Genomic DNA, 54,677 nt, shown 5'->3' with positions numbered 1-54,677 from the left:
TGCCGATCAGCGAGGCGATGACGTTGCCCCTGATCAGCATGGCCAGAAACACGGCCAGAAAGAAGTGCAGCCCGAAAAGCGGCGTGAAGGATGCGAGGATGCCACAGGCGATACCGCGCGCGATCCGGTGGGGTGCGTCGGGAATCCGGGTCAGGCGGTGGCGCATGTAGCTGAACGCCCGCCGCCAGCCGCCGGGCGGCAAGACCAATGCACGCGCCTCGCTCAGCACGCCTTGCGGATTGCGCCTTCGAAAAACCATGCCCTCTCCCGCCAAGACCTTTTTGGGGATAGGCAACATCCGGGCCGGGATCAACCGGTGTGTCAAACCGATTCAAATCGGGATGTGTCCCAGCACTTCGCGGGCCTTGGGGCGGCCCTAATTCCCATCAATCACCGTCAGACCGCCACACTTTTGCCGCGCTGGAAACGCTCATTGTCATGGTAAAGGTGGTCTAGGCGTCGGAGGATTGTCCATGAAACCTGGAGCAGAAGTCGTGCCATTCGGGACGGACCACAGGGAAACATCCACTTTGGCACCGCTGCGGCGGGTGACCCTGATTGTGCCGGTCTTCAACGAAGAGGATGGCATCACGGCGTTTCTGGACAAGGTATCGCCGGTGATGGAGGACCTTCGGTTGCTGGTGTCCTTCGACATCCTGTTTGTCAACGACGGCAGCCGCGATGCCACCGAACGGCGCATCATGGCCGAAGCGGCAAAGCGCACCGATATCTCGTTGATCAACCTGTCACGCAACTTCGGCAAGGAGGCCGCCCTGATCGCCGGGCTGAACCACGCCACGGGCGACGCGGTGATCCCGCTGGACGTTGACCTGCAAGACCCGCCTGAGGTCATGCGCGAAATGATCGACCGCTGGATCGCCGGGGCCAGGGTGGTCAACGCCCGCCGGTCGCGGCGCAACGGCGACACCTGGCTGAAGGCCCGGTCGGCCAACGCCTTCTACCGCATCTTCAACGCCCTGTCCGAACAGCCGATCCCGCGCGATGTGGGCGACTTTCGTCTGATGGACCGCGAGGTGGTGCAGGTCATCAACAAGATGGGCGAACGGTCGCGCTGCAACAAATCGCTGTTTTCCTGGGTGGGGTTCGAGACCGAGGAAGTCACCTATGAACGCCCGGCCCGCGAGATCGGCCAGACGCGCTGGTCGTACTGGAAACTGTGGAAGCTGGCGCTGGACGCGATCTTTTCGTCATCGACCCTGCCGCTGCGGATCTGGACCTATTTCGGGATGCTGATGGCCATGCTGTCGCTGGCCTATTCCTTGTTCGTCGTCGTCCGCACGCTGATCTTCGGGAACGATGTGCCGGGTTATGCGTCGACCGTGATCCTGATTCTGGTCTTCGGCGGGCTGAACATGTTCGCACTGGGGATCATCGGCGAATACGTCGGACGGATCTATACCGAGGTGCGCCAACGCCCGCTTTACGTCATCCGGTCGCAGCACGTCTCGGCCAAGGCGGACGTGTAGGAGGATGCGCGCGGCCCGTTGCACGGTTGAACGGCAGGCAAGGCGCGGTTCGTCCTCCACCGCTTGGTCTTTGGCCAGTGCCGGCGTGATCGGGTGGCACCCGGGATCGCGCCAAAATGCGCTGCGCCGCTGACCAGCGACCGTGCCAATAAAGGACTGACCCGGAATGTTCGTGCAAGTCATCAAGTTTGGTGGGGTCGGCATCCTGGCAACCTTGGTCCATGTCTTCACGGCCTTGGCCGCCCGGTCCTTGCTTCACGTTGAGGTGCAGCAGGCCAACCTGATCGGCTTCGCCTTGGCCTTTGTCGTTTCCTACACCGGCCACGCGCGGGTGACATTCAACGCCCCAATGCGGTCAGGCCAGCAGATCTACCGCTTTGCCTTGGTGGCGCTGACTGGGTTTGCAGCCAGCAGCGCGACTGTCTGGGCGGTGACCGGCCCAATGGGGTTAAGCTTTCCGGTGGCCATGGCTGCCGTCGCCGTGATTGTTCCCGCGATCAGTTTTGTCGCCATGCGGATGTGGGTGTTTACCGCTGCACCCAAGGCGAGCCTTGGCCTTTTGCCAGATCTGGCGCTGGTGGCTGCGATTGCGCTGGCCGTGCTTGCCGTCTTCTGGGGGCGGCTGGTGAACCACGACATAGCCTGGTTCCTGTTCGCCACGCGCGATTGGCTGGCCGGCGCGCAGCTTTACGTTGATATCATTGAGGTGAACCCGCCGCTGGCTTTCTACCTGACAGTGCCGGGCCTGCGTCTTGCAGACCTGCTGGGGATTACCGACCAGCAAGGGCACTATGTTGCCACATCGCTGCTGCTGGCCATCGGATTGGTGTGGAGCGGTCGGATTCTGCTTGCCGCCCACGACATGGCCACACCCCGGCGATTGGCCTTTCTGTTCGGAACGGCCTTGGCCGTGCTGTTGCCATCGCTGAACGGTTTTGGCCAACGCGACCAGATTTTGGTGATCTCTTTCCTGCCTTGGGCGTTGATTGAGGCGGCACCCCGTCCAACGCGCCGGGGGCAGACTTTGGCGGCGGCGCTGTTCGCAGCCATCGGCATGTGCCTGAAGCCGCATTTCGTGGTCTTGCCACTGGCGGTCACGATCCTCAACTGCATCGAGACGCGGTCGTTTCGGCCCGTTCTGGCTCCGGCCAATATGGTCTTTCTGGCGACTGGCGTTGCCTATGTCGGCTATGTCTGGGCGGTGCACCCGGCCTACCTGCTGCAGATCGCCCCGACCGCAACCTGGGTCTACGGGGCGTATGGCAAACCAGTGCTGGAAGTGGTGTCAGGACTGGGCCCCAGCATGGGTGTCTTTGCGCTTCTGGTCGCTGTCGCCTATCGCAGCGGGGCAATGAGCCGTGAGGTGCGGCTGTTCGTGGCTTTGGCTTCTGGGGGTCTTGTGACCTATTTCCTGCAAAGCACCGGTTTCAGCTACCACAAAGTCCCGTTCCTGACCTTCACCGCAGTGGCCGCGTTCTTTCTTCTACTTCAGAGAGATCGTTCCCGGGGAGTTGCCGCACTTGCCGGTCTGGCAGCAGCGGCCGTCGCCGTCTTGGGGCTGCAACAGGGGTTCTATCGCAACAACGCCATTCCCGAGATCACCGAAGTCACGGACGAACTTGGCCCAATCAAGCAGCTTATGACCATCAGCAGCCATGTTTACACCGGGCCTCCGGTCGCATTTGCAATTGGTGCGAATTGGGTAAGCCGTTATCCGGCAAACTGGCTGGTTCCCGGGGCCATCAACCGTCTGGACAAGACAGACTGCGTGTCTGAGGCCCCGATCTGTGACCGTCTTCGCGAGATAGCCGCCCGCAACCGAACGGGAAACATCCTTGATATCACCCGCTTGCAGCCGGACCTGATCATCGTTGACCGTAACTCTGGCTACTTCGACTCGCCTCCTTTCGACTGGATCGCCTTCATGGCGGAAGATCCTGCATGGGATGCCGTGTTTGCGCAGTATCACCAAGCCGCGGTTTCAAGCCGTTTCCTGTATTTCATGCGGAACCGCTAATTGAAAAAACCCCGCCGTGACATCACGGCGGGGCAGGTGTCCCCCAGGCGGTCCGGGGGACAGGCGTGACTGTGAAACTTAATGCGTGGGGCGGGTATCCGCCTCCATCTCGGCGCGGATCTGCTGGCGCAGGATGTCGATCGGCACCATCTTGCCGTCGCGCTTGAAGTGCCAGTAGGTCCAGCCGTTACAGCTTGGCGCGCCTTCCAGTGCCGCGCCCACCTGATGGATGCTGCCCTTGACGTCATTGCCGATCAGCGTGCCATCGGCGCGGACCTTGGCCTTGTGGCGGTTGCCAAGGCTGAACAACTCCTCGCCCGGGCGCAGCATGCCACGTTCGACGACCTGGCCAAAGGGCACTCGCGGTTCGGCGCGTTTTGATCCGGTGATTTCCAGCGCGCTTGCGTCAAAGCGGCGGACGCGGTCGATGCGGGTTTGCGCAGCCTTGCGGTAGGCTTCTTCGCGCTCGATCCCGATGAAATCGCGGCCCAGCATCTTGGCAACGGCCCCGGTGGTGCCCGTGCCGAAGAAGGGGTCCAGCACCACATCGCCCGGGTTGGTGGTGGCCACCATGATCCGGTGCAGCAAGCTTTCCGGCTTCTGCGTCGGATGCGCCTTGTCGCCGTTTTCGTCCTTCAGCCGCTCATGCCCGGTGCAGATCGGCAGCACCCAGTCCGACCGCATCTGGATGCCATCGTTCAGGGCCTTCAGCGCCTCATAGTTGAAGGTGTATTTCGACGCTTCATCCCGGCTGGCCCAGATCAGCGTTTCATGGGCATTGGTCAGCCGCTTGCCCTTGAAGTTCGGCATCGGGTTCGACTTGCGCCAGACCACATCGTTCAGAAGCCAGAAGCCTTGGTCCTGCAGCACCGCGCCAAGCCGGAAGATGTTGTGATAGCTGCCGATCACCCAGATCGCCCCGTTCGGCTTCAGCAGGCGTTTGGCGGCGGCCAGCCACTGGCGGGTGAAGTGGTCATAGGCGGCAAAGCTGGAAAACTGGTCCCAGTGGTCATTCACGGCGTCGACCAGCGAATTGTCGGGCCGGTGCAGTTCACCCTTGAGCTGCAGGTTGTACGGGGGGTCGGCGAAGATCAGGTCAACGCTGCCGGCGGGCAGGCTGTTCATCACGTCGATGCAATCTCCAGACATGATCTGGTTAAGCGGCAGCGCTTGCGCCACCGGAGCCGTTTTCGTCGCCATTCTCTGCCTCTGCGTCGGCATCGTTTGTGTGCCGATCTTGAAGCAGAGGATGAGTCACAGATGATTCGGCGTCAAATTCTTTATTGAATCAAGGGGTTACAGAAATCTCTTGATACAATATGTTGTGGACGGGGCGGAATGAACGTCTATGCCAAGGGGTCACACCAAGATTTAGCAGCGCCGCCAGATGCGCCTTGGTGGGGTAACCGGCGTTCACTTCCCAGCCGTATCCGGGGTGCTGTTGCGCCAAATCCACCATGATCCGATCCCGCGTCACTTTCGCCACGATCGAGGCGGCTGCGATCGACAGGCATTTGGCATCGCCCTTGACGATGGCCGTCGCTTTGCAGCCCAGCCCGCAGGGGATCATATTGCCGTCGATCAGTGCATGATCGGCAGACAGCCCCGCCACCGCGCGCTCCATCGCCAGATGACTGGCGCGCAGGATGTTCAGGGTGTCGATCTCCTCGACAGTGGCATGGGCGACGCAGATTGTGGCCGTGGCGGTGATCTCCTGAAAAAGCGCCTCACGCCGGGCGGCCGTCAACAGCTTGGAATCGTGCAGGCCCTTCGGAATGCGGTCGGGATCCAGCCGGACCGCGCAGGCCGTGACCGGCCCTGCCAGCGGCCCGCGGCCCGCCTCATCCACCCCCACAACCAGACTGGCCCCTGCAGTCAGGGTCGCGGTCTCATAGCTGAAATCGGGGTCAGGATGACGCATCCCAGCGCGATATACCGGATCGCGCTGCGGAAAAAGGGGGTGAAAGCTGCTCACCCTTCCACCCCCCAGGCTTGGGCGGGGTTCAAGGGCACCCCCGCCCGAACGCGCATGGGGCTTATCGCCCGGAAAGCCGGAACCCGGCATTCCGCAGGCATTGTGCGGAAAAGACCCGATCCGCCCGGCCGAAGACGCGCGCTTCATTAGCACAGTTGCGCGGCAGACGCTGGGTGAACCCTTCGCGCCGCAGGCAGTTTTCCGAATACAGGCTGACTGACCGCTGCGCCCCGTCGATGGAAATCTCACAGACCGAAGGCACCCGCTTTTGCTTGACAGGTTCGTACCTATCCCGCGGCTCTGCATCCAACTCGTTCACGATGGCCCCGACAACCAGCGCCGCAATCAGCGCCTTGGCCAGATCATCCTTCTTGTCGGCCTTGGCTGGCATTGCCGCCCCAAGCACCAGCGCCAGCACAAGCGCGCCCCCCGTCAGCCCGGTTGCGAAACGGCGACCCGAGATGCCACTTTCCCCAACCCCGCGCGAAGCGATGCTTTTTGACTTGCTTCTGAATTCGACGGACATTCCGGCCTCCTGTTTGACTTTGGGTCTTTGGTCACCGAAATGCGCCAGCTTGCACATCCCGGTTTCTGACCCCGATGCCCAACCCTCTCCCCCTGCCGATGCCGTAAGCAATAACACCCCCCTGCTAAGCCATAACACTGGGGCGGACGGGCGTTGCTATCCGATAGCAAGGGCGGAAAAAGCGTTGTGATATTGAATATCAGACTGCCCGCGCGCATTCTTTGGTGGTAATCGAGCAGCCTCCCACCCGGAGCGGAAAAAATGAAAAGACTACTGACCGCAACCGCCCTTGCGCTGGCCCTTGCCGGGCCTGCCGCGGCGGAATGCTATGCGGACTACAAGGCCAAACGCGATGAGCCCTTGAAGCTGCACTACGGTGTGGCGCAGGTATCGGACGGCAATTGTTCGCCCGGAGCAGCCGAAGGCGAATTGGCGCCGAGGCTGGCACGCGATGGCTGGACGTTGCTGAACGTTCTGTCCACATTCGGCGCCGACGGTCTTGAGGAAAGGAAAGCAAGTGCCGGAGCCTATTTCCTCCGTTACTGAAAGCCTCAAGGCGGGCAACCGCGTGGTTGCCTTCGGTATCGCCGCCATCGTCCTGATCCTGCTGGGCGCGGCCCTGTTCCTGTTTCTCAACCTGCCCGATGCGAACGCTTTCAACGCCAAGGTCGAACGGATCTTCGTGGAAAACGACGATCTGAATACTTTGGCCGAGATCAAGCTGCTGGAAATCCTGGCCCAGTCCGGGACCTCGTTTTCCGAAGTTCTGGCCAGCTATCGCAGCGTGATCTTCGTGCTGCTGGTCTTCTCCACCGCCCTCCTGATCGCGACACTGGTGTTTCTTGTCACCATCATCGCGCTGAACCGCCGTATCTCGGCGATCCAGCGGTCCGGCATTCAGGTGGCCAGCCTGATGATCAGCCGCGAGGCGCGGGCGGTCTATATCAACGATCTGGAATTCGCCCTGACCGAGGCCGCGCTGGAAACCCTGTCGGTCCTTGCCGAAGCCCGCATGGATGATGAGGTGCTGACCGGCGCCCAGATCGAGGCGGTGATCTCTGGCCGGAATGAGGCGGACTGCGACGAGGCGGCTGGTGCCACCCGCGTCAAGCGCCTGCGTGACACGCTGGGCAACCAGCTGGTGTCAGAGCTTCTGGTCAAGACCATCGCGCGGCGCGGCTATGTGCTGGCAGTGGGCAAGGAAACCATCCGGATGATCTGACACCGATGATCCGAAACGCAGAAAGCCCGGACCTTGCGGCCCGGGCTTTCTGTTGTGGTGGTGAGCCGGACAGGATTCGAACCTGTGACCCGCTGATTAAAAGTCAGCTGCTCTACCAACTGAGCTACCGGCCCCACGAGGCGCGTGATTAGGCAAGGCCGTCCCGGGGGTCAAGGGCAAAAACGTGCGGCTCTGGCAAAAGCGGTCAGGTGGGCGTATATGGCCCAGCATGAAAGACAACGCAGCGCCAGGCGGCCTGCCGTTCATGAAAATGCACGGTGCAGGCAATGACTTCGTGGTGATCGACCTGCGCGGGCGCGGGCCGGTGACTGGCGCAGTCATGACGCCCGGTCTGGCCCGCGCGATTGGCGACCGGAACCGGGGCGTGGGCTTTGACCAGCTTGCCGAGATCACGGATGCTGACGGGGCCGACTTCGGGCTGGTGTTCTGGAACAGTGACGGCACGCAGGCCGGGGCCTGCGGCAACGCCACCCGCTGCGTGGCCGATCATGTGATGCGCGGGCTGGGGGTGGAGCAAGTGTCCCTCGTCACCGCGCGCGGTGGGCTGCGGGCGGAGCGGGCAGCGGATGGCCGGATCTGGGTGAACATGGGCCATCCACAACTGGACTGGGCATCGATCCCCCTGTCGCAAGAGGTGGACCACCTGCACTTGCCCCTTGCCGGTGATCCGGTGGCGGTGGGGATGGGCAACCCGCATTGCGTGCACTTCGTACCGGATGCCGAGGCCGTCGACCTTGCCATCCTTGGCCCGCAGATCGAACATGCCCCCCTGTTCCCCCAGCGCACGAATGTCGAATTTGCCTCCCTGATCTCGCCCTGCCGGATGCGGATGCGCGTGTGGGAGCGGGGGACCGGGATCACCCTCGCCTGCGGATCGGGGGCTTGTGCTACGGCGGTGGCAGCACATCTGCGGGGCATGATCGGCCCAAGGGTCGCGCTGGAAGTGGACGGCGGTGAGCTGGAGGTGGACTGGCGTGACGATGGCGTCTGGCTGACCGGCCCCGTCGCGCGGGTGTTCGACGGCGTGCTGTCTGCCGACTATGTGGCCGCCCACCGATGAACGCGCCGGTTTTCGCGACGCTGGGCTGCCGTCTGAACGCCTATGAGACGGAAGCGATGAAGGACCTCGCCACCGCCGCAGGCCTGTCGGATGCGGTCATCGTCAACACCTGCGCCGTCACGGCCGAGGCGGTGCGGAAGGCCAAGCAGGAAATCCGCCGCCTGTCGCGGGAAAACCCCGGCGCGTCGATCATCGTCACGGGTTGCGCCGCGCAGACCGAGCCTGAGACCTTTGCCGCCATGCCGGAAGTGGCCCGGGTGGTCGGCAACCACGAAAAGATGCAAGCCTCAACCTGGACTGGCCTTGCAGCCCCGGACCTGATCGGGGTGACCGAGCGGGTGCAGGTTGATGACATCATGTCGGTGCGGGAAACGGCGGGCCACCTCATCGACGGCTTTGGCCGCCACCGCGCCTATGTGCAGGTTCAGAACGGCTGCGACCACCGCTGCACCTTCTGCATCATTCCCTATGGCCGGGGCAACTCGCGGTCGGTTCCGGCGGGTGTGGTGGTGGAGCAGATCCAGAGGCTGGTGGACCGGGGGTTCAACGAGGTGGTGCTGACCGGGGTTGACCTGACCAGTTGGGGGGCTGACCTCCCTGCCACGCCGCGCCTTGGGGATCTCGTGCGCCGGATCCTTCGGCTGACAACGATCCCGCGCCTGCGGATATCCTCCATCGACTCGATCGAAGCCGACCCCGCGCTGATGGAGGCGATCGCGACCGAGCCGCGACTGATGCCGCATCTGCACCTGTCGCTGCAGGCCGGGGATGATCTGATCCTGAAGCGGATGAAACGCCGCCACCTGCGGGATGATGCCATCCGGTTCTGTGAAGAGGCGCGCAGCCTTCGGCCCGACATGGTCTTCGGCGCGGACATCATCGCTGGCTTCCCGACCGAGACCGAGGCGATGTTCCAGCAATCGCTGAAGCTGGTGGAGGAGTGCGGGCTGACCTTCCTGCATGTCTTCCCCTACTCGGCCCGCAAGGGCACCCCGGCGGCGCGGATGCCGGCGGTGCGGGGGCCGGAGATCAAGGACCGGGCCGCAAGATTGCGGGCGGCGGGGGATGTGGCCTTGGGGCGGCATCTTCGGGGGCAGGTGGGGAAGGTCCACCGGGTACTGACTGAGGGGGCACGGGTCGGCCGGACCGAGGGGTTCGCCGAGGTTGCCTTTGCCACGGACCAGCCGGAGGGGGCCATTCTGGACGTCAGGGCCTTGGGTCAGGACGGGGCGCGGCTGTTGGCCTGACGGTGATGTCCCGGGCAGGGACATTTGAAGTTTTCCATGATTTCAATGCGTTACGGTGCGCCATTTACCAGGTGTTAGGGTTTTGCGGTCTTCCTGCGGGCGTCTGAAAGACCGGCAGGACTGCCCCTTAGCCCCGGATCGTATCGCCCGCCTGAAGCGTGGGGAACAGCTCCGTCACTTGCGCCTCTGCCGGCGCGTCGGCGATCAGTTGGGCGGCGCGGCGGCCAATTTCCAGCCTGCAGGCGTCCATTGAGGCAAGCTTGCGCGGCAGACCATCGAGTAGCTCTACCCCGTTGAAGCCCGCCAGACCGATCTTGCCCGGAACGTCGAGGCCGGCGGCAAGGCAATGGAGCAGGCCCCCAGCGCCGATCATGTCGTTCGAATAGTAGAGGAAATCCACATCGGGGGATCGGGCAAGGACCGCGGCGGTCATCTCGCGCCCCTTCAGCAGTGCCGAACCGCCCGAGTAGTATTCGCGGTCCACCAGCGATTGGCCCGCCTTGGCCAACGCCTCTTCAAACCCGGCGAGCCGTTTCTTGGCGCGGTGGTCGTTCGGCATTTGCGTGCCGAGAAAGGCGATGCGGCGGTAGCCTGCGGCAAGGATCGCCTCGGCCATCTGACGCCCGGCGCGGCGGTGGGAGATGCCGACGGCATGGTTGATGGGGTCACCGTCGATATCCATGATCTCGACGATGGGGATGCCGGCACGGGCCAGCATGGCGCGGGCGGCGTCGGTGTGTTCCAGCCCTGCGATGATCATTCCCGAAGGCCGCCAGGACAGCATTTCGTAGATCACCGACTCTTCGCGGTCGGGCTGGTAGTTGGTGACGCCAACAACCGGTTGCAGGCCGGTGCCATCAAGGACGGCAGAGATGCCGGTCATCACCTCGGGGAAGACCATGTTCGACAGGGACGGGATGACGACGCCAACCAGATTGACCCGCTGCGAGGCCAAGGCCCCTGCGATCTTGTTCGGGACGTAGCCAAGGGCACGCGCGGCCTCCAGCACTTTTTCGCGGGTCGGGGCCGAGACGTCGCCCCGGTTGCGCAGCACGCGGGAGACGGTCATTTCCGAGACGCCAGAGGCTTCGGACACGTCACGCAGTGTCAGGGTATGGCGCGGGTCGGGGATGGGTTTGGTCAATGCAAGGTTCCGGCGCGGGCTTGGGATACCCTTTGTTAGCGCCAAAGGCCGGGCTTGTCCAAGGCGCATTCATCTGATACTGCTAGCGCTAACAGCCACCGGTGCTGGCCATATCCTGCGTATCCAAGACAAGCTCTCAACCCGGATGCGACGGACCAAGGGGGGGTAGTGGGCCAAAACTTGCCTCCCCTTTTCTTTTCCCCCGCCTCGCCTTTTCTTTTCCCCGATTGCCTTGACCCGTTGCCTTGTGGCGCATTTCGACGCATGACGGGCAGTGACTGGCTCCGTAGCTCAGGGGATAGAGCGGCCGCCTCCTAAGCGGCAGGTCGATGGTTCGAATCCATCCGGGGTCACCATCCTGATTGGTGCGCAATGACCCGACAACCTTTGGTGCAAGCGTTTCTGGCGGCCTCGGATGTTTCGCTGCGGGCGGCCCGGGTTGGGCGCGTGGCAGAGACGGTGATCGAACGCTGGGACGCGTCGGTCGGCAGGCCGGGTGGGGAACCGGCGCGGCTCCCGGTGTGCGACTGGGTGGGTGTGGCGCTGGCGGGCGTGCAAGGGCCGCGGGCGGGGCTGGCTGTGGCCTTTGCGGGGATTGAAGGACAGCTGGCATGGGCGCGGCGAGGGTCTGCGGACCCATCGGATGCAGCGTTCTGGAACGGGCACGCCAATGCGGTGATCCTTGGGCCGGGCGGGCTTGAGACGCGGGATGACCTGTGGGTCGGCGTCACGGTGATGGCCCCGGGCGTGCGCTATGCCGACCACCACCACGCACCGGAGGAGGTTTATCTGTCGCTGACGCCGGGGGAATGGTGGAACGCGGCGATGGACTGGACCGACCCCGGCCCGAACGGGTTCATCTACAACCCGCCGGGAATCGCGCATGCGATGCGGTCGGGCGCGGGGCCGTTTCTGGCCTTGTGGTACCTGCCCTTGTAAGTGTGGGCGCCGGAATTTTTGAGAATTCCGGACCGGAGCCTTTGAAGGCTCCGGTGCGATTTCTTTGAAGAAATCGGTCAGCTGAGCGTTCGTTCAGAAATCCAGATTCTCAACGCTGAGGGCGTTGTCCTGGATAAAGGCGCGCCGGGGTTCGACCACATCACCCATGAGCTTGGAAAAGATGTCGTCGGCTTCCGCCAGATCATCGACCTTGACCTGCAGCAACGTGCGCGCCTCGGGGTCAAGCGTGGTTTCCCACAGCTGTTCGGGGTTCATTTCGCCCAAGCCCTTGTAGCGCTGCAGGGTCAGGCCCTTTTCCCCTTCGGCCAGAATGGATTTGAGCAGGTCGATGGGGCCATGAACAAGCTGCTCACGGTCCTTGCGGACAAGGCGTGCGGGGTCGCGGTAGACATCGCGGGTGTCCTGCGAAATGGCCGACAGGCGACGCGCCTCGCCCGAGCGGAGGACGGCGCCGTCAAGCGTGCGCAACTCCTCAACCCCGCGGAGGATGCGGGACAGGCGGATGCCATGATCCTGCGTGATGCGACCGGACCAACCGGTTTCATATTCGGCCGCGATCAGGTTCAGGCGCCGTGCCACCGTATCGGCCACGGCCTGCAGATCGGCATCTGCCCGGCCAGCGTCGAACGCCCCGGCAAGCGCAGCCTGTTCCAGAATACCGCGCGGATAGTTGGTGGGGAAAGCCTCCAGCACGCGGCGGAACTGGCGCGCGCCTTCGATGACGCGCTGCAGGTCGGCCCCGGCCAGTTCCTCACCGTTGCCAAGGCGCAGGATCGTGCCTTCGATCCCCATCTCGATCAGATATTCTTCCAGACCGGCCTGATCCTTGATGTAAACCTCGGACTTGCCGCGGGCGACTTTGTAAAGCGGCGGCTGCGCGATGTAGAGGTAGCCCCCTTCGATCAGCTGCGGCATCTGGCGGAAGAAGAAGGTCAGGATCAGCGTCCGGATATGCGCGCCGTCAACGTCGGCGTCGGTCATTATGACGACCTTGTGGTAGCGCAACTTCTTGATATCAAACTCATCCCGGCCAATGCCGGTGCCAAGTGCGGTGATCAGCGTGCCGATTTCCTGTGAGGCCAGCATCCGGTCAAAACGCGCGCGTTCGACGTTCAGGATCTTGCCTTTGAGCGGCAGGACCGCTTGATTGGCGCGGCTGCGGCCCTGTTTGGCAGAGCCGCCGGCGCTGTCACCCTCGACCAGGAAGAGTTCCGACTTCGCCGGGTCACGTTCCTGACAGTCGGCCAGCTTGCCGGGCAGGCTGGCGACGTCAAGCGCGGTCTTGCGGCGGGTCAGTTCGCGTGCCTTGCGGGCGGCTTCGCGGGCCATTGCGGCCTCAATGATCTTGCCGACGATCGACCGGGCGTGGACGGGGTTTTCCTCAAACCATTCGGCCAGCTTTTCGTTCACAAGGTTTTCGACGGCGGGGCGGACTTCGGAGGAGACCAGCTTGTCTTTCGTCTGGCTGGAGAACTTCGGGTCGGGCACCTTGACGGAGAGCACGCAGGTCAGCCCTTCGCGGGCGTCGTCGCCGGTGAAGTCGATCTTCTCACGCTTGGCGATGCCGGAGGATTGGGCGTAGTTGGTGATCGTCCGGGTCAAAGCGCCCCGGAAACCGGCCATATGGGTGCCGCCATCGCGCTGCGGGATGTTGTTTGTGAACGGAAGGACGGTTTCGTGATAGCTGTCGTTCCACCACATCGCCACTTCGACGCCGATACCGTTGCGTTCGCCAATCATGTAGATCGGTTCGGGCATGACGGCGGTCTTGGACCGGTCGATGTACTTGACGAATTCGCGCACGCCGCCTTCGTAGAACAGCTCCACCCGCTGGGGTTCGGCGTGGCGTTCGTCTTCGATGATGATCCGCACGCCTGAGTTCAGGAAAGCCAGTTCGCGCAGCCGATGTTCCAGCGTCTTGAAGCTGTAATCGAGGTTGCTGAACGTGCCTTCTGGAATGTTGGACTTGGCCGATGCAAGGAATCGGACCTCGGTTCCACGCATGCCGGGGGCGGGGCCAACTTCGTGCACATGGACCACGCAATCGCCATGTTCGAAGCGCGCGCGGTATTCCTTGTCGTTGCGCCAGACGGTCAGTTCCAGCCATTCGCTGAGGGCGTTGACGACCGAAACGCCCACGCCATGCAGACCGCCGGAGACCTTGTAGGCGTTGCCGCCCTCATCCGTGTTGTTGAATTTCCCGCCAGCGTGGAGCTGGGTCATGATGACCTCTGCCGCCGAAACGCCCTCTTCCTGATGGATGTCGACGGGGATGCCGCGGCCATTGTCGCGCACGGAAACAGAGTCATCGGCGTGGATTTTCACGGTGACGGCGGTGGCGTGACCGGCCAGCGCCTCATCAATTCCGTTGTCGACGACTTCGTAGACCATGTGGTGCAGGCCCGAGCCGTCATCGGTGTCACCGATATACATGCCGGGGCGCTTGCGAACCGCCTCTAATCCCTTGAGAACCTTAATAGAATCAGCGCCGTATTCGGCCATGTTCTTGGGCTGGTCAGCCATGCGTGGGAAACCCTGATAATTGTCCGCGATTTATAGCGGTTTGGGGGGGCAATGTCACCCCTTGGACACAAGATTTGGTGGTCAGACGAAGGGTATGGCGAGCCCGACACCAATCAGCAGAATCCCCGACGCCATGTTCAGCCGGCGCATCGCTTCGGGGCTGGACAGCAGGCGGCGGGCGCGGTCCAGAAACCAGGCGAGGGCAAGGTTGCCAATCATCGGGATCAGCGCCGAGATGAGGAGGATGGCCGTGATATCGGCGGCATTGACGCGGGACAGGTCAAAGAACCCGGGCAGCACGCCCATGTAGAACAGGATCGCCTTGGGGTTGCCGATGACGGCGGCGACACCCACGGCAAACCCCGCCCAAGCGCCGGGGCGGGTCAGGCGGTTGTCGGTGTCGAGGGTGGTGGCCGGCTTGCGAAGCAGGAGGACGCCCATCAGCAGGAAGGTCGCCGCGGCGACCCAGCGCAGGACCTGCAGGAAATCACCGTAAAGGGACAGAATCCAGCTAAGGCCGAAGATCGCGGCCATTGGCCAGATCAGATCGCCCAGCGCGACGCCGATGGCCAAGGGCCAAGCCCCCCGGAAACCAAAGGACAGTGACCGCGCCGTCAGCGCCACCCAGACCGGCCCGGGCACGACCCAAAGTGCCGCCATGCCCCAGGCGTAGAGGGTGAGTTCGTATAACGAAACGGTCATTCACTTATTCCGATCAGCCGCGAGCCACTGCCGTCATCCGATACGGAAAGCCGCTGGCCGCGCGTGCCAAGGGCATCAAACAGATCGGAATCGGTGCCAGTCATGATGGCCTGTGCCCCCAAGGCACAGATTTCGTCATAAAGGGCAGCGCGGCGGGTGGCGTCAAGGTGGGCTGCAACTTCATCAAGCAGCAAAACGGGCGCAGCGCCAAGGTCCAGCTTCAGGGCGCGCGCATTGGACAGGATCAGGCTGATCAGAAGTGCCTTCTGCTCTCCGGTGGAACATTGGTCGGCGGGGGTGTCCTTGGCGGCGTAGCGTGCCAACAGGTCGGCGCGGTGCGGGCCGATCAGCGTGCGCCCCGCCGCGATGTCGCGGCGGCGGCCTTCGGCAAGGGCCGTGGCAAGGTCTTCGGGCTGGGCCGCACCCTCGGGCCCGGTAAGGGTAAGGTCAGCCGAGGGAAAGGCGCTGGCCGGGTCAATGGCCTGCGCAATGCGGGCCAGAGCGGCGGTTCGGTTCAGGGTGATCTGCTGGCCAGCCTCGGCCATCTGCGCTTCGAGGGCCGCGTACCAATGCGGATCGGTCACCTGATCCTTGATCAGGCGGTTTCGGTCGCGCATCGCCTTTTCGTATATGAGCGATTGTTCAGCATGCTCGGGCACGAAGCTGAGCGTCATGCGGTCAAGAAAGCGCCGCCGCCCCTCGGCCGCTTCGATCCACAGGCGGTCCATCGCGGGGACCAGCCAGAGGATGCGCAGGATGCGGCCAAGGCTGGCCTGCGTGGCGGCCTTGCCATCAATCCGCACCTGGCGGGTGGTGCCCGGTTCGGCCCAGGTTTCCAGCTCATGCGCGCTGGTCAGGCCCTGCACGGCGGCGGTGATCTTCCAGCCAAGCGCCTCGGGTCGGCGGGCAAGATCCTCAGCCGCGGCGCGGCGCAGACCACGGCCCGGAGACAAGAGCGAGACGGCTTCCAGCACATTGGTCTTGCCCGCGCCATTGGGCCCGACAAGGGCCACCGGGCGCCCATCAAGGCTTAGCCGCGCGGCGCGGTGGCTGCGGAAATGCGACAGGGCGAGGGTTTCGATCACCAGACCGCCCACGGGATTTCCCTTTCAGAACGGGGGTTTGGCGTGCCGTCAGACCCGCATCGGCATGACGACATACACCGCCGACAGGTCATTGCCTTCCCGCATCAACGTCGGGTCAGCCGAGGAGTTGAACAGGAAAACCGCATTCTCACGGTCCACCTGGCTGGCGATTTCCAAGAGGTACTTGGCGTTGAAACCAATCTCAAGCCGTTCATCGCCATAGGCGACGGCAAGCTCTTCCTCGGCGGCGCCACTGTCAGGCGCGTTGACCGACAGGATCAGCCGGTCTTCATCCAGCGACAGTTTCACTGCGCGCGAGCGTTCGGAGGAGACGGTGGCAACGCGGTCCACGGCCTTGGCGAATTCGCTGGCGTCCACCTCCAGCCGCCGGGTGTTGCCGGTGGGGATAACGCGGGTGTAATCCGGGAAGGTGCCGTCGATGACCTTGGAGGTCAGGGTGATGGCGGGCGTGGCAAAGCGAACTTTCGTCTCGGACACCGAAACGGCGATGGTGGCATCATCGTCGTCCAGGAGTTTGCGCAGCTCCCCCACGGTCTTGCGGGGCACGATCACGCCGGGCATCGCGTCAGCCCCTTCGGGCAAGGGCGCGTCGATCCGGGCCAGGCGGTGGCCGTCGGTGGCGACGCAGCGCAGCACCTTGCCGGTTTCGCCCTGCGAGACGTGCATGTAGACGCCGTTGAGGTAGTAGCGGGTTTCCTCGGTCGATATGGCGAATTTCGCCTTGTCGAACAGGCGGCGCAAGACCGGGGCGGGGGCCGAGAAGTTGGACGAATATTCGCTGGTCGCCATCACCGGGAAATCTTCTTTCGGCAGCGTGGCTAGGCTGAAGGTCGACCGGCCCGCCGTGATGGTCAAACGGCCGGCGGCGGCGTCTTCGGCAAGGTTCACCAGCGCGCCATCGGGCAGCTTGCGGCAGATTTCATGCAGCATGACGGCGGACACCGTGGTGGACCCGGCGCGTTCCACCATGGCGGGGGCGCGATCCACAACCTCGATATCCAGATCGGTGGCGCGGAAGGAAACTTGCGCCCCCTCAGCCTCGATCAACACGTTGGCGAGGATCGGGATGGTGTTGCGCCGTTCGACGACCGATTGTGCCTGCGCCAGCGCCTTGAGCAGAACCGCGCGTTCGATGCTGAGTTTCATCTGACTTCCCCCTGCGGACCCCTTGAAGGGACGCCGAATTTACCCGGTTTTCGCCGGTTCACAAGTGTTTCACTGGACTGTGGGTGCGTTTCCGGGGGCCGTCAAGGGCGGCCCGACTTCAACCCTGAAGGAGACGGCGCAGAAGCTGCAGATCGTCGGAAAGCTGGCTGTCGGTGGCCATCAATTCCTCGATCTTGCGGACACCGTGCATGATTGTGGTGTGGTCGCGGCCGCCGAAGCGCCGACCGATTTCCGGCAAGGACCGCGGCGTCAGCTGCTTGGACAGATACATCGCCACCTGACGCGGCCGGGCGATGTTGCGCAGGCGCTTGGGGCCGATCATGTCCGAGAGGCGGATGTTGTAATGTTCGGCAACCTTGCGCTGGATTTCCTCGATCGACAGCTTGCGGTCGGAGGACCGCAGGATATCGGCCAAGCAGTCCTGCGCCAGTTCCAGCGTGATTTCGCGGCCCACGAGGCTGGCGAAGGCGAACAGACGGGTCAGCGCGCCTTCCAGAATACGGACGTTGGAGGTGATGCGGTGGGCAAGGAATTCAAGCACGCCGTCGGCCAGCACCAGCCCGCGATACTGCGAGCGGTAGTAGTCGACCTTTTGCTGCAGGATGCCAAGGCGGAGTTCGTAATCGGTGGGGTGCAGGTCCACCACAAGACCGCACTGCAGGCGGGATTTGATCCGCTCTTCCAGGTCCTTGATTTCGCCCGGGGCACGGTCAGCCGAGATGACGATCTGTTTGTTCTGGTCCACAAGCGCGTTGAAGGTGTGGAAGAATTCTTCCTGGGTGGAATCCTTGCCAGCGATGAATTGCACGTCATCGACCATCAGCACGTCGACGGAGCGGAACAGTTCCTTGAAGTCCATCACCTGACGTTCGCGCAGGGCCTGGACGAAGCGGTACATGAACTGCTCGGCCGAGAGGTAAAGCACACGCAGATCGGGGCTGCGGGTGTGAAGCTCATGCGCGATGGCGTGCATGAGGTGGGTTTTACCAAGGCCGACGCCACCGTAAAGGAACAGCGGGTTGAAGGTGACCGGGCCACCTTCGGCCACGCGTCGGGCGGCGGCATGGGCAAGCTCGTTCGGTTTGCCGACAACGAAGCTGTCAAAGGTGAAGCGGGCGTCCAGCGGGGCACCGGGCAGATCCTCGACCGGAACGGAGCGGGCGCGGGACGGCTTGGCGGTGGCCTTCACCGGCGCAGGCGCGGTGGCCATCGACGGGGCACCTACGGCAAACTCCACCCGCTCCACCGGGCTGCCGGCGCTGGCAAGCTGGCTGCGGATATGATCGGCATAGTTGCGCTGGACCCAGTCGCCAAAAAAGATGGTCGGCACTTCGAAACGGGCGACACCGTTGTTCAGGAGGGCAAGCTTGAGCGGTTCGATCCAAGTGACGTAGTTGTTCTTGCCCACGCGCTTGATCAGTTCTTCCCGGACCTGACCCCAAGTTTCGTTCGTCATTCGTTTTGACCTGCCAATATCCTGGACCCGGCAGAAAACCTGCCGAACCTTCACTTCCTATTCAACGAACGAGCCGCGCCGACCAAACCTGTCCCCCCCATGGGCGAGGCGGACCAATCCGGTTCTGGCAAGGGACATGACGTGCAGACGCCGCCCCGGGGTAACCCGGCAGGCTGGCCTCTGCGTGATGGAGTGGCTTGAATGCCACTGCCAAATCACTGATCACAAAAAGAAAACCCAAACCAGATGGCGCAGCAGCCACGGATTCGTGCAGCGGTTTCCTTCTTGCGAACCGTTCTTGTCCCCCAAGTCGACGTGAATCGCAGTCAGACGCTAGCAAGCGCTCTGCGGGGTCTGCAACCGAACATCTCGCTTGACAGGGTTTCCCTGAAATCGAATCCCGCGGCCCGTGCAAATCGGCAACGGAGTGCCCGGGTGGCACAGAAATTCAGGCGCAGAAATGCCAAAGGGCGCAGCCCTGACGGGTGCGCCCCAGATGCTCCCCATGCCTGGCACAGGGAATCAGGCAGGTAGGTTCAGGCCTTGACGACGGCCTTAACGCGCGACGCCAGACGCGAGATCTTGCGCGACACGGTGTTCTTGTGCAGCACGCCTTTGGACACGCCACGCGCCAGTTCCGGCTGAGCGGCTTTCAGGGCAGCGGCGGCAACTTCGGCATCGCCGGAGGCAATCGCCTCTTCGACCTTGCGCAGGAAGGTGCGGATGCGCGAACGGCGGGCTTTGTTGACGGCATAACGCGCTTCGGACTGACGGGCGCGTTTCTTGGACTGGGCGGTATTTGCCATGGGCTTCCCTTGGGATCTTTCGGTTTCAAACGGTTTGCACGAAAGACCAAAGGCCCCGACCGAGGGTCGGGATTGATTCTTGCCTAAGCGGGCCCACGCGCATGTCGGGCGTCCTTTAGGGCAAGAGGACGGAAAAGGAAAGCCCCCTGCTCGTCGATGACTGCGTCACTCCTCGCCGATGAGGAGACGCAGTCGCACGAGGCGGGGTCAGCGGTCGCGGAACTGCGGTTGGCGCTTTTCCAGGAAGGCGGCCATGCCTTCCTTCTGGTCTTCGGTCGCAAAGAGGGCGTGGAACATGCGGCGTTCGAACAGCAGCCCCTCAGCCAACGTGCCTTCCTGCGCGCGGTTTACGCATTCCTTGACGACCATCGTGGTGACGGCGGATTTCTCTACCACCTTCTGCGCGGCCTTCATCGCCTCTTCGATCAGGGATTTGGCGGGGACCACCCGGCTGACGAGGCCGCAGCGTTCGGCTTCGCCTGCGTCCATGAAGCGGCCCGTCAGATGCATGTCCATGGACTTGGACTTGCCCACGGCACGGGTCAGGCGCTGGGTTCCGCCCATGCCGGCGACGATGCCCAGATTGATTTCCGGCTGGCCGAACTTGGCCGTGTCGGCGGCGATGATGAAGTCGCACAGCATCGCAAGTTCGCAGCCCCCGCCAAGGCAATAGCCGGACACAGCGGCGATGATCGGCTTGCGGACCTTGGCGATTGCGGCGGATTCGGCGGCGAAGAGGTCATCGAAAAAGACGTCGATGAAGGATTTCTCGGCCATCTCGCGCACGTCGGCCCCGGCGGCGAAGGCCTTTTCCGACCCGGTGACGACGATGCAGCGCACCTTGTCATTGGCGTCCGCCGCAGTCACCGCGGCTGCAAGTTCCCGCATCAGCGTGGAATTGAGCGCGTTCATGGCATCGGGGCGATTGAGCCGGATGAGGGTGACGTAATCCTCAGTCTCGACGATCAGCGTCTCATAGGCCATGGCCGGGTCTCCGCTGTTGCAGTGGGGGTGACTCCTAGCACCAAACGGCGGGATGGCAAGTCAACTCTGGCAGGCGGGGCACCAGAAGGAGGAGCGGCCGGATTGCACCGTGCGGGTGACGGTGCCCCTGCAGCCGGGGGTTTCGCAGGGGTCGCCCTCACGGTCATAGACTTGGAAATGCTTGGAAAAATACCCAAGCTCGCCATTCGCCTGCCGGAAATCGCGCAAGGAGGAGCCGCCCGCCTCGATCGCCTCGGCCAGCACTTCGCGGATGATCGGGACAAGGCCGTGGACGGCGGTTTCCGCAAGGTCACCGGCAAGGGTCAGGGGGCTGATGCGGGCGCGGAACAGGGTTTCGCAGACGTAGATATTGCCCAGACCCGCGACGATGCGCTGATCCAGAAGCGCGGATTTGATCGGCGTGCGGCGGCCAGCCAGCCGGGCGGCGAGGTAGGGTTCGTTGAAATCATTGCCAAAGGGTTCGGGCCCGAGACCCGCCAGCAAAGCATGCGCGCCGCCGGTGGGCATGAGATCCATCGCGCCGAAGCGGCGGGCGTCGTTGAAGGTGATCCGCGCGCCGCCCTGCATGTGCAGGACCACATGGTCATGCTTTTGCGGCGCGGGGTGGTCATGGTGGAACTGGCCCAGCATCGTGCCGGAGATCAGCATCCGGCCCGACATGCCCAGGTGGATGAGCAAAGTCTCACCGCTGTCGAGATCGGCGAGGATGTATTTCGACCGCCGCCGCAGTGCGGTCACACGCGCGCCCGTCAGACGTTCGGCCATCCGTTCCGGCAGGGGCCAGCGCAGATCGGGGCGGTTGACCTCGGCCCGTTCGATGACCGCGCCTTCCATGACCGGGGCAAGGCCACGGCGGACAGTCTCAACCTCGGGCAGCTCAGGCATTTGTCAAACCGTTCTTGCGGATCTGTTCGAGCGCGAAATCCTTGAACTCACCGATCCCGACCGAATACTTCAGGACCTTTGCCTTGCCGCCCGGCTTGAACACAAGCAGCAGATCATAGGACCCCGCATCCGCGACACGGGTGAGGTTCTTCCAGCGGTATTCGCGCCGCTGCAGGAAGCGGGTCACGATCAGGACATCGCGGTCATAGCGCGCCTCGCTGGTAAAGACGTAAAGCACACCGGAAACAGCGAGAACCGGCAAAAGGAACTGCATCGCGACAAGGATCCAGTCCGACTGCGCACCCGGAAGGTCTGCAGCCGACTGCCAGACCACGGGCGAAAGCGCATACCAGACCACCATCCCGGCAATCACCAGAATCGTGACCCTGACACCGCTGGAGGGGCGCAGCACCTTTTCCCCGACCGTGACGGGCGCCGGTCCGCCCGTCCCCAATCCGGCCACATAGCGGTACTGCAGCGGCAGATCACCGACCTGCAGGAAAGATGCGTCGGGCAGGGCACCCTGAGCCAGTTTGCGCGCCTGTTGCCGGCGGCGACGGCGCAAGGCGAACAAGATCAGGCCACCCCAGAAACCGATCAGGATCACCATCGGCAGCACGGTCGCACCCCAGACGAAGAAGATTTCCGGCCAATGCGTCACACCCTGCATTCCACTCTTTCCTGCGACAGACGGTTTTCCTTTCGTGCGCTTCGGTATAACTCGAAGCGGACGACATACAGGCAGCATCCTATGACGCAAGGTTCAGACAAGACCACCCATTTCGGCTTTCAGGACGTGCCCGAGGCCGAGAAGGCCGGGATGGTGCATGGGGTCTTCAGCCGCGTCGCGTCAAAATATGACGTGATGAATGACCTGATGTCCGGGGGCGTTCACCGGTTGTGGAAAGACGCTATGATGGACTGGCTGGCCCCCCGCGCGGGCCAGCGCCTGCTGGATGTGGCGGGCGGCACCGGCGACGTGGCGTTCCGGTTCCTGAAGCGCGCGCCGGGGGCAACGGCCGTGGTCTGCGACATGACCGAGCCGATGCTGATTGAGGGGCGCAAGCGGGCCGAGGCGGAAAAGCTGGCCGCCAGCCTTGACTGGGTGGTGGGCGACGCGATGGCGCTGCCTTTCCCGGACGCGAGTTTCGATGTCTACACCATTTCCTTCGGAATCCGGAACGTGACGCGGATCGACGAGGCGCTGGCCGAGGCTTACCGGGTGCTGCGCCCCGGCGGGCGGTTGATGGTGCTGGAGTTCAGCCAGATCCCCAACGACCTGCTGCAAAAGGCCTATGACCTGTATTCCTTCAACGTCATCCCGGTGATGGGGCAGATCGTGGCGGGGGATCGCGACAGCTATCAGTACCTTGTGGAATCGATCCGCAAGTTCCCGGATCAGGAGACATTTGCCACCATGATCCGCGCGGCGGGCTTTGGGCAGGTGAAGTACCGCAACCTGACGATGGGTGTCGCCGCCCTCCATTCCGGCTGGAAACTGTGAGGGGTCCGCACAACATCATCCGCCTGATCCGCACGGGTGCCACGCTGGAGCGCACCGGCGCGATGGACGTGGTGCTGGAGGCGTTCAAGGCGCCGAAACGGCTGCGCTTTGCGGCGCGGATGCTGGGCTGGCCGTTCAAGTGGCTTGGCCTGAAGGGTGACCCGGCACTGCCGCCGGCGACCCGCGCGCTGACGGCGCTGGGGCCCGCCTACATCAAGTTCGGGCAGATCCTGTCCACCCGCCCGGACATCGTTGGCGAAGAGGTCGCCCAGCAGCTGAAGTACCTGCAGGACAAGCTGCCCCCCTTCCCCACCGACATTGCCAAGGCGATGATCGAAGCCGAGCTGGAGCAACCGGTTCCCGCGATCTTTTCCGAATTCTCCGAACCCGTTGCCGCCGCCTCCATCGCGCAGGTGCACCGGGCTCGGCTGGTGGAAACCGGCGAGGAGGTGGCGGTCAAGGTCCTGCGCCCCGGCATCGAACGCGCCTTCCGCAAGGACATCGACGCCTTCTACTTCGCCGCCCGGATGATCGAGGTTCTGGCACCGTTTTCCCGCCGCTTGCGGCCTTTGGACGTGATCGCCCATTTCGAAGGCGTCGTCATGGGCGAGCTTGACCTTCGGCTGGAATCCTCGGCCGCGGCTGAGTTTGCGGCCAATACGGCCAAGGACGAAGGCTTTCAGGTGCCAAAGCCGCACTGGTTCCTGTCCAGCCGCAACGTGATGACGCTGGGCTGGGCCGAGGGGATTGGCCTGAACGAAAACGCGCTGATCGATGCGCAGGGGCATGACCGGCGGGTGCTTGGCGCACGGGTTTTGCAGCTGTTCCTGAACCACGCGCTGCGCGACGGGTATTTCCACGCCGACATGCATCAGGGCAACCTGAAGATCGCGGCGAATGGCGACATCATTGCCTATGATTTCGGGATCATGGGACGGATCGACGAATACACCCGCCGCGTCTACGCCGAGATCCTGATGGGCTTCATCCGCAAGGACTATCGCCGCGTCGCCGAAGTGCACTTCGAGGCCGGATACGTCCCCCCGACCGCGACATTGACGAATTCGCCCGCGCCCTGCGCGCCGTGGGTGAGCCGATCTTCGGCATGGATGCCAGCCGGATCAGCATGGCGCGGCTTCTGTCCTATCTGTTCGAAGTGACCGAACGCTTCGGCATGGAAACGCGGACCGAGCTGATCCTTCTGCAGCGCACCATGGTGGTGGTGGAAGGCGTCGCCCGGTCTTTGGACCCGCATATCAACATCTGGGAAGTCGCGAAGCCGATTGTCGAAAGCTACATCAAGGAAACCATCGGCCCGAAGGCTGTTCTGCGCGACCTGGTGAAGACCGCACGCGTGCTGGCCCGCTTTGGCCCAAGGATGCCCGCGCTGGTGGAGGCGCAGTTGATCAAGGTCGGCAATCCGGGAAATACTATGCCCCCCGCCCGGCGGCGGCTGCATCCGGTTGTCTGGGTTGGACTGGTTCTGGCGGCGTTTGGGGCTGGCATCGTCCTCGGTGAACTTCTTTAGCGGCAGGGTTGGCCCCCCGTGCGGACGCTAGCTTTGGTCCTGCGGCTGGCGCAGGGCCGTGACGGCGCTGCTTGCCACCTCAACCCCGCCGTCAAGGATCAGGGATGTGCCTTGCGGCGTGCTGCGCACCTCGACCACGCGGGCGTAGTGTTCGACCGGGCTGGTGTTCAGGACCGTGTCACCCTGCAGACTTTCCAATGACAGCGCATAAGTGCCCGGCGGCAGGGGGTTTCCGGCTGCGTCGGCGCCAAGCCATTGATAGGGGTCGGTGCTGACCGGAATCTCTTCGCGCGCGACAAGGGCGCCGCGGCTGTCGCGCACGACAAGGACAGCCCGGTCAGCGCCAGCGGCGGGGCTGGGCAACAGCGTCGCTGGCGCACCATCAAGATGCACCGGCGCTGCTGACCGGGCCTCCTGCCCGATCCAGCCCGCCATCTCGGCCATGCCCATCTCTTGGAACCGGGACTGCATGTCCGCCAGCAGCTGATTGGTGCGCACCTGCTGTTCGACCCCCGAGAAGGTGGCAAGCTGCACGGCATAATCGGCCGAATCGATTGGGTTAAGCGGATCCTGGTTTTGCATCTGCACCGTCAGCATCCGCAGGAAGGTGTCGAAGTCCGAGGTGATCTTGCTGGTGTTGCCCGGCGGAGATGTCTGCCCGGCTGTCGAAGCGGAACTGGTCGCCAGTGTGGCGGCGGTGACGGTCATGAAAGCTCCTCATATCCGAAGGTCAAGGGTACCGGACGGCTGCAGCGCGGGTCGGTCGACCGACAGCCCGAGCGATGGCGTAGGCGAAGAAGGATGGGGGTCGGAAAGGTCCGGTTCGGGTGGGCCCGGCGGCTGATCCGCACGACCACTGTTGTCATTGCCGTAGGACTGGCCAAAACCGATGTTGACCCCGGAATAGCCTGCGTCCCGCAGCGCCTCGGCCAGTTGGTCGGCGTGGCGGCGGAACAGATCAAGCGTCTCTGCCCGTTCAAAGTTGAGCATGACGATCATGCGGTCGGGGTTCTGCGAATCGGTCTGCAGAGTGACGCGGACATGGCCAAGCTCATCCGGCGACAGGGCGATTTCTGTCATGCCGTCGCTTCGTTGAGGCAGGGAATGGATCAGTTGGGCGGCAAGTTGTGGCATAGCAGCAGCCGGGCCACCTGCCGTCGGTGGTCCGCCAAGGGCGGCAGAGGTGGCAGGCAGGGTAAACCCGGCCCCGTCACCTTCGGGCCCAAGCATCGCAGCCTCGGCCTGCGCTGCAAACAGCGACAGAATCGCCGTTTCCGCCAGCCCCGGCGCAGGGCCCATGGGGGGAGGGGCGGGTGCTGTCACGACCCCGGCCCCGGGTACCGCCAAGGCGGTGGCGGGCGAGTCTGCGCTTGTGTTGCCGGCCGGAGCAGGCAGGCCCCCCTGCACCGACGACCGGTCTTCGATCGAAGCGAGTGCGCCTTGCCACAGCCGCACGCCGACCGCCGCAAGTGCCACCACGGAAGGGTCAGAGCCCGGCGTCTGCCCGACCACGAACCCAAGGCCAGGCATTTGAAATGAAGGCTCGGCGGCCGGCCGGACCAGTGGGTCGGCATCGGCCGTGTCGCTGGCTGCTTGTGACAGGTCCAAGCCAGAGGCTGCGACACCCAAAGCCGAAGGGGCGCGCATCTGCCCGTCAGCCACCTGTGCATCCGCAGCCTTTGGCACTGAGCCCTGCCCCTCCGCTAGCGGTTGGGCTGGCAGACCCCCGGCATCTGATGCTGCGGTGACAGAGACCGCGTCGATACTGGGGGCAAGTATCGCATCAGACCGTACGGCGGGGGACAAGGTTGGATCTGGCACCCCGTCACCACCCTGCCCGGCGGGGAAGGGCAACCCAGGCCAAAGGACTGCGACGGTCAAACCCGCGAGGGGCGTGCCGTCCGGCACGGCAGGATCGTCCAATACCGCATCGTCCTGGCCTTCCCCCGGCAAGAGCGTTGCGAAGTCTTCGGTTCCCGCCCCGTCCTGCCCGGCACCGGCCGGGGTGCCGCCAAGGGCTGCTAGCCCCACGATTGGTCTGTTTGCGATGACTGTCTGCATCTTCCCACGACTTCTGCCGCCTACCAGTCCGGTATCCCCCACAGAAGTTACCTCTTCTTTACCCGCCTCACGGATCATCAGGAAAATTCGATTCAACCGGAGAAAAGCATGACCCCATCCCCGATTCCCGGCCTGCCCCCGGCGGCAGCAGACCGACGGCAGGTCATTCTGGCCAAGGCCCAAGAACTTGAGGCCACCTTTCTGGCAGAAATGCTGGCGCATGCGGGCCTTGGGGATCTGCAGGGCGGCTTTGGCGGTGGCGCGGGCGAAGCGCAGTTTGCCAGCTTTCTGCGGCAGGAACAGGCCCGGCTGATGGTCGACGGCGGCGGCATCGGGCTTGCCGAGATGATTTTCAACACATTGATGGAAGCAGACCATGCCCACAACGCTTGAAACCTTGCTTGACCAGACGCGTGATGCGGTTCTGGCAGGCGATATTGCCGCTCTTGCCGATCTGGCCCCCCAGGTGGAGGCTGAGGCGGGGGACCTGCCGCGACTGGATGCCAATGCGGTACGGCGGCTGCAGGAAAAGGCCGCCCGCAACGCCCAGCTTCTGCAGGCCGCCACGCGCGGCATCCGCGCTGCCCAGGACAGGCTGGAGGAGATTTCCAGCGGGCCAACGCTGACGACCTATGACGCCCGCGGCAAAAGGGCGGCGATTGCCCCGCCGTCCCCGGCAATGCCGCGACGGTTCTGAGTTTCTTCAAATCCGCGGTATTTCGGGCTTGGGCGTTAGGACTTGGTTAGAAGCTTCCGCCTTTGATGGCACCTGCGTCCCATGACGGGTCGGCGCCACCATTCACCCTGGTGGCATAGGATAGAACGCCCATCCTGCCACACCCAGTGGCCATTCTGGCCGTGAAAGCTGCGGCCTTACGCAAAAGGACCGAACGATGTCGTCAATCCTGACCAATACCAGCGCGATGGTTGCCCTGCAGACCATGAAGGGCATTACCTCGAACCTGAACAAGACCCAGTCGGACATCTCGACCGGGAAGAACGTGGCTTCGGCCAAGGACAACGCCGCCGTCTGGGCGATCTCCAAGGTGATGGAATCGGACGTGAAGGGCTTCAAGGGTATCTCGGACAGCCTTGCACTGGGCGGCTCGACCATTGCCGTGGCCCGCAAGGCGGCGGAAACGGTCACCGACCTTCTGACCGAAGTGAAGGGCAAGATCATTGCCGCGCAGGAAGAGAACGTTGATCGGGGCAAGATCCAGACCGACATCGAACAGCTTACCGGGCAGATCGCCTCGGTCGTGGGCGCAGCCCAGTTCAACGGCCTGAACATGATCGATGGCAGCAGCACCGAAGCGGTTAACATCCTTTCGTCGCTAAGCCGCGACTCCACGGGCAACGTCACCGCGGGCCAGATTGTGATCGAGCGTCAGAGCCTGTCCGTCACCACCCCGGTTTCGGCGCAGGCGTTCGGCACTGGCACGCTGACTGACAACGACACGGCGGAGGCTTACCTGAACTCTACCGGTGCGACGGGCACCCTGTTCGACGGTACCGCCTATCAGGCGGACGGCAGTGACTTCGAAACCATCGCGGACGGCGCGTCGAACACGATCACCATCGGTCAGGTTGCCGCAGGAATCAGCTATGAAGTCCGGCTGGGTGAAGTGGCAGTCAACGTGGTCGGCGGCGGCAGCTCGCTTGGTTCGCGGACCTTCCAGTATGTGGCCAGCGCGGAAGACGGTACGGCCGAAGTTGCCAAGAACCTTGCGTCGCAGATCAACGCGTTCTTCGGGGCGGCAACGGAAGCTGGGCTTGGCTATTCGGCGACGGTAAGCTCCACCAACCCGAACCAGATCACGATCACCAACGGCGCTGCCGGTGGTACCGTCAACACGTCAATGACTCTGGGTCTGCGCGCAACCACCGGCGGCACGCCCGGCGCAGCCGCTTCGGGCAGTGGCCTTGGTGCGCTGTCCAACATCGACGTGACCACCGACACCGGCGCCACCGGGGCACTCGCGTCGATCGAAGGTCTGATCCAGACCGGCATCGACGCTGCCGCGGCTTTCGGTTCGTCACAAAAGCGGATCGAGATTCAGTCGGATTTCGTCAGCTCGCTGACCGACTCGCTGAAGACCGGTATCGGCGCGCTGGTCGACACTGACATGGAAGAAGCCTCGGCCCGTCTGCAGGCGCTGCAGGTCCAGCAGCAGCTTGCCACTCAGGCGCTGTCGATCGCCAACCAGCAGCCGCAAAGCCTGCTGTCTCTGTTCCGGTAATCCTGACGGGTCGCGGGCGTTTGCCCGCGGCCCACCCTACCCCCCAAGCCCCGAACAGATGGACCCCCGATGACCTATCAATCCCCCATCGCCTATGCCACGCGAGGAACCCCTGCCCGCTCACTCCGCTCGGTCGAATACGATCTGATCGCGCAGGTCACGCAGCGTCTGCGCAGCGCCTGGGCCAAGCGCACCACCGATTTTCCCGCCCTGGCTGCGGCCCTCGCCGACAACCAGCAGCTTTGGTCCACACTGGCCCTGGATGTGGCACAGTCCGACAACGGGCTTCCAGCAGCCCTGCGGGCGCAGCTTTTCTATCTGTACGAATTCACCGCCAAGCACAGCCGTGCCGTGCTTGACGGCAGCGCCAGTGCCGAAGTCCTGACCGACATCAACATGGCCATGTTGCGCGGCCTGCGTGGCGATGGGGGCGGCAGATGAGCGGGCTGGTCCTCAAGCTGGGTCCGCATGAAAGAGTGCTGATCAATGGTGCCGTGATTGAAAACGGCGATCGGCGATCTCGTCTTGCCATCATGACGCCGAATGCCAGCATTCTTCGCCTGCGCGACGCGATCCACCCCGAAGAGGTGAACACCCCCGTACGCCGGGTGTGCTACATCGCCCAGCTGGTTCTGACCGGGGATTGCGAGGCCGGCGACGCGCGACCCCAGCTGCTTCGCGGGATCGAACAGCTTAGCCAGGTGATGACTGACACGGATAGCCGGACCCAGCTTTCCGTTGCAAGCACCGCAGTCCTGAACGATCAGCACTATCAGGCGCTGAAGGCGCTGCGCAGCCTGCTGCCCCGCGAGGAGCGGCTCTTTGCGGCCGGACGCGCATGAGCTTTCAGCCGGTCCTGCCCCTTGGTGGCCTTGCCGGCTGGGGATTTCTGAAGCGGACGATTGACCGCCAGCAGGCCTTGCAGCAGGCGACTCCCGTGCAACAGCGGGACGAGGCCTATTTTCGTGACCGTATCGGCAAGGTCGATACGGCTGAACAATTGGTATCGGACAAGCGGCTCCTGCGGATTGCCTTGACCGCCTTCGGGCTTGAAGGCGATGTCAACAGCAAGGCCTTCATCCAGAAAGTGCTGGAGGGTGGCACAATCAGGGAAGGCAGCCTCGCCAACAAACTGGCGAACAAGCAGTATGAAAAGCTGTCGGCCGCCTTCGGTTTTGGGAATTTCTCGGTCCCCCGTACGAAACTTTCGACATTTCCTGCAGAGATCATTGCCCAGTTCCGCGTCAGAAGCTTCGAAACGGCGGTTGGCACGCAGAACAATTCCTTTCGTCTGGCCCTGAATGCGGAACGCGAACTTCCCGCGCTGGCCGCAAGACCGATCAGCGACAAGGCGAAATGGTATTCGATCCTGGGCAACGCCCCCCTGCGCGAGGTGGTGCAGACGGCGTTTGGCCTGCCGAAAAGCTTTGCCTCGATCGACCTTGACCAGCAGGTCACTGTCCTGCAAGGCCGAGCACAGTCTGCCTTTGGGTCGGCAAACATCAGCCAGTTCGCCGATCCGGAAAAACTGGACAGCCTGATGCGACGGTTCATGCTTCGGGCGGACATGCAGGCGCAAGGCGCGGGCAGCTCCAGCCAGGCCATCGCACTTGCGCTTTTGCGGCGCTAGCCTTTGACCGGAATGACCTGCGAAGCGCAGAAATTGCGCAATAGGCGGGTCCAGTGCCGGAACGGGGTGGCAGGGTGACCAGCGCTGACAAAACCGTCGAGAGTGAAAGCGAAAGCGACAAACAGATTCTGGCAACCTTATGTTTTCATTAATCCAACCGCGATGCGCTGGGTCGGGATATCAGAATCAGATCTACCCAAGACAGGCCCGCAACCGCTCGAAGCTCCCATCGACTCCGGTCGCTGGCGCAGGCTCTGCCAGAAACATGTCCAGCCCCGGCCATAGGCGGATCGCCCTGTCGATCATGGGGTCCGATCCCGCGGTGTAAAGGCCGGCCTGAATCATCAATTCGGCCCGATCATAGGCGCCCAGAAGGGCCCGCGCGTCCTGGATCATGGCGCTTTCATCCTGGGTGGCAGCCTCCGGCAAGGACCGAGAGACGGATCGCAGCAAGTCAATCGCCGGAAACCGACCGCGTTCGGCGATGCGGCGGTCCAGAACGACGTGCCCATCCAGAACCCCGCGCAGAATATCCGCCACCGGTTCTTCCATGTCGGACCCGGGAACCAGCACGGTGAACACCGCCGTAATGTCGCCCGAACCTTCGGGCCCCGGACCCGCTCGTTCCGCCAGACCCATGATCGCCTGAGACAGCGAGGGCGGATAGCCGCGCAATGACGCCTCTTCCCCGCCAGCAAGCGCCACCTCGCGATGCGCGTCGGCGTAGCGGGTGACCGAATCGACCAGCAACAGGACGTGCAACCCCAGGTCACGAAAGTGCTCGGCCACAGCCGTTGCGGTCAGGGCGCACATCCGGCGCATCAGGGCAGATTGGTCCGAAGTTGCAGCAACCACCACGCTGCGCGCCATGCCCGCAGGACCAAGAACGCGTTCGGTGAATTCGCGCAGCTCGCGTCCGCGTTCGCCGACCAGGCCGATCACCACGACATCGGCCGCGACCCCGCGGGCAAAGCGGGCAAGAAGCGAGGATTTCCCGACGCCAGAGCCAGCGAAAAGGCCGATGCGCTGGCCGCGCACGAGGGGCAGAAGCGTATCGAAGACGGCAACCCCGGTGGACAGCCGCCCCCCCAGCCGCCGCCGGGTCGCCGCTGCCGGGGCGTTGGCGCGCAGGGGCCGGGGATGCGCGCCACGCAACAGCGGCAGGCCATCCAGCGGCCGCCCCATGGGATCGACGATCCTGCCGATCCAGCTGTCATCCGGGGCGATGTCCGCTTTGCCCAAAAGCTCCACCCGGTCGGCGATTGCCATGCCATCGCCCGAGGCGTCCGGCAGCACCGAACACCGCCCGGGCGTGAGCCGCAGCACCTCACCCCCGGCGGCGCCATCGCGGCTATGGATCAGGACGCGGTCCCCGATCGCCGCACCGTCCAGACCCGCAATTTCAGCGAGGCCACGACGGGTTTCAACGATCCGGCCAACGCGCCTGACAGAAGTGGAAACGCCAATTTCAGCGAGCAGGCCATCAAAGATTCCAGCCACGGGATTCTCCCTTTGTTCGGTCTCAACCGTTTCTAAAGGAATCACCCTTAAGTCTTGGTGAAGTTGGTCGAGGGAGAAGCCCCGATGTTTGAGAAACTGGAACTTACCCGGATGGCCCAGGCGCTTGCAGCGCATTCGGGGGCACGGATGGGCGTGATTGCGCAGAACGTCGCCCATGCCGATACACCCGGCTACAAGGCGAAGGATCTGGCGGCCTTTGCGAAGGTCTACGCTGCCGAACCCGGCGCGATGCGGGCCACTCGGCCCGGGCATCTGACGGCGGCTGCGTCAGCTCGGGAACCAGACGTCCAGCTTGCCCCGGGGCGCGAGGCGCCGAACGGCAATACCGTATCGCTGGAAGGCGAAATGGTGAAATCGGTTGAGGTGCGACAGAACCATGACATGGCGCTGGCGGTCTATCGCGCCACGTCGGATGTCCTGCGCGCCAGCCTTGGCCGGTCACGGTAGGGGGCGTAGATGGGCAACGATCTGCTGACCTCGCTTTCCTTTGCGGCCTCCGGGATGGAGGCTCAGTCCATGCGGCTGCGGCATGTGTCAGAAAACATCGCCAACGCCGATACCCCCGGCTACCACCGCAAGGTGATCAGCTTTGACCAGGCGATGGAGACGGGCCTGGTGGAAGCCGGCCGCCCGCGTCTGGACCAAAGCGACCTTGTGAAAATCTACGACCCCGGCCACCCGTTGGCCGACGCAACTGGTCACCGTGACGGCTCGAATGTCGATCTGGTGATTGAAATCGCTGACGCGCGCGAAGCGCAGCGCAGCTATGAGGCGAACCTCAGGATGTTCGATCAGACCCGTCAGATGACGCAAAGTCTGTTCGACCTTCTGCGCCGATAGAGGAGATCTAGAATGGATGTGAATACCTCTCTCGTAAGTCAGGCATATGCCAACGCCCGCACGGCGGCCGCCCCGCAACCGCAAGGTGACGGGGCGGCAGACGGCTTTGCCAATCTTGCCACCAATTTCATGGCTACGCTGCAGGAACACGAAGCGACTGCCAGCGCCGCCATGATCGGTGGCGCCGATCCACATGCCTTGGTGCAGGCGCTGGCGTCCTCACAAATGGCCGTGGAAACGGTGGCTACGGTGCGTGACCGGGTGGTCGAGGCCTATCAGGAAATCCTGAGGATGCCGGTATGAACAGCGGCATGACCGAGGCGATGATCTATGACGTGATGCGCCAGGGATTGTGGGTTTCGGTCCTGATCTCGGCGCCGTTGCTGACGGTGGCACTGGTGGCGGGCGTTGTCGTGGGCCTGTTTCAGGCGCTGACCTCGATCCAGGAGATGACGCTGACCTTCGTGCCGAAGGCGGCCCTGATGCTGGTGGTTTTCTGGGCGTCGATGAGCTTTATGACATCGACCCTGGTTGCCTTTTTCGCGGGCACGATCATCCCTCAGATTGCGGGGGGCTGACCTTGGACGCCGCAGGATACACCACCTTGAACCGCCAATCGGGCCTGATGCGCGAGATGGCGGTGGTCGCAAACAACCTTGCCAATGCCTCCACGACCGGATTTCGCCGCGAAGGCGTTGTGTTTTCCGAATTCATCACGGCGATGGGCAAAGACCCTTCGCTGTCGATGGCCCACGCCGCCGGCCGGCATGTCGACCTTAGCCAGGCGACGGTCAGCCAGACCGGCGGCACGCTTGACTTTGCGATCCAAGGCCCCGGGTTCTTCCTGATCGAAACGGCGGAGGGCGAAAGGCTGACCCGTGCGGGCAGCTTCTCGCCCTCGGCCGAGGGAGAGTTGGTCACGCCCGATGGAAACAGGCTGCTGGACGCGGGCGGCGCCCCTGTCCTTCTGCCGCCCGATGCGACGGCCGTCACCCTGGCGCGGGATGGCACGCTTTCGGCCAATGGCCAGCCCATCGCGCAGATCGGCCTGTGGCAACCCGCCGATCCGCTGGCGCTGCGGCACCAGTCCGGCACACTTTTTGCCGCCGACGCGCTGGAACCGGTTGAGGGTTCCGTGGTGCTGCAAGGCATGCTGGAAGACAGCAACGTAGAGCCTGTGTCCGAGGTCACCCGGATGATCGAGGTCCAGCGCGCCTATGAACTTGGGCAGAAATTCCTTGATGCCGAGGACGAACGCGTCCGCGGCGTGATCCAGGCACTTGGCCGATAGGGGACAGCAATGAAAGCGCTTCAGATCGCGGCAACGGGCATGGCGGCCCAGCAGATGAAGGTGGACGTCGTGTCCAACAACCTCGCCAACATGTCGACCACCGGATACAACCCGCGCCGTGCCGACTTTGCCGATCTGCACTATCAGCAGATGGCGCGGCCCGGCAGCCTGACCGCGGAAGATGGCAGCATGCTGCCGACAGGCATCCAGATCGGCCTTGGGGTGCGGCCAGCAAGCGTTTCCGTCATTCTGGGCCAAGGGTCTCTGGACGCCACAGGGGGGGACCTCGACCTTGCCATCGACGGCGACGGCTATATCGAGGTGACCATGCCTTCGGGTCTGACCGGCTATACCCGTGACGGGTCGCTGAAGCGGTCGGCCGAGGGGTTGATCGTCACGTCTGACGGCTATCCTGTGGTTCCCGGGATCACCATCCCCGCCGATGCACGCGGCCTGACGATCAGTGCCTCGGGCGAGATCTGGGCCGATTTCGCCGACCGGCTTGAACCGGAACTGCTGGGCCAGCTGACACTTTCCAGCTTTCCCAACCAAAAGGGGCTTGAGGCGATCGGGTCGAACCTGTTCCTTGAAAGCCCCGCTTCGGGCGCGCCCCTGTCTGCTGCGCCGGGGCAGGACGGGCTTGGAACGCTGCGACAAGGCTATCTGGAAAGCAGCTCGGTCGACGCGGTGCGTGAGGTGACCGAACTGATCAAGGCGCAACGCGGTTACGAGTTGAACGCCAAGGTGATCACGGCAGCGGACCAGATGCTTGCCGCGACCACGCAGGTGCGATGATGTTGCGCTGCCTTGTCCTCGCCTTGCTGGCGTCCCCCTCCTTTGCGGAAAGCGTCGTGGCCACGCGCACTTTGCGCCCCAACACGGTGATCGGGCCGGAAGACCTGACAGTCGTCGACGCCAGTTTGCCCGGCGCCCTGACCGACCCCGCAGCGGCTTTGGGCCTGGAAACGCGGGTTGCCATCTATGCGGGGCGCCCGATCCTGCCGGCGAACCTCGGCACCCCGACGTTGGTACAGCGCAATCAGCTTGTCACCCTCATCTATCTAGCGGGGGGGCTTGCCATCTCGACCGACGGCCGCGCGCTGGCCCGCGGGTCGGCGGGTGAGACGGTGCGTGTGATCAACATTGCGTCCCGCACCACGGTCAGCGGACGGATCGGCCCGGATGGTGCGGTTTATGTCGGATGGGGTGAATGACATGCTGATGCGATCTGCTCTTGCGCTTGTCCTGGTATCCGGTTGCGGCAAACTGTCTGAGGTCGGCCGGGCACCAGAGTTTTCGCCCCTTGAAGGCGGGGCGCAGCACTATGCGATGTATTCCGCCGTGCTTCCGGAAGATGTGCCCGCAGCTGCCCCTTCGGATGCCTCATCCTTGTGGACAGCAGGGACGGATTCCCTGTTTGGGGACCGCCGGGCTGCGCATCGTGGCGACATTCTGACCGTCGTCATCGAAATTGACGACAGTGCCGAGATTTCGAATTCCACCGACCGAAGCCGAAACGGCCGGCAAAGCTCGGGCTTGCAGGAATTTCTGGGGATTCCGCAACGGATCGACGAAAAACTGCCGGAAGGCGCCAGCATGGCCGAGGCTTTCGAGATGGACTCGTCATCCACCTTCAGGGGATCGGGCAACGTGGCCCGGAACGAGGAGCTGACCCTGCGCATTGCGGCGACCGTGGTTGAAGAACTGCCAAACGGCGTGCTCCGGGTCGAAGGCCAGCAGGAGGTGCGGGTGAACTTTGAAATGCGCGAACTGGTGGTGACGGGATTCGTCAGGCCCATCGACATCTCACGCCAGAACGAGATCACTTACGACAAGATCGCAGGCGCACGCATCGCCTATGGGGGTCGCGGGCAGATCACGGACATGCAGCAACCCACCTACGGCCAGCAGGTCGCCGATATCGTGTTGCCGTTCTGACCATGATGCGCAAACTTTTTCCCATTGTGCTGGCGGTTGCAGGTCTTGGCGCTGGCATCGGAGCGGGTCTGTGGCTGCGGCCTGATCACGAGGAATCCGATACGACAGAGAAGGCAGAAGATGCGGCCGCAACCGCGGATGTGGCGACCGATACCGGCGCCGCGCCCGAGTTTGTCAAACTGAGCAATCAATTCGTGGTCCCCGTCGTAGACCAGGGCCGGGTGGCGGCGATGGTGGTGCTGTCCCTGTCGCTTGAGGTGGAAGAGGGCGAGTCCGATGCGGTCTTTGCGCGTGAGCCAAAGCTTCGTGACATGTTCCTGCAGGTTCTGTTCGACCACGCGAACGTGGGCGGCTTCAGCGGGTCTTTCACCGACGGTTCGAACCTGATCGTGCTGCGCAACAGCCTGAAGGAAGCGGCCAGTCTGGTGCTTGGCACAGTCGTGAAAGATGTGCTGATCATTGACATCGCCCGGCAGGACAGCTGACCCCGGTCAGCGCTTGCCATGCAGGCGGGCGGCAATTCCGCGCAAAGCCTGTACCCGACCAAACGCAACTTCCGCCTCTGCCCGTGCGGCAAGGACCTCCGCCGTTTGGCGGGCAAGGACCAGGTTCAGCTCCGACTTGCGGGCGTCGGCCCATCGACGATAGTCGCAATCCACCCGTGCGGCCACCACCTCGGGCAGGTCGGCAGGGTCGGCGGCCTTGTCGATGGCGGCCATCTGCGCCCGACTGCGGTCAAGCCGTTCGGCGGCCTGCCGCATCTGGCCAAGGTGATGCCGAAGCAGCAGATCGGCCAGAGTAATGACCTTTGTGGTTTCCGTCCGCCGTGTCATCGCTTGCGTGCCTTCCTGCGCATGGCATCGGCAAATCGAATGGCGGCTGCGACGGCGCGGTAGTGTTCGGCGCGGATCTCCTGCCCAAGCTCGACGGTTGCATGCAAGGCCCGCGCTGTCGGGGGATCGCTGTGAACAGGGATGCCATGTTCGGCCGCTCGCGCCCGGATCACGGCGGCAATCTCATCAACCCCCTTTGCCACGCAGACCGGAGCCCCACCCTTGCTGCGATCCCAGCGCAGGGCGACAGCAAAGTGGGTCGGGTTCACAACCACCACATCGGCGGTTGCCACATCCGACAGCATCCGGTTCGTTGCCACATCCTGCGCCTTCTGGCGTCGGGCCGATTTCAGATAGGGATCGCCTTCACTTTCCTTGAACTCATCCATGAGTTCCTTGCGCGACATCCGGTTGCGCTGGCGGTGCAGATGGACTTGCCAAAGATAATCCACCCCGCCCAGCGCCACGGCGACGAGCATCAGGATGAACAGAAACTCCAGCGTCAGTTGTGACAGGACCATGGTCGACAGAGCCGGCGACAGATAGATCGTGGCCAGAATGTCCTCCAACCGCGACACCAGGAAGACGTACAGGATAGCGGAGACGATCCCCAGCTTTGCGGTGCTCTTTGCAAACTCCACCAGGCCCTCAGCGCCAAACTTGTGCTTTGCGGTTGCGATGGGCGAGACGCGCGAAAGTTTCGGGGCAAGGTTGGCCAGCGTCACCAGAAAGCCGCGCGTGGCAACGACGACGACCAGCACCACGACGGGCGGAAACAGCATGAGCGCCAGCGGTGGCCCGGCAAAGCCGATCAGGATCCCCCCCAGCGGGCCGGAAGCACCCGTTGTCATCAGCCGCGACAACCGGTCAGCCTGATCCAGCACGACCATGCCAGAGGTTCCAGCCCGCTGAACCGCCCAGCCGCCCATCGAAATCAGGGCCAGCAGTAACCCGGCAATCGAGGCGGCCATCAGCAGGTCCGGCGATCGCGGAATGTCACCCCTCTTGCGCGCCTCGACAAGCTTTTGCGGCGAGGCATCATGTTCCTTGTCGGTGTTTTCATCATCTTCGCCGCTCATTGCGCGACCGCGAAGGGGCTGGCCAGAAAGGCTTCAAAGGCATGCAGCCAGACAGCCAGCAAAAGCGGGGTCGTGACTGCCAGCAACGCCAGCCCCCCCAAGGTCAGCGCCGGCGCCCCCACCATCGCGACCATCAATTGCGGCATCGCGCGGTTGATCGCGCCCAGGGCCAGGTTGTAGATCATCGAGGCTATGATGAAAGGCGCGGCAAGGGTGAAGGCAAGGCTGAAGGTCTGGCTGGCAAGACCCACCCCCCAGTCGGCCACGGCGCGCGGCTCCGGGTAGCCGCCCGCCGGGAGGATGTCATAGGACAGGATCAGAAGTTCAACCGCCTTGATATGCAGCCCGGCACCAAGGGCCAAAGCGATACCGGAGATCAGGAACAGGCTGCCAATGGCTGGTTGCGGTTCTGGCGCGGCCCCGACGAACAGTTGCGACAGCGTCGTCGCTTGGGCGATGATGGCCGCGGCGGTCTGCAGGGCCAGCAGAAACAGGCGCATCCCGATCCCCAGGATCAGGCCGGCAACAGCCTCGCCCAAAAGGGGGGCAAGGCCCGGGTCTGGGCCAAAGGCCTCAATCTCCGGGGCCAGAACCGGTGCAACGACCGCCGCAAAACACAGGATCAGCGCCAGCTTTACCCGCTGCGGGACCACCATCTCGCCAAATCCCGGCATGAGCGCGACAACGGCACCTGCCCGGACAAAGACAAGCGCCGCAGCCCATAGAAGCCCCTCAGCCATGTCAAGCAGGGCACCAAGCTCGGTCAGGATCCCGTTCATGCCGGGACCTGACCCAGAAGGGCGGGGCGGGCGTCGGTGCCGATCTCTTCATAGGACAGGACCGGCATTTGCAGACCCTTTGCCTGAACCACCGTGCGCAAGAACCGTCGCCGCGCAACCGACGTCACCAAGGCCGGATAGACACCCGTCTCGGCGGCGCGGTTCACACGCTCGGTCAAGCCATTGCCAAGACGCGCAAAAAGTTCGGGTGGCAGGGCAATGTCGCGTAACCCGCGATCGCCGTCGATCTGGTAGGTTGTAAAAGCCTTTTCCCAATCCGGTGCCAGCTGGAGCAGCGGCACTGTCCCATCCGGCCGTTTCAGCTCGGCCACGATCTGGAAACCAAGGCGCTGACGCACATGTTCGCAGATCGCCTCTGGCGGGCCCAGATGGCGGGCTTCGGCCACGGCCTCAAGGATCAACGGCAGGTTCCGGATCGAAACCCGTTCATCCAGGAGAAGCCGCAGGACAGCGTGGAGCAGGTCTAGCGGAACTTTTTCCGGCAAAAGCTCGTCCAGCAGGCGGCGATTGGCTTCGGCGCGGGCGGGATCGGACAGTTTGACGAACTCGTCCAGCAGGCGCCGCAGGCCGCGCAATGTCAGCATCCGGGACAGATTTGCCTTCAGCACCTCAAGGAGATGGGTGGCCAGAACCTCCGTCGGAGAGACGACGGTCAGGCCGGACAGGGCCGCATCCTCTTGCTGGTCGGGGCGGATCCAGCGGGCGGGGGCGCCGTAGACAGGCTCACGAACGTCAAGACCATCGGGGGCAAGGACACCTTCGGTCAGCAGGACAAGCACCCGATCCGGGAACAGCTGGTCGGACACCCGTTCCACCCCCTGCAGACGGATCCGGTAGCGGCCCGCCGACAGGCCCGCCTCATCCGTCAGGCGGATTTCAGGCAGAATGAAGCCGAAAGCCGTGGCCACATGATTGCGCATGTTTGCAATCCGGCCATCAAGCCCGACCACGGGATCCAGCACCATGGCCACAAGGTTCGGGGCGAATTCAATGTGGATGTCGTCAAAATCGAGGATGTCCCCGATGGACTTCACCCGCGCAGGTTCCAAAGCCGGGAGCGGCGCAGTTTCCTGCCGTGCCCCTTTGCGCAGCTGATAGAGCGCCAGCCCGCCAAGCCCGATTGCCGCCAGCATGAACGGCAGAAAAGGCATCCCCGGCACGATGGCAAGCAGTGCCATCAAGCCGGCAACCGTGCCAAGTGCGCCCGGATAGCGCCCGAGCTGGGCAAAGAACGACACATCGGCCGCGCCTTTTTCGCTGCCCTTGGCCAGCAAAAGCGCCGCCGCGACCGAGATGATGACGGCGGGGATCTGGCTGACCAGCCCATCGCCCACCGTCAGAATCGTGTAGGTACGAAAGGCCGTTCCCACATCAAGATCATGCATGAAAATGCCGACAAGCAGGCCGACGACGATGTTCAACAGGGTGATGAGGAGGCCCGCGATCGCATCGCCCTTGACGAACTTCGATGCGCCGTCCAGCGACCCGAAGAAGTTGGTCTCGGCCAGCTCCAGCTCGCGTCGGCGCTTTGCTTCCGCGTGGTCGATGGCGCCGGCCGACATGTCAGCATCAATCGCCAGCTGGCGCCCGGGCATGCCGTCCAGCGCGAACCGGGCGCCGACTTCGGCCATGCGGCCGGCACCTTTGGTGATCACGATGAAGTTCACGATCAGGAGAACGACAAAAATCACCAGACCAAGGACGATGTTGCCGCCCATGATGAATTCGGCAAAGCCTTCGATCACATGGCCGGCGGCATCGGTTCCGGTATGGCCCTGGCCGATGATCAGCTTGGTCGAAGACACGTTCAGCGACAGCCGGAGCAGAAGCGAGGCGAGCAGGATTGTCGGGAAGGCGGAAAAGTCCAACGGGCGGTCAATGAACAGCGTCACCGTCAGCATCAGGATGGCCAGCGCGAAGGACAGGGCGAGGCCGATGTCCAGCAGCCATGCCGGAATTGGCAGGACCATCATGACGATGACGGCCATCAGCCCAAGGGCCAACAGGATCGTGGGCCGGAAAACGGCACCCAGGGTAAGGCCGGCAATCATCCTAGTGATCCCCTATCAAGCGTTGTCCCGCGACGGTGTCCGGCACAAGCGAACCACCTCTGCCTGACTGCCCGGCCAGCAAGAGAGGAAAACGGTTCGGCCGGATTGCCAAGGACGCAGAAAATTCCGGCGCGCCGCCGTCTCCCGCCAGCGCGGACCAGGCAGATTGGAACCGGGCGCGATAGCGTTCCGCATGTTCGGGTGTCGCCGAATGATAGGCGGCAGCAGCGCTGGCCCATTCCCCAGTCTGAGCATGGTGTTGTGCAAGGAATTCGGCGGCGTATAGCGCGTTTGCATCCGGGTTCAGCATATCTGCCACCGAGGCAAACGCATCGGCATGCCACCGGTAATTCAATTGGAAACAGCCAAGGTCGATATTGGTGAGCCCCTCCTCCAACGCCTTGGCAACAAGGGTTTCTGCTGCATCCGCGCTGTCCAGCCAGTGCCCCTCGCCGCCAAGGTTCACCGTCCAGGGCCACGGGCGAGACCCGCGGCCGGTTTCCACCATCGTGATGGCAAGCAGCACGTCGCGCGGGACACCCGACTGTCTGGCTGCACGCGCGGCGGCATCCAGACACAGGTCGGAGGCATCCGGGCTGGCCCTGCTTTCGGCCGAAGGGCCGAATGTCAGGATGAACAGGGCTATGGCGGCAATTCTGGCGCAGTCCTGGGGCATCGCATCCTCCACCCCAGGCATTCTGCCCATGGGTCTGCACAGACTATGTTCCGAATCTTTCCAAGCGGTTAGCAAGCTCAGGGAGATGGACCTGCCACGCTGGACAAAAACGCCTCAAGCGCCGCGCGCGCGGTAGCGCTTTCCTCAACCAAGGCTGCACCCCGGGCGAGCGGGCCAGTCTCGACGGGAGTAGGCCCTGTGGCGACAGAAGCCGCAGCAGACCAAGGGGCTGGACCCTCATCCTGAACCTTCGGCCAGTCTGCCTGCCAGGGGACCAGTCGGGCAGCCTCTTCGGGAAGGCCGGCAGCCTCATATGCCGCACGCGCTGGCTGAAGCCTGCCAAGCTGGACCAAGGCCTTCGCACGCAGACCCTCATCCTCAGGGTCGGAGAGGGTGCCAAGCAATTCCAGCGCGGCCCGGGCATCACCCCGCAACATTTCGGCCCGCGCTGCCACCCGCCTCCGCTGATCGGAATCATTTGCCGCAACCGGGCCCAGCCAGACCAACGCGGGGTCGGCAAAGCCCAGGTCGACCAGTCGAGTAGCGATTGCCAAGGCAACCTCAGGTTTGGCTGGAGGAGGATCGGCTTCCGGGGTCAGCACCGCCTGGCGCAGGAAATCATCGTCAGTCGCACGTTGTTGGGCAACCTGCCAAAGATCGGGCAGCACTGACCTGAATTCCTCGGCGCGCGCGAAGGCCGCAGGTGTCTGGTCGGAAAGGGCCAGCGCAAGGATCAGGCCACGCTGCAAGGCTTTCGCCTCCTCGTCGGTTGCAGCTTCGCGCTGAAAGGCCAGCAGGGCTGCCGCCACATCCGGCGAAAGGGGCTCGGCGTCGCGGAAGTGGCCTTCGACAAGCGCAAGCAGACCCTCAACCGTGCTCGCCCCGGTTTCAATCGACCGCTCGGCATGATCCCGGGCCGAATCGTTTCGGTCTGCTTGCAGATCGGCCTTGGCGTCCAGCAAGGCGACCTCTGCCTCGGAACTGTCGGGGGATCGCTGGATTGCATCGCGAATGATCCGTGCGGCGTCGGCATCGCCACGCTGCAACAGCTTTTCCGACAGGTCGGGCCCAAGGTTGCGGCGCAGGTGCGGCGGCAGGCCAACGAAACTGCGCACGATCGCATCCACATTGACCGCGGGGCCGGATGGCAGCCGATCCCGCGCCAGTGCGGCCCAAAGTGCAACGGCCCCCTCGCAGCCCAGCATGTCGCCAAAGGGCGTTTCAGGGTCATTCTGGCCGTCCATCAAGCGCGCCATGGACAGGTAGACCTGCAGATCTTCAGGTGCTTCACTGTCTGCAAGAAGGTCCGCAATCTGCAAAGCCTCAACGCCGAATCCAAGATACAGATGCAGACGGACCGACTGCATGACGGCATCCGTGTCGACCCGGTCGAATTCGGCAAACAGGCCCAACCGCGCCTCAGACAGCAGGTCGAGCGCGGGTCGGTCGCCCCCCCAGGCGGACAGATCCACGACGGTGTCGGCCAGGCAGGCCGCGCCATCCGTAGAGGTCCCTTCGGCCGGCTGTGGCGTGCCAATGGCGACGCCCGGCATGTCTCCGATACGGATGTGCGACCACGGCAAGTCCTCGACATCGTTGGCCGGAACGTCCGGCGGCCGGCCAGGAAGTACCATGTCAACCACGCCTTGCGAGGCACCCCGGCTGATCTGTTCCAGCAGTTCGTCGCGCAGCGGCCCCAAGGAGCGGTTTCCTGTCGCAAGGGGCACCGGGCTTTCCTTTGGGGCGGCGGAGGGCCCAGGCCTGTCAGGTTGGGCAAGCCAGTCATAAACCCTTGGCGGAGCTATCGGAAACGTCGATTCGGGGGCCACGCGGGCGGCCATGCCCATGAAGGCCGCTTCAAAACTGGAGCCTGGGGGGGCGGGCCGTCCTTGATGTCCAGCACCACCATGCCGGGGCGATATTCGAACGGGAACACATGGCAAGGACAGGCAAGCGTCAACTCAAGCGCGCCGGTTTCAGGGTCAGCGCGCAATGCCCGCAGCCGGGTGCGCGGAATGCGGTTCCAGACCCGCGACAGATCATAGCCGGGCTGCGAGGCAGAGCCCGTCGCGAAAGCATAGCCCAACGGGATACGGCCGACCGTCCAGTCCGACTCCTGCGGCAGCTCCACCACAAGGCGGGTGAAATCCGCGTGTTCCCCCGAAATGACCCGGGCCGTTTCACCAAGGGATGGTGATGCGAGCGCCAGAAGCAACGCGACAATCCGGATCATGCTGCATCCTGCTTCAGTTCCCGCATTGCGGCTTCAAGGTCGCTGAAGGCGGGGCGCAGATGATGCGGGGTGTTCTGGCGACCAACCTCGATGCAGATATTGGCGGGGTGGCGGTGCAGGTTGGCGATGAGCACTTCACGGATCAGCTGGTAGAAATGGATGTCTTCCTCCACCACGGTCTTTACCCGCGTCGCAAAGGGGCCCATGAGCCCATAGGCCAGAAACACCCCCAGGAACGTCCCCACCAGCGCCCCGCCGATCATCTTGCCCAGCACCTCGGGCGGCTGGTCGATCGACCCCATGGTCTTGATCACCCCCAGAACTGCAGCGACAATTCCCAGCGCGGGCAGGGCATCCGCGACCGTCTGCAAAGCGTGGCTGGAGTGCATTGCGTGATGAAGGGTCGCATCCATCCGCTTGTCGAGCACTTCTTCCACCTGATGGGGATCGTCATAGTTCATCGAAGCTGCGCGCAGCGTATCGCAGATCAGATCCATCGCTTCGTGGTCTTGGCGAATTCTTGGGTACTTGCGGAAGATTGATGAACTGTCTGGTGATTCGATGTGTTCCTCCAGCGCCACGGGATTGGCACGCGCCAGACGGATCAGTTCGAACAGCAGGCAGAGCAGATCGCGATAGTCCTCAAGCTTCCACCTTGGGCCCTTGAACACTTTGCCGATGTCGCGAACCGTCTGTTTCACCGACGACATGTCGTTTGAAATCAGAAATGCACCGATGGCTGCACCGCCGATCATGATCATTTCGAACGGAAGCGCGGCCAAGATGATGCCCATCTTGCCCCCGGCCAGCATGTAGCCGCCGAAGACCATGACAAGAATGACAGCGATGCCGACGATGCCCAGCATTTCAGATCCTGTGTTCGTTCCCACCAGCGAAGTATCAGCGCCACGGGTTAAGACATTCTGACCGTCAGCCTATTCAGTGGGCGCCCCCGAATTGCGCCCGGCCACGATCACGCTGACGCTATAGGCCGCCTCGGACGACATCCCGGACAGGATCGCCGCTGCCGATTCTGCTGACATCCGGCCCAGAAAGCCTGCTGCAAACTCGGGCGCCATCGCTTCAAACAGGGCTGCGGCATCCTTGGGCTTCATGGCCTGATAGACCGCAGTCAGCCTTTCGATATCCGCCTCGGCCGCGCCATCGGCGAGGGCAAGCGTCGCCTTCAGTTCGTCCTCCATGGCCTTCAGCTTTGCCATCCGGTCGGTGATGGCGGCATCGGCTAGGGCCAGCGCAGCAAGACGGTCTTGCAACGCGGCCTCTTGCACCGCGACCCGACTTTCGCGTTGGGTCAAGGCTTCGGCCAGGGCCGAGGGCGTTTCGCACTGGCCCTGTTCAAGCGCGGCATCCGCAGTCTCGGGCGGGTCATCGGCGCGGGCAAGGGCTGCACCGACCCCCGACCCAAGGCGCAGGGCCCCCGAGATGGCAAACAGCATCGCGACAATGAAAAGCGCCCCGCGGCCTGCGCGACGGCCCCCGATCATTCCGCAGCTTCCAGTGCATCGCGCGCTGTCCGCCGACGAACAAAGCGCAAGCGACGCTCCGCCTCGGGCAGGTCTTCGGCGGCAGGACCGCTGGGCTTCGCTTCGGGTTCGGGCAGGTCGTGCAGCGCGGCGACCAACAGTTCAAGGCGCTTTGCCACGGCCTCACCCCGGGCGGTCAAAGCCTCCAGGCTTTCGGCCGAGCCGTTCGCCGCCCCCCGCGCGCTTTCCAGCGCGGCGGTCATTTCATCAACCTGCGCGGACAGGACCGCAATTGCGCCCCCCATGCCTGATTCCAAGGTGGTAAAGCGCTTGAGCCGGGTGGCAAGCACCGCACAGTAGACGGCCGCCCCGAAGGATCCGGCCACAAGAAGAATGTCGGCGATCAGGTCCATGACCCCCCCTTAGTTCAACACGAATTCAGTGATCAGAAGATCGCGCACCCGACCTTCGCCAGTGACGATCTGGATGCGGCGCAACATCTGCGCCCGCAGCTTTGCCATCGCGCCCGGGTCTTCGATGGCGGCTGTGTCGACCGCGCGCAGATAGCTGTTCAGCACATCCAGAATCCGCGGCATCAACAGCGTCACATCGGCAGCCGCACTATCCGCCACCTCGACCTGCGCGGTGAAGCGCAGGTGTCGGCTGTTCGAATCCGCCCCAAGCGACACCACCATCGTTTCCAGCGGCACAAAGGCGATTCCGGTCAGGGGCCCCGGGGCGACACCCTCCGCTGATTGATCCGACGCCCCGCCAAGGATCATTCCCGACCAGGCGGCATAGAACCCGCCACCACCCAGTAGCACCGCCATCACGACGCCACCCAGCATCGGAAGCTTCGACCGCTTCTTCGTTGTCCCGTCCGCTGTTTCGCCGGCGCTGGCCACAGTTCACCTCATGCTGCTGCACAGGTCTGACCATAGGCCAAAGGTCACTAACCGATTGTTAAGCGGGACCGGTCATTCGTGGTCCATCGGCAGAAACGCCGGAATCGGAGAATCGCCTTGCAGAACGTGATTGCCATCTGGTCCTCTCTCGACGTGCGCCGCCGTCTGATCATCGCGGGCGCCACGATTGCGATGTTCCTTGCCGTCCTGGCCCTTGGCCGCATGGCCAGCCAGCCTGACATGGTCCTGCTTTATGCCGGGCTTGAACCCGCCGCCGCGGGTGAGGTGGTGGCAGCACTTGACCAGCGCGGGGTGGCCCACCGGGTGAAGGGCGATTCGATCTTTGTCGATGCCGCCCAGCGCGACAGCCTGCGCATGGCGCTTGCGTCGGAAGGGCTGCCTGCGGCCGGGGGCGGCGGGTACGAGCTGCTCGACAATCTGTCCGGCTTCGGCACCACGTCGCAGATGTTCGACGCGGCCTACCTGCGCGCAAAGGAAGGCGAGCTTGCCCGGACCCTGCTGGGCCTGCCCGAGATACGGGCCGCCCGCGTGCATATCGCCAGCGCCCCGGCCCGGGCGTTCCAGCCGGAAACCCAAGCCACGGCCTCGGTCACTGTAACCACCGTCTCGGGCAACCTGGCCGAAGCGCAGGCCCGCGCGATCCGGCATCTGGTGGCCAGTGCTGTGGCCGGCATGACGCCAGAGGCGGTGCAGATCATCGACACCGTCTCCGGACTGGTCGGCGGGCAGGATACGGCGGGCTTTGACAGTGGCGATGCGGCAGACCGCGCCGCTGCGATCAAGTCCAATGTCGAGCGGCTGCTTGCGGCGCGCATGGGGCCCGGTCGATCTGTGGTCGAAGTGGCGGTTGATCTGGTGTCGGAACGCGAATCGATTACCGAGCGGACGTTTGACCCGCAAGGCCGCGTCGCCATCTCGTCCGAGACGGAAGAACGGTCCGAGTCCAGCACCGAACCCGGCGGTGATGTGACAGTGGCCTCAAACCTGCCGGACGGTGACGCGGCGCAGGGTCCACAGGGGCAAAGCCAGTCCTCCGAAACGCGGGAGCGGGTGAACTACGAAGTCTCGGAAACCCAGCGGGAGGTCTTGCGCGGCCCCGGCGCAACGCGGCGGCTGACCGTGGCCGTCATGGTTGACGGGGTGGCCACCATCGCCGCCGACGGAACCCGCACATGGGCCCCCCGGACCGAAGAAGAACTTGCCACCTTGCGTGAACTGGTGGCCTCGGCCGTGGGCCTGGATGAGGCGCGGGGCGATGTCCTGACGTTGAAATCGCTTGAGTTTCAGGATGTTCCAATTGCTGAAGGCACAATCGCCGAGGCGGGTATCCTGTCGGCCATCGGACCGCTTGATGTGCTTTCCATGGTGCAGACCGCAGTGCTTGCCCTTGTCGCGTTGGTGCTTGGTCTGTTCGTGATCCGGCCCATCCTGACCTCGGCTGCCGCCAGGCCTGCCCTTGCGGCCCCTAGCCCCACGCTGGCCCTGCCCGCTGCCGGGGGCTTTTCCGGCGTGGCCCTTGATGGCGAGGTTGAGACCGGCTTTGCCATCCCGGACTATCCCGAACCGGCCCGCGATGTTTCAGATGGCACCGAAGATCCCGCCGCCCGGCTGCGCCGCATGATCGAACAGCGCCAGACCGAATCGATCGAGATTTTGCGCGGCTGGATGGAACGGGAAGAGGAGCGGACCTGATGCCCGGTCTGCGGCTTGAAGTTTTCGACAGTAGCCTTGCCGCCGATGGCACGCCCCAGCCTCTGGTCGAGACAAGCGTTCTGGAAGAAGCGAAGATCGCGTCCTTTGAACAGGGCTATTCTGCCGGTTGGGAAGATGCAGCAACCGCCCAGCAGGACGATCAGGGCCGCATCAGGGCCGATCTGGCGCGAAATCTGCAAAGCCTGGCTTTCACCTTTCAGGACGCCCGCAGCCATGTGCTGGAGGCGATCCGCCCTTTGATCGTGGAGATGACCAACCACCTTCTGCCAGAAATCGCGCGCGAAGCGCTGGCCCCCACAGTGCTGGAAGCGCTGATGCCCATGGCGGACCGGATGGCCGATGCGCCGCTGACCCTCGTCCTCAACCCCGCAGTGCGGGACAGGGTTGAAGGCCTGGTCGCTCAGGCCACGGGCCTGCCCGTTCTGGTCGAAGAGGAACCCTCGCTGGGCGAGGGGCAGGTCTACATCCGCTTCGGTCCCACCGAAACCAAGGTCGACCTCACCCAGGTCACCGCCGATATCACCGCGGCCGTCAGGGCGTTCTTCGACCTGACCAACAAGGAGTCGTCCCATGGATGAGATGCCCGACAGCAACCCGTTTTCCCAGGTCCCGATCGAGGTGACCATTTCCGTGGGCCGCGCCCGCCCTCTGGTGCGCGATTTGCTGCGGCTGTCCAAGGATGCCGTGCTGCAACTGGACCGCCGAGTCGACGACCCGGTGGAACTTTATGTCGGAGATCGCCTGATTGCCCGGGGCGAACTGACCGAGCTTGAGGGTGAAAACGCCGGCCAGCTTGCTGTCCGCCTGACCGAAGTTGCCAACCTGCGCGGTGGGCTGTGAGGCACAGGCTGCCCCTTGCGCTGATCCTGATCCTGCTGGCCGGCCCGGCGCTGGCGCAGGACCTGTCGCTGAACCTGGGCGACGGAAACTCGCTTTCACTGCGGTCGGTGCAGCTTTTGCTCTTGATCACGCTGCTCAGCATCGTGCCGGGGCTGGCGGTGATGGTGACCTGCTTTCCCTTCATCGTCACGGTCCTGTCCATCCTGCGGCAGGCGATCGGGCTGCAGCAGTCCCCACCGAACATGCTGATCATCAGCCTGGCCCTGTTCCTGACATGGTATGTGATGGACCCGGTCTTTACCCAGGCCTGGGTGACCGGAATCGAACCCATGACCACGGGCCAGATGGAGGTGGGCCCTGCCCTGCAAGCCGCGATCCTGCCGTTCCGCGAATTCATGGCGCTGCGGGTGGATAGCGAGACTTTCCTGACCCTTCAGGATCTGCGCGCCACCGCACCCCAGCCACCGGCGGAGGCGCCCCTGTCGCTTTTGGTGCCATCGTTCCTGCTGTCAGAAATCCAGCGGGCGTTCGAGATCGGGTTCATGATCTTCCTGCCGTTCCTGATCATCGACCTCGTGGTCGCGGCCATCCTCATGTCGATGGGAATGATGATGGTGCCGCCTGCCGTTGTCTCGCTGCCGTTCAAGCTGGCGTTCTTCGTGGTCGCGGATGGTTGGGCGCTGATCTCGGGCGCGCTGGTGCGCAGCTATTTCTGACGGGCTTACGCAGGGGGACATGCCAGTCGCATGGTTGAAATGAGGCTGGAAAGCCTCCGAACCAGGCCGTCTAGCGCTGAAGGGCGGATGAAACGATCCACCAATCTGGCCGGGCCTTGCGAAGCCTCTGCCCGGCGGCCTCGGCGGCAGCCTGGGTTGTGAAAAGCCCGAAATGGGTCCCACCCGACCCCGACATGCGGGCCAGAAGGCATCTGTCCGTGGTAGAAAGGGCCGTCTGCACCTGCGCCAGAATGGGGGCCACGGTCAGGGCCGGGGGAACAAGGTCATTGCGGGTTGCGGTGGCAAGCCATGCGGCAAAGCTGGCAGCCGATTGGAGCGTCTCCGGCGGAATGTCTGGCACGGGGGGATTCTGGCGCGTGGTCAGGGCGGCGAAAACCTGCGGCGTCGGCACTGGCACGCGGGGGTTCACGAGAACGCACCAGATGTCCGGCAGCCGGGGCAAGGGTGACAGAAGATCACCCACTCCCTGCATCCGTACAGGCTGCAGCGCAAGACACACGGGCACATCCGCCCCCAGCGCAAGAACCTTTTCGGCAGAGGGCAACGATCGTCCTGTCAACCGCAACAGCGCCCGCAGCGTTGCGGCGGCATCCGCAGATCCGCCGCCAATGCCCGATGCAACGGGCAGCGTCTTCCACAAGGCCAGTTGCGCATCCGCCACCCCCATGGCCCGGGCGGCTCGCAGTACCAGATTGTCGGCTTCCGGCACCAGCAGGGCCGCCTCGGGGCCGGTCACGTCCAGCGCCAGCCCTTTGCCGTGGGTCACGGTCACCCGATCACCAACCCCGGCAAAAGTCACCAGACTGTCCAGCAGATGGTAGCCATCCGCCCGCCGCCCGGTGACATGCAGACAAAGGTTGATCTTCGCGGGCGCGGCTTCTGCGACCGGATCAGTCGGCATGGTCAGTCGCCAACCTCGGCGGCCTTGACCGGCACGGCCCCAGCCGCTTCTTCGGCCATCACGGTGTCCAGACCCTTGTCCAGCTTGCGACGGATACGTTCGGCGTCTTTCTCGGTCGGGTCGAAGGACAAGGCACGGCGCCACTGGAACTGCGCCTCAAGCTTGCGGCCGACCATCCAGTAGACGTCGCCCAGATGGTCGGTCACGATGGGATCGACCGGTTCCAGAAGCGACGCGCGTTCCATCGGCTCCAGCGCGTCTTCATAGCGGCCAAGCCGGAAATAAGCCCAGGCGAGGCTGTCGATGATATAGCCTTTTTCGGGGTCGGCCGCGACGGCCTTTTCAATCAGACCCAGCGCCTCTTCCAGCTTTTCGCCACGGTCCACCAGACCATAACCAAGGTAGTTCAGCACTTGGGGCTGGTTCGGGTTCAGGTCCAGCGAGCGGCGAAAATCAGCTTCGGCAGCGGCCCAATCCTGCGACTGTTCATGGCAAATGCCGCGATAGAAGAACAGCACCCAATCATCCGGTCCGATCTCGGGCAAAAGGTCGAGAGCGGCGGTATAGGCGACCTCGGCCTCATCAAAGCGTTCTTCCATACGCAACAAGTCGCCCAGCGCGAACTGCACGCCGATCAGCGTGCCATGGCTGCGGGCCAGCGCCTGCAGCGCCTCAAGTGCTGCGTCGGATTTGCCCTGCGCCCGCAAGGCATTGGCGCGGCCGATTTCCGCCGCCACATAGGCCGGGCTGTCCGGCGTGAACAGCGCATAGGTTTCCACCGCAAGCTCAAGCTGGCCCAGCCGGTCAAGGACATCGGCGGTCAGCAGGAGCGCATCGGTATGGTCCGGCCGCAGATAGCCGGCCACCCGCAGGTGCAGCAGGGTGTAGACGGCATCCGCTTCGCCGTTCAGGGCGGTGGAGACGGTGAAGAACACCTCGGCAATCCCGTCGCGGGCCGTGCGGACGGTGTCGAAGGGCAGCGGCTCTCCGGCCTGCAGGCGGCGGCGGAGATCGTCGATGATCGGGTCGGGGCCGGTGCCAAAAGAGCTGTCCAGCAGGGCAAGCGCCTCGGCATTGCGTTCCAGTTGGCTCAGGATCTGGGCATGGGCAAAGACCCCCCGCCGCATGACGAAGATCGGACCCGAGGCCCGACCGGACAGAATGGCATCGGCCCCTTCAAGGTCCCCGACCGAGGCAAGGGCAAGCGCCTTGTGGTACAGCCCAAACGCCTCAAGCCCCGGGGTGGCGATCACGGCATCGAAAGCGGTGATGGCTTCCGACATCTTGCCCGCGCCGACATGTGCCCAGGCCTGCACAAGGGCGTTCACCAGCTCGCCCAGATCGCGGTCACCTTCGGCGGCGGCAAGGATGGCGGCGTAATCCTCACGCTGGGCCTCATCCGCCAGCAGGGCGAATTCGGCAAGCTGGCTGGGTGGCCCGCCAAGGGCCTTCAACTGGCGCGCGGCTTCGGCGGCGATGGCGAAATCACCGTTGCCAAGTTCGGCAAGGATGGCGCCTTCCAGCAGGCGGGCGTTCCCGGAATCCGACAGGATCGCCTTGCCGTACCAGCCCGCCGCCGCGCGGAAATCATTCTCGGACTCGGCGACGCGGGCCGCCAGATAGGCACCTGCGTCGCCATCTCCGTCCGCCCGCAGCGGGGTGGCAAGCACGGCGGCCATCACAAGCGCGGTCAACGTGCGGGAAACGGCGTGGGGCATGAGGCTCTCCTTGGGCGCGACGGACAAACGGTAGCGGGCCAAGGCGGGCAAGGCAATGCAGGCGGGCCGGACCTTGCGGTCCGGCCCGGTTTCCGGCCCATGTTTCGGCAACACGCTTGCGTGAGGCGTCACATATTTGGGTAATTCGGCCCGCCACCGCCCATGGGCGTGGTCCAGTTGATGTTCTGAGACGGGTCCTTGATGTCGCAGGTCTTGCAGTGAACGCAGTTCTGGAAGTTGATCTGAAACCGCGCGTCATCGCCTTCGCCGATCACCTCATACACCCCCGCCGGGCAATAGCGTTGCGCGGGTTCGGCGTATTTCGGCAGGTTGATAGCGATGGGGACCGAGGGGTCTTTCAGCACCAGATGGGCGGGCTGGCCCTCGTCATGGTTGGTAAAGCTGAAGGCGACGTTGGTCAGCCGGTCGAACGACAGCTTGCCGTCGGGCTTGGGGTAGTCGATCGGCTTGTGGTTCTTGGCCAAGCCAGTGGCGGCGGCGTCGGACTTGCCGTGCCGCAGGGTGCCAAAGGCGGTCAGGCCCACCGTGTTCAGCCACATGTCCACACCGCCACCCATCAGGCTGGCGACCAGACCGTACTTCGACCACAGGGGTTTGACGTTGCGAACCTTTTTCAGGTCGCGGCCAATGGCACCCGTGCGCACCTCGGTCTCATAGCCAGCCAATTCGTCGCCCTGCCGTCCAGCCGTGATCGCGGCATGAGCAGCTTCGGCGGCGGCCTTGCCCGACAGCATGGCGTTGTGGTTGCCCTTGATGCGCGGCACGTTCACCAACCCGGCCGAGCACCCCAGCAGCGCCACGCCCGGAGCCACCATCTTGGGGATCGACTGCCAGCCACCCTCGCTGATCGCACGCGCGCCGTAGGCGATGCGTTTGCCGCCTTTCAAGAGTTCCGCGACCATGGGGTGATGCTTGAAGCGCTGGAATTCCATGTAGGGGTACAGATGCGGGTTTTCGTAGTTCAGGTGCACCACGAAGCCGACATAAACCTGATTGTTCTCAAGGTGGTAGATAAAACTGCCGCCCCCGGCGTTCTTGCCAAGCGGCCAGCCCATCGTATGGGTGACCCGGCCAAGATGGTGCTTTTCGGGGTCGATCTCCCAGATTTCCTTCATGCCCAGACCGTATTTCTGCGGGCAGTGGCCTTTGGACAGCTGATATTTCTCGATCACCTGCTTTGACAGGCTGCCGCGCACGCCTTCCGACAGGAAGACATACTTGCCGCGCAGCTCCATCCCCGGTTCGTAGGATGGACCGGGTTCGCGGGTTTCCGGGTCGCGGCCGAATTCGCCCGCCACTACGCCCACGACCGTATCGCCTTCATAGACCAGTTCCGAACAGGACATGCCGGGGAAAATCTCGACCCCCAGCCCTTCAGCCACACCGGCCATCCAGCGGCAGACGTTCGCCATGCTGACGATGTAGTTGCCGTGGTTTGACATCAGCGGCGGCATCGGCCAGTTCGGAATCCGGATCTGGCCGGCGGGGCCAAGCATGTAGAAGTTGTCCTCCGTCACCGGCGTCGTGATCGGCGCATCCATCGACCGCCAGTCGGGCAACAGCGCGTCCAGCCCTGACGGATCAAGCACCGCGCCCGAAAGGATATGCGCCCCGACCTCGGACCCTTTTTCCAGCACGACGACCGACCGGTCGGGATCCAACTGCTTCAGGCGGATCGCCGCGGACAGGCCCGCAGGCCCGGCGCCGACGATCACGACATCATAGTCCATCTTCTCGCGCTGGATCGAAGTCATCGCTTGTCCTCTTCCTGACGGCCCTGCCCGCCTGAACCCTGCCCGTCTTGAAACACTGGCTTTTCGCGGCCTTCCTGTTGCCGCAGGACGGCCCCAAGGTCAACCGTGACGCAACATCACCACAAGGCGCCAGTACCACGCGAAACTTTCTGTCCCGGCTGCGACGATGCGCCACCCGTCCCCGGCATCCCCCCTTGCAATTGCACGCCCCATCGGGTCAGGTGAGCGCAAGACAAGTCCGAAGTCATGGGTCGAAAACCGACCCGTGACTTCTTCTTTTCGTGTGGAAGGCCAATGGAAAAGATCCCGATGACCCGGCGTGGCTATGTCGCGCTGGACGAAGAATTGAAGCAGCTGAAAACGGTTGACCGTCCGGCCATCATTCGCGACATCGCCGAGGCGCGTGAACACGGTGACCTGTCGGAAAATGCCGAATACCACGCCGCGCGTGAAAAGCAGGGCTTCATCGAAGGCCGCATCAAGGAGCTTGAGGGCACCTTGTCGCTGGCCGACGTGATCGACCCGACCAAACTTTCCGGCTCGATCAAGTTTGGTGCGACGGTGACGCTGGCCGATGAGGATAACGGCGACGAAAAGACCTATCAGATCGTCGGTGAGACCGAGGCCGATATCGAAAACGGATTGCTGAACATCCGCTCCCCCTTGGCGCGGGCGCTGATCGGCAAGGAAGAGGGCGATTCCGTCGATGTGAAGACGCCGGGGGGCACCCGGTCCTATGAAATCCTGTCGATCCGTTACGTCTGATCAGGGAAGGCCCTGATGAAACCCACCCAGGAACGACCCAGCAAGGAAGCCAGGCCCCGACCTTCCGCCATGCTGGCGAAGGGTCAGGGTCCGGCACTTCCCCCCCCGCCCATGCGCCCGGAAGACCCGTCCCGCCGCGGGCTGGAGGTTGGCGGCGCGATCCTCAGCCTGTTCTGGGTGCTGCTGATCCTTGGCTATGTGCTGATCACTCCGCCCGGCAATGATGCCCGGACCTTTGGTCTGGTGATGACGCTTTTGATGGTGTTCCTGCCCGTGGCGCTGAT

60 protein-coding genes, 2 tRNA genes and 1 pseudogene (2 of these 63 only partly in view) are annotated in these 54,677 nt (G+C 63.7%); 31 read left to right on the top strand and 32 right to left on the bottom strand.

Features of this window, described 5'->3' with window-relative positions; translation table 11 throughout:
- Positions 1-259: the 5' portion of a DUF2062 domain-containing protein gene (locus EI545_RS11950; protein ID WP_164517279.1), read on the bottom strand. 395 nt of this gene lie to the left of the window's left edge; the window shows 259 of its 654 coding nt (coding positions 1-259); its start codon is at positions 257-259; its stop codon lies beyond the left edge, outside the window.
- A 214-nt stretch (positions 260-473) separates the two neighbouring features.
- Between EI545_RS11950 and EI545_RS11945 the strand changes: the two genes are divergently transcribed.
- Positions 474-1,487 (top strand): glycosyltransferase family 2 protein, encoded by a 1,014-nt coding sequence (locus tag EI545_RS11945; RefSeq protein ID WP_125325684.1) that lies wholly within the window; start codon positions 474-476, stop codon positions 1,485-1,487.
- Between the two features lie 166 nt (positions 1,488-1,653).
- Complete coding sequence (locus EI545_RS11940) at positions 1,654-3,504, top strand: GtrA family protein (protein ID WP_125325683.1); 1,851 nt, start codon at positions 1,654-1,656, stop codon at positions 3,502-3,504.
- Between the two features lie 78 nt (positions 3,505-3,582).
- On the opposite strand, the gene EI545_RS11935 is transcribed toward EI545_RS11940, so the two are convergent.
- From EI545_RS11935 to EI545_RS11925, 3 genes are all read right to left on the bottom strand, one after another.
- A complete protein-coding gene (locus EI545_RS11935; RefSeq protein ID WP_125325682.1) occupies positions 3,583-4,704 on the bottom strand; it encodes a site-specific DNA-methyltransferase in 1,122 nt (373 codons plus the stop codon).
- 88 nt (positions 4,705-4,792) lie between these two features.
- Positions 4,793-5,425, bottom strand: a complete 633-nt coding sequence (locus EI545_RS11930) for a ribonuclease HII (RefSeq protein WP_125325681.1) — start codon at positions 5,423-5,425, stop codon at positions 4,793-4,795.
- Between the two features lie 115 nt (positions 5,426-5,540).
- Complete coding sequence (locus EI545_RS11925; RefSeq protein WP_125325680.1) at positions 5,541-6,005, bottom strand: hypothetical protein; 465 nt, start codon at positions 6,003-6,005, stop codon at positions 5,541-5,543.
- A gap of 261 nt (positions 6,006-6,266) precedes the next feature.
- Between EI545_RS11925 and EI545_RS11920 the strand changes: the two genes are divergently transcribed.
- Both EI545_RS11920 and EI545_RS11915 read left to right on the top strand, forming a co-directional pair.
- Positions 6,267-6,551, top strand: coding sequence for a hypothetical protein (locus EI545_RS11920; RefSeq protein WP_125325679.1), 285 nt, complete (start codon positions 6,267-6,269; stop codon positions 6,549-6,551).
- Positions 6,523-7,227 (top strand): winged helix-turn-helix domain-containing protein, encoded by a 705-nt coding sequence (locus tag EI545_RS11915; protein WP_125325678.1) that lies wholly within the window; start codon positions 6,523-6,525, stop codon positions 7,225-7,227. The genes EI545_RS11920 and EI545_RS11915 overlap by 29 nt, the downstream gene beginning before the upstream one ends.
- Before the next feature lie 58 nt (positions 7,228-7,285).
- On the opposite strand, the gene EI545_RS11910 is transcribed toward EI545_RS11915, so the two are convergent.
- Positions 7,286-7,361 (bottom strand) — tRNA-Lys (locus EI545_RS11910).
- Between the two features lie 95 nt (positions 7,362-7,456).
- Between EI545_RS11910 and dapF the strand changes: the two genes are divergently transcribed.
- Entirely contained in the window at positions 7,457-8,308 is an 852-nt protein-coding gene (gene dapF / locus EI545_RS11905; protein ID WP_125325677.1) for a diaminopimelate epimerase, read from the top strand.
- Positions 8,305-9,555, top strand: coding sequence for a tRNA (N(6)-L-threonylcarbamoyladenosine(37)-C(2))-methylthiotransferase MtaB (mtaB, locus tag EI545_RS11900; RefSeq protein ID WP_125325676.1), 1,251 nt, complete (start codon positions 8,305-8,307; stop codon positions 9,553-9,555). Before dapF ends, mtaB begins: the two co-directional genes overlap by 4 nt.
- A 127-nt stretch (positions 9,556-9,682) precedes the next feature.
- Here the strand turns inward: mtaB and EI545_RS11895 are convergent, their stop codons facing one another.
- Positions 9,683-10,624, bottom strand: a complete 942-nt coding sequence (locus EI545_RS11895) for a LacI family DNA-binding transcriptional regulator (RefSeq protein WP_245990370.1) — start codon at positions 10,622-10,624, stop codon at positions 9,683-9,685.
- Between the two features lie 355 nt (positions 10,625-10,979).
- On the opposite strand from EI545_RS11895, the gene EI545_RS11890 reads away from it, so the two are divergent.
- Both EI545_RS11890 and EI545_RS11885 read left to right on the top strand, forming a co-directional pair.
- Positions 10,980-11,055, top strand: a tRNA-Arg gene (locus EI545_RS11890).
- Positions 11,056-11,071: 16 nt separating this feature from the next.
- A complete protein-coding gene (locus tag EI545_RS11885; protein WP_125325674.1) occupies positions 11,072-11,638 on the top strand; it encodes a dimethylsulfonioproprionate lyase family protein in 567 nt (188 codons plus the stop codon).
- A 93-nt stretch (positions 11,639-11,731) separates the two neighbouring features.
- Here EI545_RS11885 and gyrB read toward each other — a convergent pair whose 3' ends face one another.
- The 9 genes from gyrB to EI545_RS11840 all read right to left on the bottom strand — a co-directional run bounded on the left by gyrB (position 11,732) and on the right by EI545_RS11840 (position 21,979).
- Positions 11,732-14,182: a DNA topoisomerase (ATP-hydrolyzing) subunit B gene (gyrB, locus tag EI545_RS11880; RefSeq protein ID WP_125325673.1), complete on the bottom strand. Its 2,451-nt coding sequence runs from the start codon at positions 14,180-14,182 to the stop codon at positions 11,732-11,734.
- An 81-nt stretch (positions 14,183-14,263) separates the two neighbouring features.
- Entirely contained in the window at positions 14,264-14,884 is a 621-nt protein-coding gene (locus EI545_RS11875; RefSeq protein ID WP_125325672.1) for a LysE family translocator, read from the bottom strand.
- Positions 14,881-15,981 (bottom strand): DNA replication/repair protein RecF, encoded by a 1,101-nt coding sequence (gene recF / locus EI545_RS11870; protein WP_125325671.1) that lies wholly within the window; start codon positions 15,979-15,981, stop codon positions 14,881-14,883. The genes EI545_RS11875 and recF overlap by 4 nt, the downstream gene beginning before the upstream one ends.
- A 36-nt stretch (positions 15,982-16,017) precedes the next feature.
- A complete protein-coding gene (gene dnaN / locus EI545_RS11865) occupies positions 16,018-17,136 on the bottom strand; it encodes a DNA polymerase III subunit beta (protein ID WP_125325670.1) in 1,119 nt (372 codons plus the stop codon).
- A gap of 118 nt (positions 17,137-17,254) precedes the next feature.
- The gene (gene dnaA / locus EI545_RS11860) at positions 17,255-18,613 is read right to left on the bottom strand and encodes a chromosomal replication initiator protein DnaA (protein ID WP_125325669.1); all 1,359 of its coding nucleotides are present in this window, start codon (positions 18,611-18,613) and stop codon (positions 17,255-17,257) included.
- A gap of 536 nt (positions 18,614-19,149) precedes the next feature.
- The gene (rpsT, locus tag EI545_RS11855) at positions 19,150-19,419 is read right to left on the bottom strand and encodes a 30S ribosomal protein S20 (protein ID WP_125325668.1); all 270 of its coding nucleotides are present in this window, start codon (positions 19,417-19,419) and stop codon (positions 19,150-19,152) included.
- Between the two features lie 207 nt (positions 19,420-19,626).
- Positions 19,627-20,403: an enoyl-CoA hydratase gene (locus EI545_RS11850; protein WP_125325667.1), complete on the bottom strand. Its 777-nt coding sequence runs from the start codon at positions 20,401-20,403 to the stop codon at positions 19,627-19,629.
- Between the two features lie 60 nt (positions 20,404-20,463).
- Positions 20,464-21,309, bottom strand: a complete 846-nt coding sequence (gene mutM, locus EI545_RS11845; RefSeq protein ID WP_125325666.1) for a bifunctional DNA-formamidopyrimidine glycosylase/DNA-(apurinic or apyrimidinic site) lyase — start codon at positions 21,307-21,309, stop codon at positions 20,464-20,466.
- Positions 21,302-21,979: a hypothetical protein gene (locus tag EI545_RS11840; protein WP_125325665.1), complete on the bottom strand. Its 678-nt coding sequence runs from the start codon at positions 21,977-21,979 to the stop codon at positions 21,302-21,304. The genes mutM and EI545_RS11840 overlap by 8 nt, the downstream gene beginning before the upstream one ends.
- An 81-nt stretch (positions 21,980-22,060) precedes the next feature.
- Between EI545_RS11840 and ubiE the strand changes: the two genes are divergently transcribed.
- Positions 22,061-22,813, top strand: coding sequence for a bifunctional demethylmenaquinone methyltransferase/2-methoxy-6-polyprenyl-1,4-benzoquinol methylase UbiE (gene ubiE, locus EI545_RS11835; RefSeq protein WP_125325664.1), 753 nt, complete (start codon positions 22,061-22,063; stop codon positions 22,811-22,813).
- Positions 22,810-24,341 (top strand): annotated as a pseudogene (gene ubiB / locus EI545_RS11830) (2-polyprenylphenol 6-hydroxylase). The gene ubiE and the pseudogene ubiB overlap by 4 nt, the downstream one beginning before the upstream one ends.
- Before the next feature lie 27 nt (positions 24,342-24,368).
- Here ubiB and EI545_RS11825 read toward each other — a convergent pair.
- Entirely contained in the window at positions 24,369-25,049 is a 681-nt protein-coding gene (locus tag EI545_RS11825) for a flagellar hook capping FlgD N-terminal domain-containing protein (protein ID WP_125325663.1), read from the bottom strand.
- Positions 25,050-25,058: 9 nt separating this feature from the next.
- A complete protein-coding gene (locus tag EI545_RS11820; protein WP_164517278.1) occupies positions 25,059-26,402 on the bottom strand; it encodes a flagellar hook-length control protein FliK in 1,344 nt (447 codons plus the stop codon).
- 108 nt (positions 26,403-26,510) lie between these two features.
- On the opposite strand from EI545_RS11820, the gene EI545_RS11815 reads away from it, so the two are divergent.
- From EI545_RS11815 to EI545_RS11790, 6 genes are all read left to right on the top strand, one after another.
- Positions 26,511-26,795: a rod-binding protein gene (locus tag EI545_RS11815; protein WP_125325661.1), complete on the top strand. Its 285-nt coding sequence runs from the start codon at positions 26,511-26,513 to the stop codon at positions 26,793-26,795.
- The gene (locus EI545_RS11810) at positions 26,779-27,099 is read left to right on the top strand and encodes a hypothetical protein (RefSeq protein ID WP_125325660.1); all 321 of its coding nucleotides are present in this window, start codon (positions 26,779-26,781) and stop codon (positions 27,097-27,099) included. Before EI545_RS11815 ends, EI545_RS11810 begins: the two co-directional genes overlap by 17 nt.
- Before the next feature lie 196 nt (positions 27,100-27,295).
- On the top strand, positions 27,296-28,642 hold the full coding sequence (locus tag EI545_RS11805) for a flagellin (RefSeq protein WP_125325659.1): 1,347 nt from the start codon (positions 27,296-27,298) through the stop codon (positions 28,640-28,642).
- Positions 28,643-28,711: 69 nt separating this feature from the next.
- On the top strand, positions 28,712-29,083 hold the full coding sequence (flaF, locus tag EI545_RS11800) for a flagellar biosynthesis regulator FlaF (RefSeq protein WP_125325658.1): 372 nt from the start codon (positions 28,712-28,714) through the stop codon (positions 29,081-29,083).
- The gene (flbT, locus tag EI545_RS11795; RefSeq protein WP_125325657.1) at positions 29,080-29,484 is read left to right on the top strand and encodes a flagellar biosynthesis repressor FlbT; all 405 of its coding nucleotides are present in this window, start codon (positions 29,080-29,082) and stop codon (positions 29,482-29,484) included. Before flaF ends, flbT begins: the two co-directional genes overlap by 4 nt.
- The gene (locus EI545_RS11790) at positions 29,481-30,272 is read left to right on the top strand and encodes a DUF1217 domain-containing protein (protein ID WP_125325656.1); all 792 of its coding nucleotides are present in this window, start codon (positions 29,481-29,483) and stop codon (positions 30,270-30,272) included. Before flbT ends, EI545_RS11790 begins: the two co-directional genes overlap by 4 nt.
- A 192-nt stretch (positions 30,273-30,464) precedes the next feature.
- On the opposite strand, the gene EI545_RS11785 is transcribed toward EI545_RS11790, so the two are convergent.
- Positions 30,465-31,772, bottom strand: a complete 1,308-nt coding sequence (locus tag EI545_RS11785) for a FliI/YscN family ATPase (protein ID WP_125325655.1) — start codon at positions 31,770-31,772, stop codon at positions 30,465-30,467.
- A gap of 84 nt (positions 31,773-31,856) precedes the next feature.
- Between EI545_RS11785 and EI545_RS11780 the strand changes: the two genes are divergently transcribed.
- The 9 genes from EI545_RS11780 to EI545_RS11740 are packed head-to-tail and all read left to right on the top strand — an operon-like array spanning position 31,857 to position 36,347.
- Positions 31,857-32,240 carry a FlgB family protein gene (locus tag EI545_RS11780; protein WP_125325654.1) on the top strand — a complete coding sequence of 128 codons (384 nt, stop codon included), beginning with the start codon at positions 31,857-31,859 and terminating at the stop codon, positions 32,238-32,240.
- Positions 32,241-32,249: 9 nt separating this feature from the next.
- Positions 32,250-32,633 carry a flagellar basal body rod protein FlgC gene (gene flgC, locus EI545_RS11775; RefSeq protein ID WP_125325653.1) on the top strand — a complete coding sequence of 128 codons (384 nt, stop codon included), beginning with the start codon at positions 32,250-32,252 and terminating at the stop codon, positions 32,631-32,633.
- A gap of 12 nt (positions 32,634-32,645) precedes the next feature.
- Positions 32,646-32,936 carry a flagellar hook-basal body complex protein FliE gene (fliE, locus tag EI545_RS11770; protein WP_125325652.1) on the top strand — a complete coding sequence of 97 codons (291 nt, stop codon included), beginning with the start codon at positions 32,646-32,648 and terminating at the stop codon, positions 32,934-32,936.
- An 8-nt stretch (positions 32,937-32,944) separates the two neighbouring features.
- A complete protein-coding gene (locus tag EI545_RS11765) occupies positions 32,945-33,211 on the top strand; it encodes a flagellar biosynthetic protein FliQ (protein WP_125327437.1) in 267 nt (88 codons plus the stop codon).
- A gap of 2 nt (positions 33,212-33,213) precedes the next feature.
- Positions 33,214-33,924 carry a flagellar hook-basal body complex protein gene (locus EI545_RS11760; protein ID WP_125325651.1) on the top strand — a complete coding sequence of 237 codons (711 nt, stop codon included), beginning with the start codon at positions 33,214-33,216 and terminating at the stop codon, positions 33,922-33,924.
- A 9-nt stretch (positions 33,925-33,933) separates the two neighbouring features.
- The gene (flgG, locus tag EI545_RS11755) at positions 33,934-34,719 is read left to right on the top strand and encodes a flagellar basal-body rod protein FlgG (RefSeq protein WP_125325650.1); all 786 of its coding nucleotides are present in this window, start codon (positions 33,934-33,936) and stop codon (positions 34,717-34,719) included.
- A complete protein-coding gene (gene flgA, locus EI545_RS11750; RefSeq protein ID WP_245989974.1) occupies positions 34,716-35,138 on the top strand; it encodes a flagellar basal body P-ring formation chaperone FlgA in 423 nt (140 codons plus the stop codon). The genes flgG and flgA overlap by 4 nt, the downstream gene beginning before the upstream one ends.
- Positions 35,139-35,145: 7 nt before the next feature.
- The gene (flgH, locus tag EI545_RS11745; protein WP_125327432.1) at positions 35,146-35,862 is read left to right on the top strand and encodes a flagellar basal body L-ring protein FlgH; all 717 of its coding nucleotides are present in this window, start codon (positions 35,146-35,148) and stop codon (positions 35,860-35,862) included.
- A gap of 2 nt (positions 35,863-35,864) precedes the next feature.
- Positions 35,865-36,347, top strand: coding sequence for a flagellar basal body-associated FliL family protein (locus EI545_RS11740; protein WP_125325649.1), 483 nt, complete (start codon positions 35,865-35,867; stop codon positions 36,345-36,347).
- 6 nt (positions 36,348-36,353) lie between these two features.
- Here EI545_RS11740 and EI545_RS11735 read toward each other — a convergent pair whose 3' ends face one another.
- The 11 genes from EI545_RS11735 to EI545_RS11685 all read right to left on the bottom strand — a co-directional run bounded on the left by EI545_RS11735 (position 36,354) and on the right by EI545_RS11685 (position 45,923).
- Entirely contained in the window at positions 36,354-36,695 is a 342-nt protein-coding gene (locus tag EI545_RS11735) for a hypothetical protein (protein WP_125325648.1), read from the bottom strand.
- Positions 36,692-37,774, bottom strand: a complete 1,083-nt coding sequence (locus tag EI545_RS11730; protein ID WP_125325647.1) for an EscU/YscU/HrcU family type III secretion system export apparatus switch protein — start codon at positions 37,772-37,774, stop codon at positions 36,692-36,694. The genes EI545_RS11735 and EI545_RS11730 overlap by 4 nt, the downstream gene beginning before the upstream one ends.
- Positions 37,771-38,553 carry a flagellar biosynthetic protein FliR gene (locus EI545_RS11725; protein ID WP_125325646.1) on the bottom strand — a complete coding sequence of 261 codons (783 nt, stop codon included), beginning with the start codon at positions 38,551-38,553 and terminating at the stop codon, positions 37,771-37,773. Before EI545_RS11725 ends, EI545_RS11730 begins: the two co-directional genes overlap by 4 nt.
- Positions 38,550-40,625, bottom strand: a complete 2,076-nt coding sequence (flhA, locus tag EI545_RS11720; protein ID WP_125325645.1) for a flagellar biosynthesis protein FlhA — start codon at positions 40,623-40,625, stop codon at positions 38,550-38,552. Before flhA ends, EI545_RS11725 begins: the two co-directional genes overlap by 4 nt.
- 1 nt (position 40,626) lies before the next feature.
- Positions 40,627-41,331, bottom strand: coding sequence for a transglycosylase SLT domain-containing protein (locus EI545_RS11715; RefSeq protein WP_245989971.1), 705 nt, complete (start codon positions 41,329-41,331; stop codon positions 40,627-40,629).
- 47 nt (positions 41,332-41,378) lie between these two features.
- Positions 41,379-43,028, bottom strand: a complete 1,650-nt coding sequence (locus tag EI545_RS11710; protein WP_125325644.1) for a hypothetical protein — start codon at positions 43,026-43,028, stop codon at positions 41,379-41,381.
- Between the two features lie 74 nt (positions 43,029-43,102).
- Positions 43,103-43,534, bottom strand: coding sequence for a hypothetical protein (locus tag EI545_RS11705; protein ID WP_125325643.1), 432 nt, complete (start codon positions 43,532-43,534; stop codon positions 43,103-43,105).
- The gene (gene motA, locus EI545_RS11700) at positions 43,531-44,400 is read right to left on the bottom strand and encodes a flagellar motor stator protein MotA (protein WP_125325642.1); all 870 of its coding nucleotides are present in this window, start codon (positions 44,398-44,400) and stop codon (positions 43,531-43,533) included. Before motA ends, EI545_RS11705 begins: the two co-directional genes overlap by 4 nt.
- A 69-nt stretch (positions 44,401-44,469) precedes the next feature.
- Positions 44,470-45,039 carry a MotE family protein gene (locus tag EI545_RS11695; RefSeq protein WP_125325641.1) on the bottom strand — a complete coding sequence of 190 codons (570 nt, stop codon included), beginning with the start codon at positions 45,037-45,039 and terminating at the stop codon, positions 44,470-44,472.
- Positions 45,036-45,431, bottom strand: coding sequence for a hypothetical protein (locus EI545_RS11690; protein ID WP_125325640.1), 396 nt, complete (start codon positions 45,429-45,431; stop codon positions 45,036-45,038). Before EI545_RS11690 ends, EI545_RS11695 begins: the two co-directional genes overlap by 4 nt.
- A gap of 9 nt (positions 45,432-45,440) precedes the next feature.
- A complete protein-coding gene (locus tag EI545_RS11685) occupies positions 45,441-45,923 on the bottom strand; it encodes a flagellar basal body-associated FliL family protein (RefSeq protein WP_425471555.1) in 483 nt (160 codons plus the stop codon).
- Between the two features lie 117 nt (positions 45,924-46,040).
- On the opposite strand from EI545_RS11685, the gene fliF reads away from it, so the two are divergent.
- The 4 genes from fliF to fliP are packed head-to-tail and all read left to right on the top strand — an operon-like array spanning position 46,041 to position 49,213.
- The gene (fliF, locus tag EI545_RS11680) at positions 46,041-47,636 is read left to right on the top strand and encodes a flagellar basal-body MS-ring/collar protein FliF (RefSeq protein ID WP_125325639.1); all 1,596 of its coding nucleotides are present in this window, start codon (positions 46,041-46,043) and stop codon (positions 47,634-47,636) included.
- Positions 47,636-48,235 carry a FliH/SctL family protein gene (locus tag EI545_RS11675; protein WP_125325638.1) on the top strand — a complete coding sequence of 200 codons (600 nt, stop codon included), beginning with the start codon at positions 47,636-47,638 and terminating at the stop codon, positions 48,233-48,235. Before fliF ends, EI545_RS11675 begins: the two co-directional genes overlap by 1 nt.
- Positions 48,228-48,497 carry a FliM/FliN family flagellar motor switch protein gene (locus tag EI545_RS11670; RefSeq protein ID WP_125325637.1) on the top strand — a complete coding sequence of 90 codons (270 nt, stop codon included), beginning with the start codon at positions 48,228-48,230 and terminating at the stop codon, positions 48,495-48,497. The genes EI545_RS11675 and EI545_RS11670 overlap by 8 nt, the downstream gene beginning before the upstream one ends.
- Positions 48,494-49,213 (top strand): flagellar type III secretion system pore protein FliP, encoded by a 720-nt coding sequence (gene fliP / locus EI545_RS11665; protein WP_164517277.1) that lies wholly within the window; start codon positions 48,494-48,496, stop codon positions 49,211-49,213. The genes EI545_RS11670 and fliP overlap by 4 nt, the downstream gene beginning before the upstream one ends.
- Before the next feature lie 70 nt (positions 49,214-49,283).
- On the opposite strand, the gene EI545_RS11660 is transcribed toward fliP, so the two are convergent.
- From EI545_RS11660 to EI545_RS11650, 3 genes are all read right to left on the bottom strand, one after another.
- Positions 49,284-50,135: a 4-(cytidine 5'-diphospho)-2-C-methyl-D-erythritol kinase gene (locus EI545_RS11660; protein WP_125325636.1), complete on the bottom strand. Its 852-nt coding sequence runs from the start codon at positions 50,133-50,135 to the stop codon at positions 49,284-49,286.
- A gap of 2 nt (positions 50,136-50,137) precedes the next feature.
- Positions 50,138-51,853 carry a tetratricopeptide repeat protein gene (locus EI545_RS11655; RefSeq protein WP_125325635.1) on the bottom strand — a complete coding sequence of 572 codons (1,716 nt, stop codon included), beginning with the start codon at positions 51,851-51,853 and terminating at the stop codon, positions 50,138-50,140.
- Between the two features lie 128 nt (positions 51,854-51,981).
- A complete protein-coding gene (locus EI545_RS11650) occupies positions 51,982-53,628 on the bottom strand; it encodes an electron transfer flavoprotein-ubiquinone oxidoreductase (RefSeq protein ID WP_125325634.1) in 1,647 nt (548 codons plus the stop codon).
- Positions 53,629-53,922: 294 nt separating this feature from the next.
- Between EI545_RS11650 and greA the strand changes: the two genes are divergently transcribed.
- Complete coding sequence (gene greA / locus EI545_RS11645) at positions 53,923-54,393, top strand: transcription elongation factor GreA (protein ID WP_125325633.1); 471 nt, start codon at positions 53,923-53,925, stop codon at positions 54,391-54,393.
- 111 nt (positions 54,394-54,504) lie between these two features.
- Positions 54,505-54,677, top strand: the 5' portion of a protein-coding gene (locus tag EI545_RS11640) for a hypothetical protein (RefSeq protein ID WP_245989969.1). It continues 811 nt past the right edge of the window; only the first 173 of its 984 coding nucleotides appear in the window; it begins with the start codon at positions 54,505-54,507; its stop codon lies off the right edge, out of view.

The sequence above is a fragment of the Tabrizicola piscis genome, assembly GCF_003940805.1.
In the GTDB taxonomy this organism is placed as follows: Bacteria; Pseudomonadota; Alphaproteobacteria; order Rhodobacterales; family Rhodobacteraceae; genus Tabrizicola; species Tabrizicola piscis.
Note: the sequence above shows the minus strand (reverse complement) of the source record. Positions and strands in the feature narration are given on the sequence as shown.

Excerpts from the sequence above, each read along its gene's own strand:
- EI545_RS11945 (WP_125325684.1), top strand. The coding sequence starts at position 474 with ATGAAACCTGGAGCAGAAGTCGTGCCATTCGGGACGGACCACAGGGAA.
- EI545_RS11940 (WP_125325683.1), top strand. The coding sequence starts at position 1,654 with ATGTTCGTGCAAGTCATCAAGTTTGGTGGGGTCGGCATCCTGGCAACC.
- EI545_RS11935 (WP_125325682.1), bottom strand. The coding sequence starts at position 4,704 with ATGGCGACGAAAACGGCTCCGGTGGCGCAAGCGCTGCCGCTTAACCAG.
- EI545_RS11930 (WP_125325681.1), bottom strand. The coding sequence starts at position 5,425 with ATGCGTCATCCTGACCCCGATTTCAGCTATGAGACCGCGACCCTGACT.
- EI545_RS11925 (WP_125325680.1), bottom strand. The coding sequence starts at position 6,005 with ATGTCCGTCGAATTCAGAAGCAAGTCAAAAAGCATCGCTTCGCGCGGG.
- EI545_RS11920 (WP_125325679.1), top strand. The coding sequence starts at position 6,267 with ATGAAAAGACTACTGACCGCAACCGCCCTTGCGCTGGCCCTTGCCGGG.
- dapF (WP_125325677.1), top strand. The coding sequence starts at position 7,457 with ATGAAAGACAACGCAGCGCCAGGCGGCCTGCCGTTCATGAAAATGCAC.
- mtaB (WP_125325676.1), top strand. The coding sequence starts at position 8,305 with ATGAACGCGCCGGTTTTCGCGACGCTGGGCTGCCGTCTGAACGCCTAT.
- EI545_RS11895 (WP_245990370.1), bottom strand. The coding sequence starts at position 10,624 with ATGACCGTCTCCCGCGTGCTGCGCAACCGGGGCGACGTCTCGGCCCCG.
- EI545_RS11885 (WP_125325674.1), top strand. The coding sequence starts at position 11,072 with ATGACCCGACAACCTTTGGTGCAAGCGTTTCTGGCGGCCTCGGATGTT.
- gyrB (WP_125325673.1), bottom strand. The coding sequence starts at position 14,182 with ATGGCTGACCAGCCCAAGAACATGGCCGAATACGGCGCTGATTCTATT.
- EI545_RS11875 (WP_125325672.1), bottom strand. The coding sequence starts at position 14,884 with ATGACCGTTTCGTTATACGAACTCACCCTCTACGCCTGGGGCATGGCG.
- dnaN (WP_125325670.1), bottom strand. The coding sequence starts at position 17,136 with ATGAAACTCAGCATCGAACGCGCGGTTCTGCTCAAGGCGCTGGCGCAG.
- dnaA (WP_125325669.1), bottom strand. The coding sequence starts at position 18,613 with ATGACGAACGAAACTTGGGGTCAGGTCCGGGAAGAACTGATCAAGCGC.
- rpsT (WP_125325668.1), bottom strand. The coding sequence starts at position 19,419 with ATGGCAAATACCGCCCAGTCCAAGAAACGCGCCCGTCAGTCCGAAGCG.
- EI545_RS11850 (WP_125325667.1), bottom strand. The coding sequence starts at position 20,403 with ATGGCCTATGAGACGCTGATCGTCGAGACTGAGGATTACGTCACCCTC.
- mutM (WP_125325666.1), bottom strand. The coding sequence starts at position 21,309 with ATGCCTGAGCTGCCCGAGGTTGAGACTGTCCGCCGTGGCCTTGCCCCG.
- EI545_RS11840 (WP_125325665.1), bottom strand. The coding sequence starts at position 21,979 with ATGCAGGGTGTGACGCATTGGCCGGAAATCTTCTTCGTCTGGGGTGCG.
- ubiE (WP_125325664.1), top strand. The coding sequence starts at position 22,061 with ATGACGCAAGGTTCAGACAAGACCACCCATTTCGGCTTTCAGGACGTG.
- EI545_RS11825 (WP_125325663.1), bottom strand. The coding sequence starts at position 25,049 with ATGACCGTCACCGCCGCCACACTGGCGACCAGTTCCGCTTCGACAGCC.
- EI545_RS11820 (WP_164517278.1), bottom strand. The coding sequence starts at position 26,402 with ATGCAGACAGTCATCGCAAACAGACCAATCGTGGGGCTAGCAGCCCTT.
- EI545_RS11815 (WP_125325661.1), top strand. The coding sequence starts at position 26,511 with ATGACCCCATCCCCGATTCCCGGCCTGCCCCCGGCGGCAGCAGACCGA.
- EI545_RS11810 (WP_125325660.1), top strand. The coding sequence starts at position 26,779 with ATGCCCACAACGCTTGAAACCTTGCTTGACCAGACGCGTGATGCGGTT.
- EI545_RS11805 (WP_125325659.1), top strand. The coding sequence starts at position 27,296 with ATGTCGTCAATCCTGACCAATACCAGCGCGATGGTTGCCCTGCAGACC.
- flaF (WP_125325658.1), top strand. The coding sequence starts at position 28,712 with ATGACCTATCAATCCCCCATCGCCTATGCCACGCGAGGAACCCCTGCC.
- flbT (WP_125325657.1), top strand. The coding sequence starts at position 29,080 with ATGAGCGGGCTGGTCCTCAAGCTGGGTCCGCATGAAAGAGTGCTGATC.
- EI545_RS11790 (WP_125325656.1), top strand. The coding sequence starts at position 29,481 with ATGAGCTTTCAGCCGGTCCTGCCCCTTGGTGGCCTTGCCGGCTGGGGA.
- EI545_RS11780 (WP_125325654.1), top strand. The coding sequence starts at position 31,857 with ATGTTTGAGAAACTGGAACTTACCCGGATGGCCCAGGCGCTTGCAGCG.
- flgC (WP_125325653.1), top strand. The coding sequence starts at position 32,250 with ATGGGCAACGATCTGCTGACCTCGCTTTCCTTTGCGGCCTCCGGGATG.
- fliE (WP_125325652.1), top strand. The coding sequence starts at position 32,646 with ATGGATGTGAATACCTCTCTCGTAAGTCAGGCATATGCCAACGCCCGC.
- EI545_RS11765 (WP_125327437.1), top strand. The coding sequence starts at position 32,945 with ATGACCGAGGCGATGATCTATGACGTGATGCGCCAGGGATTGTGGGTT.
- flgG (WP_125325650.1), top strand. The coding sequence starts at position 33,934 with ATGAAAGCGCTTCAGATCGCGGCAACGGGCATGGCGGCCCAGCAGATG.
- flgA (WP_245989974.1), top strand. The coding sequence starts at position 34,716 with ATGATGTTGCGCTGCCTTGTCCTCGCCTTGCTGGCGTCCCCCTCCTTT.
- flgH (WP_125327432.1), top strand. The coding sequence starts at position 35,146 with ATGCGATCTGCTCTTGCGCTTGTCCTGGTATCCGGTTGCGGCAAACTG.
- EI545_RS11740 (WP_125325649.1), top strand. The coding sequence starts at position 35,865 with ATGATGCGCAAACTTTTTCCCATTGTGCTGGCGGTTGCAGGTCTTGGC.
- EI545_RS11735 (WP_125325648.1), bottom strand. The coding sequence starts at position 36,695 with ATGACACGGCGGACGGAAACCACAAAGGTCATTACTCTGGCCGATCTG.
- EI545_RS11730 (WP_125325647.1), bottom strand. The coding sequence starts at position 37,774 with ATGAGCGGCGAAGATGATGAAAACACCGACAAGGAACATGATGCCTCG.
- EI545_RS11725 (WP_125325646.1), bottom strand. The coding sequence starts at position 38,553 with ATGAACGGGATCCTGACCGAGCTTGGTGCCCTGCTTGACATGGCTGAG.
- flhA (WP_125325645.1), bottom strand. The coding sequence starts at position 40,625 with ATGATTGCCGGCCTTACCCTGGGTGCCGTTTTCCGGCCCACGATCCTG.
- EI545_RS11715 (WP_245989971.1), bottom strand. The coding sequence starts at position 41,331 with ATGGGCAGAATGCCTGGGGTGGAGGATGCGATGCCCCAGGACTGCGCC.
- EI545_RS11705 (WP_125325643.1), bottom strand. The coding sequence starts at position 43,534 with ATGATCCGGATTGTCGCGTTGCTTCTGGCGCTCGCATCACCATCCCTT.
- motA (WP_125325642.1), bottom strand. The coding sequence starts at position 44,400 with ATGCTGGGCATCGTCGGCATCGCTGTCATTCTTGTCATGGTCTTCGGC.
- EI545_RS11695 (WP_125325641.1), bottom strand. The coding sequence starts at position 45,039 with ATGATCGGGGGCCGTCGCGCAGGCCGCGGGGCGCTTTTCATTGTCGCG.
- EI545_RS11690 (WP_125325640.1), bottom strand. The coding sequence starts at position 45,431 with ATGGACCTGATCGCCGACATTCTTCTTGTGGCCGGATCCTTCGGGGCG.
- EI545_RS11675 (WP_125325638.1), top strand. The coding sequence starts at position 47,636 with ATGCCCGGTCTGCGGCTTGAAGTTTTCGACAGTAGCCTTGCCGCCGAT.
- EI545_RS11670 (WP_125325637.1), top strand. The coding sequence starts at position 48,228 with ATGGATGAGATGCCCGACAGCAACCCGTTTTCCCAGGTCCCGATCGAG.
- EI545_RS11660 (WP_125325636.1), bottom strand. The coding sequence starts at position 50,135 with ATGCCGACTGATCCGGTCGCAGAAGCCGCGCCCGCGAAGATCAACCTT.
- EI545_RS11655 (WP_125325635.1), bottom strand. The coding sequence starts at position 51,853 with ATGCCCCACGCCGTTTCCCGCACGTTGACCGCGCTTGTGATGGCCGCC.
- EI545_RS11650 (WP_125325634.1), bottom strand. The coding sequence starts at position 53,628 with ATGACTTCGATCCAGCGCGAGAAGATGGACTATGATGTCGTGATCGTC.
- greA (WP_125325633.1), top strand. The coding sequence starts at position 53,923 with ATGGAAAAGATCCCGATGACCCGGCGTGGCTATGTCGCGCTGGACGAA.